General features: G+C 55.2%; 54 protein-coding genes (2 of these 54 only partly in view). 29 read left to right on the forward strand and 25 right to left on the reverse strand.

Translation table 11 applies throughout. The features are described from left to right. The 3 genes from ACQYWX_RS02570 to ACQYWX_RS02580 all read right to left on the reverse strand — a co-directional run. Positions 1-671: the 5' portion of an acyl-CoA dehydrogenase family protein gene (locus tag ACQYWX_RS02570; protein WP_431687786.1), read on the reverse strand. 490 nt of this gene lie to the left of the window's left edge; 671 of the gene's 1161 nt are visible here — the first part of the coding sequence; it begins with the start codon at positions 669-671; its stop codon lies off the left edge, out of view. A gap of 38 nt (positions 672-709) precedes the next feature. Then, positions 710-2206 carry a CoA-acylating methylmalonate-semialdehyde dehydrogenase gene (locus ACQYWX_RS02575; RefSeq protein WP_279503845.1) on the reverse strand — a complete coding sequence of 499 codons (1497 nt, stop codon included), beginning with the start codon at positions 2204-2206 and terminating at the stop codon, positions 710-712. Between the two features lie 413 nt (positions 2207-2619). After that, entirely contained in the window at positions 2620-2793 is a 174-nt protein-coding gene (locus tag ACQYWX_RS02580) for a hypothetical protein (protein ID WP_164887185.1), read from the reverse strand. Positions 2794-3068: 275 nt separating this feature from the next. On the opposite strand from ACQYWX_RS02580, the gene ACQYWX_RS02585 reads away from it, so the two are divergent. Continuing rightward, positions 3069-3788, forward strand: coding sequence for an ElyC/SanA/YdcF family protein (locus tag ACQYWX_RS02585; RefSeq protein WP_431687787.1), 720 nt, complete (start codon positions 3069-3071; stop codon positions 3786-3788). 123 nt (positions 3789-3911) lie between these two features. Then, entirely contained in the window at positions 3912-5561 is a 1650-nt protein-coding gene (locus ACQYWX_RS02590; RefSeq protein WP_431687788.1) for a response regulator, read from the forward strand. A 16-nt stretch (positions 5562-5577) separates the two neighbouring features. On the opposite strand, the gene hemH is transcribed toward ACQYWX_RS02590, so the two are convergent. Then, positions 5578-6579 (reverse strand): ferrochelatase, encoded by a 1002-nt coding sequence (gene hemH / locus ACQYWX_RS02595; protein ID WP_431687789.1) that lies wholly within the window; start codon positions 6577-6579, stop codon positions 5578-5580. A gap of 299 nt (positions 6580-6878) precedes the next feature. On the opposite strand from hemH, the gene ACQYWX_RS02600 reads away from it, so the two are divergent. From ACQYWX_RS02600 to hemB, 4 genes are all read left to right on the forward strand, one after another. Then, positions 6879-7202, forward strand: a complete 324-nt coding sequence (locus ACQYWX_RS02600) for a c-type cytochrome (protein WP_431687790.1) — start codon at positions 6879-6881, stop codon at positions 7200-7202. 272 nt (positions 7203-7474) lie between these two features. Continuing rightward, entirely contained in the window at positions 7475-8236 is a 762-nt protein-coding gene (locus ACQYWX_RS02605; protein ID WP_431687791.1) for an AraC family transcriptional regulator, read from the forward strand. Between the two features lie 124 nt (positions 8237-8360). Further along, positions 8361-9014, forward strand: a complete 654-nt coding sequence (locus ACQYWX_RS02610; RefSeq protein WP_431687792.1) for a hypothetical protein — start codon at positions 8361-8363, stop codon at positions 9012-9014. Positions 9015-9029: 15 nt separating this feature from the next. After that, positions 9030-10010 carry a porphobilinogen synthase gene (hemB, locus tag ACQYWX_RS02615; RefSeq protein WP_431687793.1) on the forward strand — a complete coding sequence of 327 codons (981 nt, stop codon included), beginning with the start codon at positions 9030-9032 and terminating at the stop codon, positions 10008-10010. Between the two features lie 74 nt (positions 10011-10084). On the opposite strand, the gene ppnN is transcribed toward hemB, so the two are convergent. Continuing rightward, the gene (gene ppnN, locus ACQYWX_RS02620) at positions 10085-11452 is read right to left on the reverse strand and encodes a nucleotide 5'-monophosphate nucleosidase PpnN (RefSeq protein WP_253938555.1); all 1368 of its coding nucleotides are present in this window, start codon (positions 11450-11452) and stop codon (positions 10085-10087) included. Positions 11453-11834: 382 nt separating this feature from the next. On the opposite strand from ppnN, the gene thiI reads away from it, so the two are divergent. Next, positions 11835-13286, forward strand: coding sequence for a tRNA uracil 4-sulfurtransferase ThiI (gene thiI, locus ACQYWX_RS02625; RefSeq protein WP_431687794.1), 1452 nt, complete (start codon positions 11835-11837; stop codon positions 13284-13286). Here thiI and ACQYWX_RS02630 read toward each other — a convergent pair. Beyond that, on the reverse strand, positions 13283-14425 hold the full coding sequence (locus ACQYWX_RS02630; RefSeq protein ID WP_216738823.1) for an HD-GYP domain-containing protein: 1143 nt from the start codon (positions 14423-14425) through the stop codon (positions 13283-13285). The two genes, thiI and ACQYWX_RS02630, sit on opposite strands and share 4 nt — an antisense overlap. A gap of 109 nt (positions 14426-14534) precedes the next feature. Continuing rightward, the gene (locus ACQYWX_RS02635) at positions 14535-15032 is read right to left on the reverse strand and encodes a DUF3299 domain-containing protein (RefSeq protein WP_279503862.1); all 498 of its coding nucleotides are present in this window, start codon (positions 15030-15032) and stop codon (positions 14535-14537) included. A 235-nt stretch (positions 15033-15267) separates the two neighbouring features. Here ACQYWX_RS02635 and ACQYWX_RS02640 point away from each other — a divergent pair, with 235 nt between their 5' ends. From ACQYWX_RS02640 to ACQYWX_RS02655, 4 genes are read left to right on the forward strand one after another with little or no spacing between them, the layout of a single operon-like run. Next, entirely contained in the window at positions 15268-15867 is a 600-nt protein-coding gene (locus ACQYWX_RS02640; RefSeq protein WP_431687795.1) for a DUF2796 domain-containing protein, read from the forward strand. 17 nt (positions 15868-15884) lie between these two features. Then, a complete protein-coding gene (locus ACQYWX_RS02645; RefSeq protein ID WP_431687796.1) occupies positions 15885-16658 on the forward strand; it encodes an ABC transporter ATP-binding protein in 774 nt (257 codons plus the stop codon). 20 nt (positions 16659-16678) lie between these two features. Continuing rightward, entirely contained in the window at positions 16679-17932 is a 1254-nt protein-coding gene (locus tag ACQYWX_RS02650; RefSeq protein WP_431687797.1) for an ABC transporter permease, read from the forward strand. A 29-nt stretch (positions 17933-17961) separates the two neighbouring features. Beyond that, a complete protein-coding gene (locus ACQYWX_RS02655) occupies positions 17962-18750 on the forward strand; it encodes an alpha/beta hydrolase (protein WP_431687798.1) in 789 nt (262 codons plus the stop codon). Between the two features lie 75 nt (positions 18751-18825). Here ACQYWX_RS02655 and ACQYWX_RS02660 read toward each other — a convergent pair whose 3' ends face one another. From ACQYWX_RS02660 to ACQYWX_RS02670, 3 genes are all read right to left on the reverse strand, one after another. Then, positions 18826-20490 carry a diguanylate cyclase gene (locus tag ACQYWX_RS02660; protein ID WP_371824077.1) on the reverse strand — a complete coding sequence of 555 codons (1665 nt, stop codon included), beginning with the start codon at positions 20488-20490 and terminating at the stop codon, positions 18826-18828. 286 nt (positions 20491-20776) lie between these two features. After that, on the reverse strand, positions 20777-23095 hold the full coding sequence (locus tag ACQYWX_RS02665) for a di-heme-cytochrome C peroxidase (protein ID WP_431687799.1): 2319 nt from the start codon (positions 23093-23095) through the stop codon (positions 20777-20779). Positions 23096-23134: 39 nt separating this feature from the next. Continuing rightward, positions 23135-24898, reverse strand: a complete 1764-nt coding sequence (locus ACQYWX_RS02670) for a di-heme-cytochrome C peroxidase (RefSeq protein ID WP_431687800.1) — start codon at positions 24896-24898, stop codon at positions 23135-23137. Between the two features lie 263 nt (positions 24899-25161). On the opposite strand from ACQYWX_RS02670, the gene ACQYWX_RS02675 reads away from it, so the two are divergent. Beyond that, positions 25162-26433 carry an esterase-like activity of phytase family protein gene (locus tag ACQYWX_RS02675; protein WP_431687801.1) on the forward strand — a complete coding sequence of 424 codons (1272 nt, stop codon included), beginning with the start codon at positions 25162-25164 and terminating at the stop codon, positions 26431-26433. 29 nt (positions 26434-26462) lie between these two features. On the opposite strand, the gene ACQYWX_RS02680 is transcribed toward ACQYWX_RS02675, so the two are convergent. Further along, complete coding sequence (locus tag ACQYWX_RS02680) at positions 26463-27152, reverse strand: hypothetical protein (protein WP_127968251.1); 690 nt, start codon at positions 27150-27152, stop codon at positions 26463-26465. A gap of 338 nt (positions 27153-27490) precedes the next feature. Between ACQYWX_RS02680 and ACQYWX_RS02685 the strand changes: the two genes are divergently transcribed. The 11 genes from ACQYWX_RS02685 (at position 27491) to ACQYWX_RS02735 (ending at position 36675) form a co-directional block, all read left to right on the forward strand. Beyond that, entirely contained in the window at positions 27491-28243 is a 753-nt protein-coding gene (locus ACQYWX_RS02685; RefSeq protein WP_253938553.1) for a substrate-binding periplasmic protein, read from the forward strand. Between the two features lie 59 nt (positions 28244-28302). Then, complete coding sequence (locus ACQYWX_RS02690; RefSeq protein WP_431687802.1) at positions 28303-28890, forward strand: ACP phosphodiesterase; 588 nt, start codon at positions 28303-28305, stop codon at positions 28888-28890. 98 nt (positions 28891-28988) lie between these two features. Further along, entirely contained in the window at positions 28989-29357 is a 369-nt protein-coding gene (locus tag ACQYWX_RS02695; RefSeq protein WP_127968254.1) for a response regulator, read from the forward strand. Positions 29358-29359: 2 nt separating this feature from the next. Continuing rightward, positions 29360-29968 carry a chemotaxis protein CheC gene (locus tag ACQYWX_RS02700; protein ID WP_431687803.1) on the forward strand — a complete coding sequence of 203 codons (609 nt, stop codon included), beginning with the start codon at positions 29360-29362 and terminating at the stop codon, positions 29966-29968. Between the two features lie 61 nt (positions 29969-30029). Next, a complete protein-coding gene (locus ACQYWX_RS02705; RefSeq protein ID WP_431687804.1) occupies positions 30030-31325 on the forward strand; it encodes an ATP-binding protein in 1296 nt (431 codons plus the stop codon). Positions 31326-31682: 357 nt separating this feature from the next. Beyond that, a complete protein-coding gene (locus ACQYWX_RS02710) occupies positions 31683-32381 on the forward strand; it encodes a zinc metallopeptidase (protein WP_216738809.1) in 699 nt (232 codons plus the stop codon). A 166-nt stretch (positions 32382-32547) separates the two neighbouring features. Continuing rightward, a complete protein-coding gene (locus tag ACQYWX_RS02715) occupies positions 32548-33411 on the forward strand; it encodes a hypothetical protein (RefSeq protein ID WP_431687805.1) in 864 nt (287 codons plus the stop codon). Beyond that, positions 33398-34291, forward strand: a complete 894-nt coding sequence (locus tag ACQYWX_RS02720) for a hypothetical protein (RefSeq protein ID WP_431687806.1) — start codon at positions 33398-33400, stop codon at positions 34289-34291. Before ACQYWX_RS02715 ends, ACQYWX_RS02720 begins: the two co-directional genes overlap by 14 nt. Beyond that, a complete protein-coding gene (locus ACQYWX_RS02725) occupies positions 34278-34757 on the forward strand; it encodes a hypothetical protein (RefSeq protein ID WP_431687807.1) in 480 nt (159 codons plus the stop codon). Before ACQYWX_RS02720 ends, ACQYWX_RS02725 begins: the two co-directional genes overlap by 14 nt. Before the next feature lie 119 nt (positions 34758-34876). Further along, on the forward strand, positions 34877-35518 hold the full coding sequence (locus ACQYWX_RS02730; RefSeq protein ID WP_431687808.1) for a tetratricopeptide repeat protein: 642 nt from the start codon (positions 34877-34879) through the stop codon (positions 35516-35518). Positions 35519-35655: 137 nt separating this feature from the next. Continuing rightward, the gene (locus tag ACQYWX_RS02735; RefSeq protein WP_431687809.1) at positions 35656-36675 is read left to right on the forward strand and encodes a hypothetical protein; all 1020 of its coding nucleotides are present in this window, start codon (positions 35656-35658) and stop codon (positions 36673-36675) included. A gap of 15 nt (positions 36676-36690) precedes the next feature. On the opposite strand, the gene ACQYWX_RS02740 is transcribed toward ACQYWX_RS02735, so the two are convergent. Continuing rightward, on the reverse strand, positions 36691-37524 hold the full coding sequence (locus tag ACQYWX_RS02740; protein ID WP_431687810.1) for a peptidoglycan-binding protein: 834 nt from the start codon (positions 37522-37524) through the stop codon (positions 36691-36693). A gap of 372 nt (positions 37525-37896) precedes the next feature. On the opposite strand from ACQYWX_RS02740, the gene ACQYWX_RS02745 reads away from it, so the two are divergent. From ACQYWX_RS02745 to ACQYWX_RS02755, 3 genes are all read left to right on the forward strand, one after another. Continuing rightward, positions 37897-38190: a hypothetical protein gene (locus tag ACQYWX_RS02745; RefSeq protein ID WP_127968264.1), complete on the forward strand. Its 294-nt coding sequence runs from the start codon at positions 37897-37899 to the stop codon at positions 38188-38190. An 85-nt stretch (positions 38191-38275) separates the two neighbouring features. Next, on the forward strand, positions 38276-38689 hold the full coding sequence (locus ACQYWX_RS02750) for a hypothetical protein (protein WP_431687811.1): 414 nt from the start codon (positions 38276-38278) through the stop codon (positions 38687-38689). A 108-nt stretch (positions 38690-38797) separates the two neighbouring features. Beyond that, on the forward strand, positions 38798-39829 hold the full coding sequence (locus ACQYWX_RS02755; protein WP_253938552.1) for a phosphoribosyltransferase family protein: 1032 nt from the start codon (positions 38798-38800) through the stop codon (positions 39827-39829). Positions 39830-39847: 18 nt separating this feature from the next. Here ACQYWX_RS02755 and ACQYWX_RS02760 read toward each other — a convergent pair whose 3' ends face one another. The 6 genes from ACQYWX_RS02760 to ACQYWX_RS02785 form a co-directional block, all read right to left on the reverse strand. Further along, positions 39848-40381, reverse strand: a complete 534-nt coding sequence (locus ACQYWX_RS02760) for a MauE/DoxX family redox-associated membrane protein (RefSeq protein WP_216738804.1) — start codon at positions 40379-40381, stop codon at positions 39848-39850. A gap of 25 nt (positions 40382-40406) precedes the next feature. Further along, positions 40407-40883, reverse strand: a complete 477-nt coding sequence (locus tag ACQYWX_RS02765; RefSeq protein ID WP_216738803.1) for an MgtC/SapB family protein — start codon at positions 40881-40883, stop codon at positions 40407-40409. An 8-nt stretch (positions 40884-40891) separates the two neighbouring features. Further along, on the reverse strand, positions 40892-41401 hold the full coding sequence (locus ACQYWX_RS02770) for a hypothetical protein (protein ID WP_216738802.1): 510 nt from the start codon (positions 41399-41401) through the stop codon (positions 40892-40894). Between the two features lie 561 nt (positions 41402-41962). After that, the gene (locus ACQYWX_RS02775; RefSeq protein WP_216738801.1) at positions 41963-42958 is read right to left on the reverse strand and encodes a cytochrome d ubiquinol oxidase subunit II; all 996 of its coding nucleotides are present in this window, start codon (positions 42956-42958) and stop codon (positions 41963-41965) included. Between the two features lie 10 nt (positions 42959-42968). Then, a complete protein-coding gene (locus tag ACQYWX_RS02780) occupies positions 42969-44330 on the reverse strand; it encodes a cytochrome ubiquinol oxidase subunit I (RefSeq protein ID WP_216738800.1) in 1362 nt (453 codons plus the stop codon). Further along, entirely contained in the window at positions 44323-44481 is a 159-nt protein-coding gene (locus tag ACQYWX_RS02785; protein ID WP_164887189.1) for a hypothetical protein, read from the reverse strand. The genes ACQYWX_RS02780 and ACQYWX_RS02785 overlap by 8 nt, the downstream gene beginning before the upstream one ends. 268 nt (positions 44482-44749) lie before the next feature. On the opposite strand from ACQYWX_RS02785, the gene ACQYWX_RS02790 reads away from it, so the two are divergent. Both ACQYWX_RS02790 and ACQYWX_RS02795 read left to right on the forward strand, forming a co-directional pair. Continuing rightward, a complete protein-coding gene (locus ACQYWX_RS02790) occupies positions 44750-46618 on the forward strand; it encodes a sensor histidine kinase (protein ID WP_216738799.1) in 1869 nt (622 codons plus the stop codon). Next, complete coding sequence (locus ACQYWX_RS02795; protein WP_216738798.1) at positions 46615-47976, forward strand: sigma-54-dependent transcriptional regulator; 1362 nt, start codon at positions 46615-46617, stop codon at positions 47974-47976. The genes ACQYWX_RS02790 and ACQYWX_RS02795 overlap by 4 nt, the downstream gene beginning before the upstream one ends. 38 nt (positions 47977-48014) lie before the next feature. Here the strand turns inward: ACQYWX_RS02795 and ACQYWX_RS02800 are convergent, their stop codons facing one another. From ACQYWX_RS02800 to ACQYWX_RS02825, 6 genes are all read right to left on the reverse strand, one after another. After that, the gene (locus ACQYWX_RS02800; RefSeq protein WP_216738797.1) at positions 48015-48731 is read right to left on the reverse strand and encodes a hypothetical protein; all 717 of its coding nucleotides are present in this window, start codon (positions 48729-48731) and stop codon (positions 48015-48017) included. A 291-nt stretch (positions 48732-49022) separates the two neighbouring features. Continuing rightward, entirely contained in the window at positions 49023-50066 is a 1044-nt protein-coding gene (locus tag ACQYWX_RS02805; RefSeq protein WP_216738796.1) for an ABC transporter ATP-binding protein, read from the reverse strand. Further along, the gene (locus ACQYWX_RS02810; protein WP_216738795.1) at positions 50063-51031 is read right to left on the reverse strand and encodes an ABC transporter ATP-binding protein; all 969 of its coding nucleotides are present in this window, start codon (positions 51029-51031) and stop codon (positions 50063-50065) included. The genes ACQYWX_RS02805 and ACQYWX_RS02810 overlap by 4 nt, the downstream gene beginning before the upstream one ends. A gap of 17 nt (positions 51032-51048) precedes the next feature. Next, entirely contained in the window at positions 51049-51954 is a 906-nt protein-coding gene (gene oppC / locus ACQYWX_RS02815; RefSeq protein ID WP_216738794.1) for an oligopeptide ABC transporter permease OppC, read from the reverse strand. A gap of 36 nt (positions 51955-51990) precedes the next feature. Continuing rightward, positions 51991-52917: an oligopeptide ABC transporter permease OppB gene (gene oppB / locus ACQYWX_RS02820; protein WP_216738793.1), complete on the reverse strand. Its 927-nt coding sequence runs from the start codon at positions 52915-52917 to the stop codon at positions 51991-51993. Between the two features lie 67 nt (positions 52918-52984). Continuing rightward, positions 52985-54577, reverse strand: a complete 1593-nt coding sequence (locus tag ACQYWX_RS02825) for a peptide ABC transporter substrate-binding protein (protein WP_216738792.1) — start codon at positions 54575-54577, stop codon at positions 52985-52987. Between the two features lie 429 nt (positions 54578-55006). On the opposite strand from ACQYWX_RS02825, the gene ACQYWX_RS02830 reads away from it, so the two are divergent. Beyond that, positions 55007-55756 (forward strand): spermidine synthase, encoded by a 750-nt coding sequence (locus tag ACQYWX_RS02830; RefSeq protein WP_216738791.1) that lies wholly within the window; start codon positions 55007-55009, stop codon positions 55754-55756. A 169-nt stretch (positions 55757-55925) separates the two neighbouring features. Here the strand turns inward: ACQYWX_RS02830 and ACQYWX_RS02835 are convergent, their stop codons facing one another. Further along, a protein-coding gene (locus ACQYWX_RS02835; RefSeq protein ID WP_431687812.1) for a pyridoxal phosphate-dependent decarboxylase family protein crosses the window boundary here: on the reverse strand, positions 55926-56944 show its 3' portion. The gene runs 364 nt beyond the window's last position; only the last 1019 of its 1383 coding nucleotides appear in the window; its start codon lies off the right edge, out of view — the gene reads right to left on this strand; it ends in the stop codon at positions 55926-55928.

The following is a 56944-nucleotide window of genomic DNA, read 5'->3' on the forward strand; positions in this document are numbered from 1 at the left end:
CCAAGGCGGTTGGTTTGGGGAATGCGCACATTGTCGAATGTAATCGCGCGGGTAGGCTGGCTGTTCCAGCCCATTTTGTCTTCCTTGCGGCCGTAAGTGACGCCGGGGGCGTCAGCGGGCACGACCAGCGCGGACACGCCTTTGGCTCCGGGTTCCCCGGTGCGGGCCATCACCACCAGCACATCCGTGCTGCCGGCGCCGGAAATAAACATCTTGGAGCCGTTGATAACGTAGTCGGAGCCGTCCTTCTTCGCAGAGGTGCGCAAAGAGGCGGCGTCTGAACCTGCGTTGGGCTCAGTGAGGCAATAGGAAGCCAGCAGTTCGCCGGAGACCAGCTTGGGCAGCCAGGCCTGACGCAACTCATCATGGCCAAAGCTGGCGATCATCCAGGTGGCCATGTTGTGAATGGTCAGGTAAGCGGTGGTGGAGGTGCAGCCGCGTGACAGCTCTTCGAAGATGATCGAGCTGTCCAGACGGGGCAGGCCCAGGCCGCCCCATTCCTCCGGGGTATACAGGGACAGAAAGCCCATTTCGCCCGCTTTGCGGATTGTCTCCACAGGGAAGTGGGCGGTGGCGTCCCACTCGGCGGCGTGGGGCGCCAGTTCTTTCTCGGCGAAGGCGCGGGCGCTGTCGCGGAAAGCAATTTGCTGTTCGGATAGTTCAAAATTCACGATACATACACTCTTAACAGTTGCCTATCACCGCATCCTTACCGCATTTGAATGGTCAGGTTCGGGCCTTGCACTTCTTCGCCATGATGGAACCAACGGCTGATCACGGTTTTGGTTTCGGTGTAGAAACGCACCGCCTGTTTGCCGTAGGCATGCTGGTCGCCATAGAAAGAGTTACGCCAGCCGGTGAAGGAGAAGAAGGGGAGAGGCACGGGAATAGGGATGTTGATGCCGACCTGTCCCACTTGCACATTGCGCTGGAAGTGGCGCGCGGCCCCGCCGGAATTGGTGAACAGCGAGACGCCGTTGCCGAAGGGGTTGTCATTGATCAGCTTGAGGGCGTCGTCAATGGTGTCCACTTGCATGGCGAGCAGCACTGGGCCGAAGATTTCCTCACGATAGATCGTCATTTCCGGAGTGACCTTGCTGAACAGCGTTGGACCAACCCAGTTGCCTTCCGGGAAATCCGGGTGGGTGAAGCTGGAGCCGTCCAGAAGACACTGTGCGCCTTCTTCTTTGCCCTTGGCGAGCAGACCCAACACGCGATCTCTGGAACCGCGACTGATCAGCGGGCCGTAGCCGGCGGCTTCGTCGTTCCAGGCGCCGGGCTTCACTTCCGCCATAGAGGCTTTGAGTTCGTCCAGCCACTGTGCGGATTCGCCGACGAATACCGCGACGGAGATGGCCATGCAACGTTGCCCAGCAGCGCCGACGGAGGCGCCGGTCAGGTGCGAAATAACCTGCTTCTTGTCCGCATCCGGCATGATGACCATGTGGTTTTTAGCGCCGGTCATACATTGCACCCGTTTCAGGTGCTGCGTGCCGGTGCGGTATATATGCTGTCCGACAGGCGCTGAGCCGACGAAGGAAATGGCTTTGATATCTGGATGCGTCAGCAGCATGTCTACTTGCTCGCGATCGCCGTGCAGAACCTGCAGTACGCCTTTGGGAAAGCCCGCTTCGTCAAACAGTTGCGCGATGCGCATGGGAGTGAGCGGGTCCTGCTCTGAGGGTTTGAGCACGAAGGTGTTGCCGCAGGCCAGCGCCATGGGGAACATCCATAGGGGGATCATCGCCGGGAAATTGAACGGCGTGATGCCGGCGCAAACGCCAAGCGGGTGCATGTAGGAGCTGGTATCGATATCCCGCGCCACGTTCTCAACGGTTTCGCCCATCATCATGGAAGGGATGTTGCAGGCATGTTCCACGACTTCGATGCCGCGCCAGACATCGCCTTTGGCGTCGGCGAAAATCTTGCCGGTTTCCTGACTGAGAATTTCTGCTATTTCGTCCTGGTTCTGCTTGAGAAGTTGCACGAACTTCATCATCAGGCGCGCCCTGTCGATGACGGGGACATCCTTCCAGGTTTCGAAGGCCTGTTTGGCGCTGGCCACCGCCCGGTTGACTTCGTCCGGGGTGGCGCAGGGAGTGTCGGCCAGATTCAGCTGTGTGGCCGGATTCAGGTTCGGGATGTGGCGAGTGGCTGCGCTTTCCGTAAATGAGCCGTCTATATATAACGGGACCCTGGTTTGCATTTTGGGACTCCTTGTAATCTTATTTTTATGGATAGAATGAGCCTGCTCTGGAAGATGTCACACGGTCTTCCTCTACGCTCTGAGCCTTGGCTCGCATAGGGCCATTCTAGACCTTATGGCGGCGCAACGGCATTGCAGAATCCACCACGGGAATTAGCCATAACCGCCAAGAGGTGACGTAAATGCGTTATTTAAAAAGAGAAAATCTTGTGGCTATGGGCGCTAAACGGAATAGCCAGGAAACGTTTTAAGGAAGCGGCGGTAGCGCGAAGGGCCCGGAGTATGCGAGTAAACGCTGTTAAGTTTTTAGAGCTCCCAAGCGGTTGCATTTTGAGAGTGAAGGGGCGTTTGGGGAAGTAAGGGCAGCAACTGACATTGAGTCAGTTGCTTGAGTAATCTGGACGAGTGTCCGATCAGGCGTCAGCGGTGGAGGAGGCTCCTGTGTCTCCCGCTTCGACGGTGGCTGCGTCGCGCTTTTCCTGCGCGCGCTTGATCATGTGGTTAAGTACGGTGCGAACAGTATAGGTTATGCCGAACAACGTCAGGGCCGCAGCTAGAGTTGATTCGATAGGCGCTTCCAATAACATGGTTTCTCCCGAGATTTAAGATGAAAACTTTGGTTAGCGCACTGACTGCATCGAGCTAACCAAAGCTTTCCTCCTGTGTGTTAGTGAAAATTTAACGTTCTCAAGGAGTAAACGGCTGTTCGAAAAAGCGGCCGCAGAATAACCAATTAGGGCGGGCGGTTCAAGGCGGAGCTTTGTTAAATTGTGCAAAGCTTGGCCTTTTTGATGCTTTTGTATACAAGGATAAAAGTGGCAAGTTTATGTTTTTTATAAAAAAATTCATTAGTTACTGGGCAATGCCCTTACCCCTTGCTTTGCTGATCTCATTTATTGCGCTAATGATGCTGATCAGGGGGCGCAGACGAAAATTGGCGCTGGGAATGCTCGGCGTGGTTTGGCTGGGATTGCTCACTATCAGCACCCCCTGGTTCTCTGACAAAGTGATGGAGCCGCTGGAGAGTCAGTATCCGCCTTACGCCGGTCAGGAGGTGCGCTATGTGGTGGTGCTGGGCGGTTATCATGAGTCGGATTCGAGTCTTCCTATCACCAGTTATATAGAGGGCGATGCGATATATCGCATTATTGAGGGAATACGGGTGGCTCTGCTTAATCCGGAGGCGAGGCTGCTGGTGTCCGGCTATGCGCGTACGGACCCTCTCTCTAACGCGGAAGCCTACGCGAGACTGGCGGAGTCGCTGGGTTTTCCCCGTGAACGGATCGATCTGCAGGAAGATCCTCGTGATACCCATGAAGAGGCTCTGGCGGCGCAGGCGCGAATGGGGGATCAGCCATTTGCGCTGGTGACCTCGGCTTACCATATGCCCCGGGCGATGCAGCTATTTGAAGGCGTGGGACTGCATCCCATTCCGGCGCCCACAGGACATACCATCAAACATCATCAGGAACTGGATTGGCGACGCTTTCGGCCGGCGCTCGGCGGACTGGCCGCGACACAGAAGGCCTGGCACGAATATTTAGGCGCGTTGTGGGCCAACCTGGTCGCAAGCATAAATTGAAATGGATCAAAAAACGGGCGTGTCTCCCGACGCTCCGTGGCGGCGATGCTATGCTTAAAGCATTCTCGCTTCGAATATCTCGACGCACGCTTCCTACTAGATTTCAAACTGAGCTGAAGACTGATGTTTAACAGGGAATATCGCAACGCACGCTTCCTGATAGTGGACGGCAATACCCAATTACGTCTGGCTCTGGAGAAAATGCTGAAATCCTTCGGCGCCTGGTACATAGATATGGCGGCGGATGGCGATGAGGCTATCAACAAGTGCGAGCATGGACTGTTCGACGTCGTCATTTGCGACTACCAGCTCTCGGGCAGAAATGGTCAGCATGTTCTGGAAGAGCTGCGGGAGCGCAAAATTCTGCGTTACACCTCCCTGTTTGTCATGATGTCGGCGGAAACCACCCGGGAAATGGTGCTCGCGGCCATTGACCATCAACCTGACGCTTACATCAACAAGCCGATCACTTCCGATGTCTTGAAGCAGCGTCTGGATAACCTGTTGGTGGACAACGAGGTGTTATATGAGCTGAAGCACGCCATTGATATGGAGCGCTGGAGCGAAGCGATTTCCCGCTGTGAAGAAAAAATCGCCCGTGGCAGCAAGTACCTGCGCTGGTGTGAAAAAACCGTGGCGGAGCTGTACTTCCAGACCGGCGCGCTCAATGAGGCGCTGCGGGTGTATCAACAGGTGCTGTCGGAGCGCACGCTGATCTGGGCGCAGGTTGGGGTGGCCAGAGTCTATATCGCCCAGGCGGATTACGACTTAGCGGAAGAATTACTGCGCAAGGTGGTGGAGGCGGCTCCAAACTGTCTGGTGGCCTATGACTTGCTGGCGCGGGTGTTGGTGGACACGCACCGGGGTAAAGAAGCGCAGGAATGGCTGGTGGATGCGGTGGGTTTATCGCCGACGGCCATCCTCAGGCATGCCAGGCTGGGGGATATTGCCTGGGAAAATCAGGATGTGGACTGCGCGGTTGAGGCGTTTCGTAATGCGGTTGAGCTGGGACGCAAAAGCATCTTTGACAGGCTCGACAACCATCTGGGATTTTCCCGTAGTCTCTGTGAACGCGCCGGCGCGCAGCCAAAAGTCATGCGTGAAGCGGCGCTGCAGGAAACCTTTGAGGTCCTGCGTAATATGGACGAGCGCTTTGTCATGAACGACACCGCGCGTTTTCAATATGAAGTGGTGGCGGCGAAGGCCTGCTGCATGCTGAAGCATGAAGAGGAGCGGGACGAGCGACTGGCGTTGGCGGAGACCCTGTATCAATCGGTTGGATTCAACCTGCCAAGCTCGCGCGTCATGGAGTACGCTCAGGTGCTGCTGGCCAGCGGAAAAGACTTGGAGGCGGAGTTCATCCTGTCACAATTGTCATTAATGCACGGGGATGAGCCGGAGCTGCAAAAACGCATTGAAGAAATGCGTGACGAGCCGGTCAGTCCGGCGGCGCGGCAAAAAGCGGCGGAACTGAATAAACAGGGGATTAAGCTGGCCGAACAGGAAGACTTCAAAGGCGCTGTCGCAGCCTTTAACGAGGCGCTGGAGTACTCCGCCAGACATCCTGCCTTAAATCTGAATCTGGCCCAGGTGTTGCTGAAGCAGCTGAGTTCATCTCCCGGTGACGGCGCGGCGCGTAGAGCCTGCGCCGCCTGTTTTGACCGCATTGTGCACATCAAGCCCACGCACAAGCAGTATCCCCGCTTTCAACACCTGCGCACTAAGTTCGAGGGTACTCATGGCGGCGGCGTCGAGGCGCAGAGCGCCGGATAACAGTCAGTCGTTAAGGTCAGATCCAGCCTCGTAGGTGCTGTTCGCAGAGTTCCTGTAACAGTTCGATATGCTCCGGTTCTGCATTTAGGGCAGGGATGTAATGAAAATCCTTGCCGCCAGCCTGTTCATACAGCCCCCGGTTTTCTTCTTCGATTTCCTCCAGCGTCTCCAGGCAGTCTGCGGAGAAGCCGGGACAGATAACATCCAAGGCTTCGCAGCCGTTGGCGCCCAGCTCGGTAACGGTGGCGTCGGTGTAAGGCTTCAGCCACTCCGCTGTTCCAACCCGGGATTGAAAGCTCATCAGCCATTGCGATTCCTCCAGCTTCAACTCTCTCGCTACGGCGAGGGCGGTTTCTTCCGCATCACGACGGTAAGGATCGCCTTTTTCCACGTAAGCTTTGGGCAGTCCGTGAAAGGAGAACAATAATTTGCCCTGACGTCCTCTCACCCGCCAGTGGGCGCGCACGCTATCCACCAGAGAAGAGATATAGGCGGGGTGATTGTGGTAGCGCTTGACGAAGCGAAGCTCGGGAATGTCGCGCATCTTCGCCAGCGCCTGAGCCAGCGCGTCGAAGCTGGCGGCGGTGGTAGTGGCGGAGTATTGCGGATACAAGGGCAGCACAAGTACCTTTTCGATGCCCTGGCGTTGCAGCGCTGCGAGCTTGTCCGGCAGGGATGGCGCGCCATAGGTCATAGCGAAATCCACCAGCACGCGTGCGCCCAGTTCTTGTCCCAGTGCGTTTTGCAGTCCGCAGGCCTGTTGTTGCGTGATGGTTTTGATCGGCGAGCCCTTTGGCGTCCAGATTTTGCGATAGTTGGGAATGAGTTTTCTGGGACGCAAACGAAGAATGACCAGATTCAGGATCGCCCACCAGATCAGGCGCGGGACCTCGATCACTCTGGGATCGCTGAGGAACTGCTTCAGGTAACGGCGTATGGCGGGGGCGTCTGGGGCGTCCGGCGTGCCCAGGTTGACAAGCAGCACGGCGCTCCGGGTGTTATCGGGACTAATGATCATTCAGATAGGCATTCCAGCTAAGGGATATTAATTTTATATCGGGAGAGCGCTTTGAAAACTGCAATGCGTCAATGCAAGCGCGCAGTTTGAATATTTACAATTGCGATCCCGAGCGTATGGCGTTGAATTATAGCGCCTTCGCAGAACGAAATGTGTCTACGCTTCCCATGCGCGGACGGATCATTTTCGACGTCCAGACAACCGTTCAAGCATAAGTTTTTGGCGGCTGGTGGGCGGCGAGCGACCTATGCTATAAAGGCTTGACAAAAATTCCAACACTCCAAGAAGGAGAATTACTGATGAGAGTAGCCAAGAAAGTCCCTTTAATCCTGGCCGGCATGGCTTCCATACTGCTTTCCGTGTCCGCACAAGCGGCGGACGCTGCAGCGGGCAAAGCCAAGTCTGCAGTCTGCGCGGCATGCCACGGCGCGGACGGCAAGGCCATTATCCCAACTTATCCCAACCTGGCGGGTCAGAACGAGCAGTATCTGGTGGAGGCGTTGAAAGCCTACCGCAGCAAAAACCGTAATGGCGGTCAGGCGGTTATCATGCAAGGTCAGGCGGCGGCGCTGTCTGACGACGATATCGCCAATCTGGCTGCGTATTTCTCCGGCATGAAGTAAGCTGACCTTTCGCGCAGCCGCGGATCAACGGCTGCGCTTGTCCCGCTCCAACCACGTTCAAGTCCCAGATTTCCGCCGCTTATCCTTCGTTCTCCCATATATCTTCATGGTTCAGGCGCTTTCCTTTCTTGAGCTTGTCTTTACGCCATGGATAATTAGCGCCGTTACGCTGATTATCGCTGCCAAAGGAGTTAAAACAGGGCGTTATGACAGAACAGACAGTCAGACAGCAAACCGATGTGACGGCAGCCGATTTTGATTCCGGAGAATATATGCCTATCAGGGGCGAGCGACCTATCGTCGCCAGGGCCCGTGAATTTTCCAGCGGATATCGGGTTACGCCGCATAAACACGAGTGTTGCCAGCTTATTTTCGCCACGTCTGGCGTGATGGAGCTGGTCACCGACGAGGGGGTATGGCTGATACCCCCGCAACGGGCGGTGTGGATGCCGCCCAATGTGGAGCATGGCATGCGCGCCCGTGGCGACGTGTCTCTGCGCACCATGTACATCCAGCCCCATGCCTGTCCCGTGAGTTTTCCGCAAAAGCCGCGCACGCTGCAGATATCGCCGTTGCTGAGGGAGTTGATCATTCGTGCGATGCGAGTTCCCAGCGATTACGACGAAGGTGGTCGGGATGGCCGTATTATGTCCTTGATTTTGGAGGAAATTGAATGGTCTGATGAGCGCCCGTTACGACTTCCCGCCACCCGCGATTCCCGCTTGCAGAACCTGTGTCGGGCTATCCTGGCCAACCCGGCTGATCCGCGCGAGCTGAAAGATTGGTCGACTGTAATCGGGGCGTCCGAACGTACGCTTTCCCGTTTGTTTCGCAATGAGCTGGGAGTGTCTTATCAATACTGGCGCCAGCAAGTCGCCGCGCTCAACGCAATCCCCCGTCTCGCCGCCGGCGACCCGGTGACACTGATTGCTGCGGATCTTGGCTACGAAACGCCGGGCGCCTTTTCCGCTATGTTTCGACGCATTATGGGCGTCGCTCCCAGTCTTTATTTTCAGCGCCAACCAGAAAGCTGACTTTTTATTAGGTTTGTCCGGTTCGGCGTAAACATTGGCTTCTCTCAGGAAGTAGGGCGGGCTGCACAGGCGTAAGATCGCCGTGGTGAAGGAAAATTTATCAGGGATATGAGAGACAGCGGCTATGCGCCTGAGCACATTGGAGATATATGGCGGTAAACCTGAAAGCGCTGAAACGGTTCTTGTTTATGTGCCTGGCAAAGAACGTGGGATACGGGCGAGTGAGCTGGCGAACTTTCTGCGACTAGATGGGGTTGTTTATGTTTCTGCATCTGTGTGGCGAAGACATGCGCAACTCTGTTGTCCGTCACATGCTGATCCTTCTGACTCTTTTTGGATTAGCGATGCGGTCACGGTTGTGTCAAATCTGATTGATGATTTGCTGGCGAGGGTGAATAAACGGGCGCACATTGTTTTGGTGGGGGTCCGTGAAGGCGCGAGTGTCGTAGCTGAATATCTATACCGTAATTCCACGCAGCTTGACGCAGTTGCCTTTTTAAACGGAGTCGCGTTAAGCGAAAAGAACGTTGCTGAATACTGCGTTGAAGACTTGGAAGGGCTTCCTATGTTGATCACCCTGAGAGACCTTGAAGCAAGGGTTTTGATGCAAAAAGCATGGGAGGCGGCGGTTATTTTTGAGGATATGGGCGCGCAGGTGGATATTCGCGTGTATCCCAACGATGGCTTAATCGAAGAAGGATATGAAATCCAGGCCCTTGGGTCATTGATGCAGAGGCGGTTAAGAATAAAGGGAGAGAGTTTCAATGCCTATCACTGAAAGGCGGTGCTCACTATGAAGGCTTCTTTTCCAGTGGCTCGTCCCCGGCGTCTACGTCGCAATAATTCTATACGCGATTTGGTGCGGGAGACTGCGTTGCGGGTGGAGGATTTGGTGTATCCCCTGTTTGTCATCCCTGGCGTTCAGCAGCGTGAGGCGGTTGCGTCGATGCCCGGGGTTGAGCGCCTGTCGCCGGATCTGGCGGTGGAGCTTTGCGTCGGCGCCTGGCGCAGCGGCATCAAGGCGGTTTTGCTGTTCGGGCTGCCTGAAGTTAAAGACTCTCAGGGGCGCAGCGCATGGGAAGACGGGCCGGTGCAGCAGGCGTTGCGGTTGATCAGGCAGGCGGCGCCAGGGCTGACGCTGATCACGGATGTATGTCTATGCCAGTATGCGGAACATGGCCATTGCGGCGTGCTCTGCGGCGATGGCGTGGATAATGATCGCACCCTGGCGCTGTTGGCCAAGGTGGCGTTGAGTCAGGCGCGAGCCGGCGCGGATGTGGTCGCTCCCGCCGCCATGATGGACGGTCAGGTGGCGGCGATTCGGCGTGCGTTGGACGCAGACGGATTCCAGGACGTATCCGTCATGTCCTACGCGGTGAAATACGCGTCCGCCTTTTACGGACCTTTTCGGGATGCAGCGGATTCCGCGCCCGCCGGCGGCGACCGCAAGCACTATCAGATGGACCCGGCCAACATGCGTGAAGCGATGCGGGAGGCGGAACTGGACGCTGCAGAAGGCGCGGACTTCCTGATGGTGAAGCCAGCGATGGTGTATCTGGATGTGTTGCGCAAACTTCGCGATCGATTCGATCTGCCGATGGCGGCTTATAACGTCAGCGGCGAATACGCCATGGTGAAAGCCGCGGCGGCCAACGGTTGGATCGACGAACGCAGCGTGGTGTTGGAAACCTTGTTGAGTATGAAACGGGCGGGCGCGGACATGATTATCAGCTATCACGCCCTGGATGCGGCGCGTTGGCTGCAGGAAACCTGATCGCTGACTTCTGATCCCCGAGCGCTGGCGGCTCGCCGCCGCCAGTGCTTCTCCTTTCTAGCAAAGACGCATTCTTAATCCACAATGCGATAGCTGGGCACGTATTTGCTGCCTGGCAGTTTCATTCGCTGTTGCTTCACGAAAGACTCTAACAATGATCCGAAAGAGCCGACGATGGTTTTGTCGCCGCTGATTTCGAATGGTCCCAGACGTTCCACCAGCTGCACGCCTTCTTCCTTGACGTTGCCGGATACGATGCCGGAAAACGCCCGGCGCAGGTTCGCCGCCAGTTCATGAATGGGCTGTTCGCGGTGCAACGCCAGCGCGCGCATGCTCTCGTGGGTCGGCTGGAAGGGATGCTGGAACTGTGGCTGAACCTTCAGCAACCAGTTGTAGTAGTAAGCATCGCTGGAGCCTTTACGATGATAAGTGACGTCCTGGATGCCTTTCTTCATTTCCAGGGCGACCAGCTCGGGGTCATCGATAATGATGCGATAACGACGTTGAGCGGCTTTACCCAGGGTCAGGCCGATAAACTCGTTGATCTGGCCGAAATACTCCTCGTTTTTCTTGGCTCCGGCGAAAATTACCGGGAAAGGCAGCGAATCGTTTTCCGGGTTCAGCAGAATGCCCAGCAGGTACAGGATCTCCTCTGCGGTGCCAGCGCCGCCAGGGAAGACGATGATGCCATGGCCGAGTCGTACGAAGGCTTCCAGGCGCTTTTCGATATCCGGCAGAATCACCAGCTCGTTGACGATGGGGTTTGGCGACTCGGCAGCGATGATGCCCGGCTCGGTCAAACCGATGTAGCGTCCGGTCTGAATACGCTGCTTGGCGTGAGCGATGGTGGCGCCTTTCATCGGTCCCTTCATGGCGCCGGGGCCGCATCCGGTGCAGATATCCAGTCCGCGCAGACCCAGGGAGTGTCCGACCTCTTTGGTGAAGTCATACTCGTCCCGGCTGATGGAGTGGCCTCCCCAGCACACGACGATGTTGGGGTAACGACGGGGAATCAATACGCCGGCGTTCCGCAGCATATGGAAAATAAAGTTGGTGATATCCTCGCCGTTGTTCAGGTTCAGCTGGGTGTTGTGAGACAGCACGTTGTTGGCGTAGATGATGTCGCGCAGCACGGCGTAGAGGTGCTCTTGTATCCCTTTGATCATCTTGCCGTCGACGAAAGCGTTGTGAGGCGCATTGATCACCTCCAGCTTGATGCCGCGGGCCTGTTGGATCAGCTGGATGTCGAAATCGGCGAATTCAGCCAGAATGGTGTTGGGGTCGTCGGACTCGTTGCCGCAGTTCAATACGGCCAGGGCGCATTGTCGGAACAGGCGATACACGCCGCGATTGCTGCGGTCCTTCAACAGGTTGACTTCGTGTTGTGAGACCAGATCGAGGCTGCCTTCCGGGGCGATGCGTGCGGTTATTTTGTTACTCATATCTATATCTTTCCTTTTCTAATACTTCTACTTGCCGGCGGGGCCGGCGGTTCCGATTCCGGCGGACGGCTGTGGGAGCAAGCCAGAGCCTGACGGCGTATGCAGGCGTGACGGTGGCGACGCTGCAATGCCAATAGAGCCTAATCTGCTATTGTTATCATTTATAAGAGCCCATCCGGGAGCAGGGTAATGTAAGGATGACCGGCGCGGCGTAGGTAAGCGGGTTTTCCGGATGGAGTCTAAATAGTAAGTCGTCTGGGCGAAGTTGGCTATCACTCCCTGGCGTTGTCCGCGCAGGGGGATTTTTGGCGATCGGCCCATGCATGACAGGGGGAATGATAGTAGAATAGCGCCCCCGCTGAGATTTGGATCAGGCCAGATTATGAAGTTTCTCGTCAAATTATTTCCCGAAATCACAATTAAAAGTAAACCGGTGCGTAAGGATCTGGTCAAGCAGTTACGCATAAATATTCGTCGCGTATTGCGTCAAATTGACGAAAACGTGGTGGTGGAAGGATCTTGGGACAAAATTGAAGTCTTGCTGCCGGAAGCCGACGAGCGCACCAGTAAACGGGCGATTGAAGCCCTGCAAAGGGTGTCCGGAATCACCAACTTCCTGGTGGTGCATGAATATCCCCTGGCGGACTTCCACACTATTTACCTGAACGCGAAGGCGTTGTACGAAGAGCAACTGGAAGGCAAACGCTTCCAGGTGCGGGTCAAGCGCGCCGGCAAGCATGATTTCACCTCCATGGATCTGGAGCGTTACGTCGGCGGAGGACTGCGCCAGCACACCAAGGCGGCGGGGGTGGATCTGTCGAATCCGGAAGTCATCATTTCCATCGAAGTGCGCGACGATAAATATTACTTGGTGGAGAAACGTTACGAAGGCCTGGGCGGGTATCCCGTCGGCGGTCTGGAGCCGGTCGTGTCCCTGATGTCCGGCGGCTACGATTCCGGCGTCGCGAGCTACCTGACCATGAAGCGAGGCATGCGCACGCACTTTTGCTTCTTTAATCTGGGCGGAACCGCTCACGAAGTGGGAGTGAAGCAGGCGGCGCTGTATTTGTGGGAGAAGTACGGCGGCGGCCAGCGGGTCAAATTTATCACTGTGCCCTTTGAAGGCGTGGTGGCGGAAATTCTGGACAAGATCTATCACTCCAACATGGGCGTAGTACTGAAGCGCATGATGTTGCGGGCGGCGACTCAGGTCGCGCGTGATCTGTCCGCCACGGCGCTGGTTACCGGCGAATGTGTGGCGCAGGTGTCCAGCCAGACTCTGACCAACCTGAATGTGATTGATTCCGCCACTGACATGCTGGTGCTGCGTCCGCTGATCGTTACCGATAAACAGGATATTATCCGCATGGCCAGCCAGATTGGCGTGGAAGAGTTCGCCCGCAACATGCCGGAATACTGTGGCGTGATTTCTGATCGCCCCACCACCAAAGCACGGGATTATCGCATTGAGAACGATGAGAAGCGGTTCGATATGCAAGTGCTGGAACAGGCGCTGGCGAACCGTCGCGCGATCAACATCGACGAGATTATGCAGTCGGAACTGACCGTGGATGAAGTAGAAGTGGTGTCGACGCCTTCGCTGGACGACGTGATTATCGACATCCGTCACCCCAACGAGCAGGAAAAGGCGCCGTTGATGCTGACCAACAACAAAATTCTGCAGGTGCCTTTCTACGAGCTGGAAAGCCGCATGGCGGAGCTGGACGGAGAAACCCGCTACCTGCTGTTTTGCGACAAAGGCGTTATGAGTCAGTTGCACGCCAGCCATCTCAACGGAAACGGGCGCAAAGTGCTGGTGTATCGACCACTTTAACCGTATTCGTTCTCGCGGAAGCGCTGTTGGATTTCTTCAATTTGTTTGCGGCAATCCATCAGCGCCACCACACACCCCCTGTCTAATTTGTTTCCCGCCAGACGCTTGAGTTCGGCGAAGGCTTTGTCATTGTCCCAGGCTGGCTTGTAGGGACGGGCGCTGGTAAGCGCGTCGAAGACGTCGGCGACGCTGACAATTCGGGATTCAATGGGAATATCTTCGCCGCGCAAATGCTCGGGATAACCTCCACCATCCAGAGTCTCATGGTGATACAGCACGATATTGCGCAGCATGTTCACATGACTGACGCCATTGAGGCCGTAGTTATTAATCAAGGCGTCCACCAGTTCATGTCCGTACATCGGATGGCGACGCATTTCATCCAGTTCTTCTTCCTCCAGTCGACCAGGTTTTAGCAATATGCTGTCGGGCACTTTTATTTTGCCGAGATCATGCAAGGGCGCAAACAGGCAAATGTGTTCCACATACTCGTCGGAGAAGCCATGCTTCGGCGCCAGACGCGCGGCGATCAGTCTGGAGTAGCGCGCCATGCGTTCAAGATGGCCGCCGGTTTCGGGGTCGCGGGAGTGGGTCAGCAACATGGCTGATTTGACCGTGGCGATCAGCGTGCGGATATTGCTGCGCTCGTTGTACACGATCAGAGTGATCATGTGTCCGATCATATCCATATCCACCAGCGCCCGGCCCTGAAAGCAGTCCTTTTCCGCTCCGTTGAAAAACACGAAGCCGAGAAAGCGTTCGTTGTAGCGCATGGGAAAGGTGTAAGAGGCGTGAAACCCGGCTTTCAGCAGGGCTTCCGTGTGCTGGGTTGGACTCTCTCCACCGCCCAGTTCATCGCCGATGTCATTGATGACGCGGATGAACCTGTTGTCTTTCATATGTTGCAGGGAGGAGACTTCGTGCAGCGCCGTCTGATAGTGCTCCAGCAGGGGATGGCTGGAGCCGGCGGAGGCGAAGGTTTTGAGCTGATCCTGCAAGGCGTCGTAAATGGCGATGGCGATGCGGCAAATATAAGGGTAGGTCTGCTGGAGATTTTCCAGCAGATATTCCAGTTTTTGCTGTACGCTGCCCTGATGGTTGAGGATATCCAGAGAATCCGGCTGATACTCGCTGGCCACAAACATTCTCCCGGTTTGTCGATGCAACTTCCATTAAAGCTCCGCAGGAGCGCGGATACTTAAAGTGTAGTCGAGATCAGGAGCTGGCTCTGGAATTATGTCTGGCCGCTTAGTTGTACTGATAAGGCTCGAAGGCGTCCGCCTGCATACTGTAGCCGCTCTCCGCCAGCTCGCTGCTGACCGTCTCCACGCTGATCGCCCCGGATACCCAGAACGCGTCGTAGAGGTAGTCCAACGGTAACGGTTTCTTTTTGGCTTTGACGTAAACGATCTGGTTAGAGGGCGGCGGCGGTACGTGGATGCATGCGCCCATGTACGGCACCAACAGGAACTCGGTCACCCCGCTTTCGTCGCCTTCCAAAGGCACTGCAAAGCCCGCTATGCGAACTTTCTGCTTGTTCAGCTCCGGCACGATTGGCGCGCTGGCTTGGGGCGGCGGCTCCATGGCGATCTGGCCATGCTCCACGGTTCCGCTGACGGTTTTTTGCTGCGCGGACTTGGGGATCAGGTCCTGCCATTGTACGGTCTTGAAATCCTCCGCGAGTACGCCGCCGGAAAGCAGGGAGGAGAATGCGAGCGCGATCAGCGTCGAGAGCAATCTGTTCATAAATATCCTATGGAATCAGTGGTTTCGTCAAAACGTGGAAAGGCGATCCAGACCGCCGACAGCCGTTCCTAATCCTGGCCAGCCGCAACACCAAGTGCAACACATTGTATGACCGCTCGCGTCCAAGATTAACTTTTTTGAATTTAATTCGCCCTATAACAATTTCGTTTCGTTATGTTATAACATAAAAAACCAAGCGGAAGAATCACTCTCTAAGTTCAGGAGCATTAAATTTATGAGTTATAGAAATCGCCTGTGGGTCGGTATGATGGTGTTAGCGGCCAGCCAGTTCGCGCACGCCGAAGAGTTTGAGCAGCATGGGGCGCATGTGCATGGCGCGGCGACGATGAATCTGGCGCTGGAAGAGGGAAATCTGGTCGTTGAGCTGGAAAGCCCCGCGATGAACCTGGTGGGCTTTGAACATGCTCCCGCTACTGAGGCGGAACGTCAGCAGGTGGAGAAGGCGGCGGTCTTGCTGAACAAGGGCGAAGAACTGTTTGGCCTGACCCCGGCCGCGGGTTGTAAGCTGCTGTCGGCGGAAGTGGACGGCGATGTTTTCGAATACGACGAAGACGGCGGCAAGCATGAGGAAGCGGCGCACGATGAGCATGAGCACGGCGATGATGAAGATGCTCATGACCATCATGAACACGGCCACTCCGATATCGACGCCTCTTACATCTTCGAATGCGGCGACGCGGGCAAGCTTACCGCAGTGGACGTTTTGTTGTTCAAGCATTTCCCAGGTCTGAAAGATCTGGACGTACAGGTGATCGGGCCGAAGGGACAGACCGCCATAGAGCTGAGCCCGGAAAAACATCAGATTAATTTGTAAGCAGTGAGAATGGCGTCATGCAGAATGTGAGCGAACCCGCCATCGCGCCTGAGCGAAACGCGACGGTTAAACCTACGCCGGCCCGCGCCCTTGTGCAGCTGGAAGGTCTGAAGTTTCGTTGGCCAGGGAGCGATGATGATGTGTTGGATATTCCCGAGCTGCAGGTGCGGGAGGGAGAACGCATCTTTCTGCGCGGCGCCAGCGGCAGCGGCAAAACGACGCTGCTGAGCCTGCTTGGAGGCGTGATCCAGCCCAGGGAGGGAAGCATCAGGGTGATGGATACCGAACTGAGCGCGCTTGGCGCTTCAAGCCGGGACGGTTTCAGGGCGGACAACATCGGCTTCATTTTTCAGATGTTTAATCTGATTCCTTACCTGTCACTGGTGGATAACGTGACATTGTCCTGCCGCTTCTCCAAGGCGCGGCGGCAAAGAGTGAGCGCCCGCGGCGCGAGTCTGACGCAGGAAGCGGAGCGCCTGCTTTCTCATTTGCGTCTGGATGTGGGCAAACTCGGGCGCAGGCCGGTGACTGACCTCAGTGTGGGGCAGCAACAACGGGTCGCCGTGGCGCGGGCCCTTATCGGCTCGCCAGGGCTGATCATCGCCGATGAGCCTACGTCCGCCCTGGATGCGGACGCCCGTGTGGCGTTTATCGAGCTGCTGTTTCAGGAAGTGGCCGCCAGTGGATCGACGCTGGTGTTTGTCAGTCATGATCCTGCTTTGCAGGACCTGTTTGATCGCACTGTCAGCCTGGCGGAAATCAATCGCGCTTATCAGCCACCGGAATCTTGACCTGCGGGAGCCGCTTTTCGATGTCTATTTACAGTTTGACGTTACGCAGCCTGTTGAATCGCAAGACCACGGCGCTGCTGACCATTTTCTCCATCGCCGTCAGCGTCATGCTGCTGTTGGGCGTGGACAACATACGTCGGGAAGCCAAAGCCGGCTTCGCCAACACCATTTCCGGCGCTGATCTGATTGTGGGCGCTCGCAGCGGCTCCGTGCAGCTCTTGCTGTACTCAGTTTTCCGCATCGGCAACGCCACTAACAATATTTCCTGGCATAGCTACCAGGAAGTGGCCGGCATGAAACGGGTGAAATGGACCATCCCGTTATCGTTAGGCGACTCACATCGCGGCTTTCGCGTGCTGGGCACCAATACGGATTACTTTGAGCACTTCCGCTATGGCGCCAAACGTGAGCTGGCGTTTAGCGACGGCGGCCGTTTCGAGGATGTATACGACGCCGTATTAGGCGCGGAAGTGGCGGAGAAACTGGGCTATAAACTTGGTCAGTCCATTGTGATTTCTCACGGCGCCGGCGAAGTGAGTTTCGCCAATCATGATGATAAGCCTTTCAAAGTCGTCGGCATTTTGAAGAAGACCGGCACTCCGGTGGATCGCACCGTGCACGTTTCCCTGGAAGGCATTGAAGCCATTCATTTGGGATGGGACAGCGGCGCGCCCAGTGGTTCGATTAGCGCGGAGCAGGCGCGGCATGCGGATTTACAACCCAAGCTGATAACCGCCTTTCTGGTTGGACTGGACTCCAAAATCGCCACCTTCACTCTGCAACGGGCGATCAATAATTATCGCGGAGAGCCGTTGCTGGCTATCCTGCCCGGCGTGGCGCTGCAGGAGCTGTGGAGCATGATGGGCGTGGCGGAGGTCGCCTTGCTCGCCGTGTCGGCATTTGTCGTCGCGACTGGCTTGATCGGCATGTTGACGGTAATCTGGTCAGGGTTGAACGAACGCCGTCGGGAAATGGCTATCCTGCGTTCCGTTGGCGCCAAGCCGCGGCATATTTTCGTTCTACTGATGATCGAAGCCGGTTTGATGGCGGTTTGCGGCGTGCTGGTCGGCGTCGCAATGCTGTTTCTGACGCTGTTCGCCGCTCAGCCGGCGCTGGAGAGTTACTTCGGTCTGTTTATCGGCGTGGACCCGCTGACCGTGGATAACCTGGTCGTCCTGGGCGGCATCATCCTGGCGGGCGTATTAATCGGAGCAGCGCCGGCCTATCGGGCTTATCGCTATTCTCTGGCGGACGGAATGACAATTAGAACATGAGACAATCCTGGGCTAAGGCGCGAACATTCATGTGGGCTCTTATCAGCACTCTTCTGCTTATCTGCTTTTCCGGCGTAGCGTTCTTCTGGTTATATCAGGACCGGATGATCTTTTTCCCGCAGGCGGTGGACGCAGGCAATCGCAGCAGGTTGAAGTCCATAGAGTTTAAGTTTGAGCATGATGGCGTGACCTTGTCCGGTTGGTTTCAACGGGGAGAGATTTCCGCACGCAAGCCGTTGCTGCTGTACTTTGGCGGCAATGGCGAAGAGGTGTCCTGGAACGCCTGGGAAATGGAAAAGTTACCGGTGGAGTCCTTTCTGCTGATGAACTACCGGGGCTACGGCGACAGCGAGGGCTCTCCGGGAGAAGAGGCGTTGGTGGGCGACGCCGTCGCCTTATATGACCATCTCACGCGCAAGCTGAAAATCGACCCCCAACATATCGTTCTGCTGGGACGCAGCCTGGGTTCCGGCGTGGCGGTGCAGCTGGCGGATCGCCGTCCGGTGCGGGCGGTGGTGTTGACCACGCCATTTGACAGTCTGGCCGCCGTTGGCAAGCAACATTACCCCTGGTTGCCGGTCGGTCTGTTGGTGCGTCATCCTTTTAATTCATTGGCTCATGCGGCGACGATCAAAGCGCCTGCGCTGGCTTTGCTGGCGGGGAGGGACCGGGTTGTGCCGATGGAGCACGGGCAGCGGCTGATGGCGGCCTGGGGCGGTCCGCAACGGACAGTCACGCTGGATAGAGCGGATCACAACGACATCAGCATGTATCCCGAATACTGGCGCGCGATCAGTCAGTTTATTGAGAGTCTCTAAACCGTCCGGAATTGCTCTCGTGGGTAGTTCCTATTCCTGCGTAGCCATCATCGCCGCTGCGTTAACAAGCTTGGGTTAGCTTTCAGCGCCCACCAGACCTTCTTTCGATGTATCCGACTCCCGGCGTGGGGCGCAGGAGCGATAATCCACCACTCTGTTGCGGCCCTGCTGTTTCGCCGTGTACAGCGCGTAGTCCGCGCGTTCGAACAGTTTGTTGGGGCAGTCGAATTCATCGTGATTCATACTCGCCACGCCAACGCTGATGGAGAGCTTGTAGCCTGACTCGGTTTCTTCCGCCACTTTGACTCTGAGGCGATTGGCCAGGCTCATGGCGGCTTCGTGGTCGGTATTGGGCAGGATGACGGCGAACTCTTCGCCGCCGTAGCGGCAGGGACAGTTCGGCTTACGTACGCCTTTCGCCAGTATGCGGGCGACTTCCTTCAACGCATGGTCGCCGACGTTGTGGCCGTAGGTGTCGTTGAACTGTTTGAAGCAATCGATATCGATGACCAGCAGAGTCAGCGGCTGTTTGCTTTGTTGAGCGCGATGAAATTCCGTTGCGAACTTGTCATCGAAATGGCGGCGGTTGAACAGGCCGGTCAGGGCGTCCGTGTAGGTTTTACGCTGCAGTTCGTTGACCCGGCTGCTCAGCGCCAGAGACAGCAACACCATTTCCGTCAGTGAGCCGATCTGAAAACCGTTCTGGGTCAGCACGTTATGGGGCAGCAGGCCAAAGGTTTTCAGCATGTAAGCCAGCACGCCGATCAACAGCGCCGTCCAGGCGGTCATGTAATAGCGCGCAGGGCGCGATCCCGCCATTAACGCCAGTACGCCCATCAACAGTAATTGGGCGGCGATGACGAAGGTCAGCAGGGATATCGGCACGATCATCGTGTGGTAGGTAAAGAACGGCGTACAGGCCAGGCTGATCAGCATCAGCCACTCCAGCACTCTGGCGGCGAAGTCGGTTCGGGGCGCAATTTGCTGCGTCACCAGAATCGAGCGTGCGAATTGTAACGCTCCCAGCAAAGAAAGAATCAGCAGGATCAACAGGCTGTGATTGGCGAACCAGGGAAAATTCGGCCACAAAAACTGGAACGTCAGTCCGTTATGCACCGCCATATACAGGCCATAACTGGTGACGTACAGCAGATAGTGAGCGAAAGTGCGGTCGCGAACCGCGATAAACATGAAAAAGTTATAGATAACGAGGACCAGAAAGCCGCCGTAGTAAGCGCCGTAGGCTAGTTGCTCCTTGCCGATATGTTCCAGCAGAGCGTCTGGCGCATACAGGGACAGGCCGATGTTCATGGAACCGTCGCTGCTGAAGCGCATGTAGTACGTGTAGGACGCATTGGCCGGCAGCTTCAGAGGAAATAAGTAGTCGCGGTGCTCGACGTCTCGGGAGTAGAAAGAGAGGCGGTCGCCTGTGGCGTGGCGTTTCCAGGAGCCGTCAGCCAGTGGCTCCCAAAGCGTCAGGTGATCGATCAGAGGATAGTCTTGGCGTAACGTGACCGCTAACTCTTCCGCAGTGGTGTTATGCAGCGTGAATTTGACCCACCAGGCGGATTCGGAAAAGCCGAAATTAGGGGATTGGCCTCCCGTGGATTTAAAGCGGTCGGCGAATTCAGGGGAGCTGACTTCTTCAAAACGCAGGGATTGCGATGGGTCCTCAAGCAACGCCAGATGCGGCGTCAGCCCTGCCATGTCGAGGCCTTTGTCCACGTTGAACGGAGGCACGCCATCGGCCGCCTCCAAACTTCGGGCAAAAAGCAACACAAACACTAAGCAAGCTAGCGTATAGCTATGGCGAGGCATTTGGCCATCTCCAAAAAGTTGACTAACTTATGTTCCTTTGGAAGAAATAGCTTCCATGCCCTCTCCTAGCGTACGCCGGAGGAAAGGCGCAATAGTCGGTTAGTATTACCAATAAAGGCCGCATTGTCGACTTAACAGCAGGCTGTTGCAAGCCCCCTTTGTCGGCCTCTTTTCTTTACCGTCAGACGCTGTGAGCGCCTTGCGGCGCTCAGTTTGCCGAGGCTGTCGCGCACCCGGGAGGCCTGAATTCCAGAGGCGTTTCCGGCGCATCACGATGCACTTTCAGATACTCGATAATCGCCATGCGCTGCTTCTCCGTGAGCATGGGTCCGATGACGCCTTTGGGCAGCGGATTGGCCTCCGAGTCCCGCAGGAACGCGCGCCAGTCCGTCATGGAGGCGGAGAACGCGTGACCGCTGTTGCTGTTGCCGGGCAAACGGGTGTCGAACCAAAAGCCGTTGGCGTCCGCGCCCTGTGGCGGCTGTGAAACGAAGCCGACGCGTTGGGGATCGAAATCTCGGTAGCCCACCTGAAAACGGCTTTCCCGCTGCTCGGGCGGCGATAACAGTTGATAGAGATTAGGCACCGAGCCGTTGTGCAGGAAGGGTGGCGTCGCCCATACTCCCGCCAGAGGGCGCGGCTTATAACCTGCGACTTCCTGCGGCAGGTCGAGCGTGCCGAAGCCTTCCAGGCATTGGCGCTGCGCATAGTCGATATTGTTGTCGGCGTAGTAGCGGTTTTTCACCAGGACGCCAATGAGATTCAACGCCAAACCTTCGGATAGTCTGTGGATGTCCTGCTTCGCCAGCAGGTTGTCGATGTCTTTGGTTCCCTGCTGGGTGAGTCTTAACAATTTCCCGTTAAGGCAGAGCAAGTCGCAGCTTTCCACGTAATGGGGACGATAGGACGTTTTCGACGAAGCGCTATCTTCTGGTGTGGACAGACTGTTTAGCGCTGTTGCAATAGCGGCGAAATCGCCAATAGGCGCGACGACGGGAACGACGTCGTTGGCGGGGTAAGCCGCCAGCAGCTCCGGCAGGTCGCCGAGAGGCAGCTCCCGCTCCTGGCGCAGTGCGATGATCTGTCTCAGTCCGGCGCGCACTTCACGGATCAGACGTTGCGTAAACAACGGGCGTAAAGCGTCGTCGATATCCTGATTGCTCAATCCGGTCGCTGACAGGTCGTAGTGCTTGTCGATAAAGGCCTGGGCGGCGCTGGGATCGGTGCCGACCACACTGAGCGGCGCTACCGAAATCATCCATTCCGACCAGGGAGCGGGTTTCAGAGGCGCATTGATCTCCAGGTCGGCGACATTGGCTTCATGGGGGCCATGACAACCCTGGCAATAGCGTCGGAACAGTCCTTCGCCCTGGGCGGCGAGGTCTTGATCCACGGGACCGAATACTTCTTCCGGCCAGGTGGGCGCCTTGAGCGTTTGCAACGCGCTTTCGATACGGGCGAGATCTTCGATACGCACGGCGCTGTGGAAGCGCTCGCCGGGAGGGACGGGGGAGCCGTCGGCGTTGACCAGATCAATGCGCGCGCCGACGCCAAGCGCCTCGCCAATATTGCGCGCCAGAGGCTGCGCCACCGAGCCGTTATACTGCACCCAGTTGAATTTCCAGATATCCCACAGGTAGGGATAGCTGACTGGCGCTGCGCCGACTTGATAGTTGGACGCGCTCAGGTGGTCGCCGAACAGGGTATTGCCGATGCGGCCCAGGGCGTCGGTGCGGCCGTAGCCTTCATTCACCGGGTAGAGTTTACGCAGAGGGTTGTTCTGGCCTGCGCCGACAAACCCGCCGACACTGCTCCACAAGGCGGAGCGCAGCTCATCTTTGCCTTCCGGGTAGCGATCGCTCAGCACTTTCTGCGCAAAGCGGTCGAATTTCCAGGGATTGACGGCGGTATAAAACAGAGAGGCCACCAAAGTCGGCGCAAACGCGCCGCGCTCCATGCTGGTGAGCGCGTGCATGGCGGGACCGCCATCGACGCGCACGGCATAACGGACGCCATCGCGTTGATAGTGCAGTTCGCCGCTATGGCAGGCGGCGCAGGAGACATCCAGTACTTCCTCGCCGATTGCTGGATCAAGGTGTTTGCTGAAGCCCAACGGAAGTTGATCAGGGTTGGCCGCGCTGGGAACAGGGTCGACGACAAAGCGGAAAAGTCGCATGCGTTCCGGGTCCGCCAGACGTTGTTCGCTGAATGGCTCCTCCAAGTGTATGAACCAGTTATAGCGCACCGCCCCAGCGGATGCGCCCTGGGGCATGGAAACCCCCTGCGGAGTGTAATAGTAAAGTTCCCGCAAGGACGCGTTGTCCCCATCCCAGCCCTGATCCAGATACACATATTTATCGACAGGCTCCGCTGCCGGCAGGCTGTTATTGGGATACAGCACAAACCAGGCGAACCCGGCGCATGCGGCGACGACCAATACGATAACGGCGAGCGTTAGCCATTTGATCAGTCGCAGCGGCGCGCTGCGTTTTTGCTGGACAAACTTCATACTTCCCTTGGAGGTCATATCCTTTCCTTTCGCACCTATTTCGTTCTTATTGCGTTGTTATAGAGATTTCAGATATTCGAGCAGCGCCTGCTTTTCGTCAGCGCTCAGATCCACGCCAAATACGTGCCCTGCATTGCTGTTTCCGGGCAGACGCGTGTCGAACAGCGTCGCGCCGGGAACCTGTTGTGTGCTGGCGCCAACCTTAACGGGATCGAACTCACGATCGCCGACATAGAATGTTTGCGGGCGTTGTTCCGGCGGCGACAGCAGTGATTGCAGGTTGGGGACGGAGCCGTTGTGCAGATAGGGAGCGGACGACCAGACGCCATCCAGCGGGCGTCCTTTGTAATAACGTGGGATCGCCGTCGCGCTGGGTTTGCCGCTGGGATGTGAGGCTTCCGCGACATCCAGAGTGGCGGCGATGGGGTGACGCACGATGGCCCCGATGGCGGCGTGAATGACCAGCTTGATGCTGGGCTCCGTCGCTCCGAGCGCCGCGCCGCCGAATACCATCAGCTTACGTCCCTGATAAGGTCCGCTTTGTGCGCTGGCGAGCAGGAAATTCATGGCCATTTTAGGGTCGGTGCCAACTTCATCAAGCGGCGTCAGAGCGACATTGATCTTCGCGTCAGGCGCGTTGTGGTCCGTCAGCGTATGGCAGGAGAGACAGCGTTCCGCGTATAGACTGCGCCCTTGCTCTACTCGTTGCGTATCCAACTTGCCAAGAATTGATTCCGGCCACTTCGGCGCCAGCAGGGCTTCATTGCGCTTTTGAATATCGCCCAGATTGCCGAAATTGACGCTGCTGGGATAACCGGGCAGTTCGCTGTGGCCATCTACAGTCGCTGCGCCATATACCGCTAACGCGGTAGTCACGTTTTGCGCCAATGGTCCTGGTGCGGCGTTGCTGGCGGAGCCGTTCCACTGCACCAGATCCATGCGCGGAGTGCCCCAGAGTACGGGAAAACTGACGGGCGCATCGGGCGAGCGGCGGTTTTCCGGTTGATGAGTGATTTCAGAGGTGACCACATTAAAGATCTGCCCGAATGCATCCAGCCTTCCGCGACCGTAGGGGACCTCGGTGCTGTTCATGGCGAAACGCTCGGTGAAATAATCCAGGCGTTGCTGAAGGGCTGCTTTCAGTTGTGCTTCTGATTCGGCTGATAACGCTTTTGCGAAGCGGGAGAATTTCTCGGGTTGCGCCAGCGTCGCTTGTACGCTGTCGCGAATAGCGAATTCCAGGCCGCTGTAGTTGATCAGCGCTGAGCCGCCGTCAATACGGATGCTTTTTCCCTGATAACGCACTTCCGCCGTATGGCAGGCGGCGCATCCCAATCCCGCCCAGGCGACTCCGTTGTCGTCCACATCTTTGGCGAAGCCTACAGGCAGTGCGTCAGGGTTGTGTTCGGACGCCGGCGCGCTCAGGAATCCCAGTTCATCCATATGCGCAGCGGCCAGGAACGGCGCTGCGTTATCCGCCTGTTCCAGATGTAGAAGCCAGTCATAGGGAATGATACGCGAACCGAAAGAGGCGAACTGAGCCTGGTCCCGGGTGGCGCTGGACCAGCCTTGTTGCAAATGAACCACCTCTGGCGTAGTTCCCGGCCCTGTATTAGGCGCATCAGGCGTTGTGTCCGTGGCCTCCTCAGTCTGCCGGCAGGCGGCGATGCTGAGTAGCAACGCCGGCGCGCATACCGCCAGAACCAAGCGCCGCGCACGCAGCGTGGGAGAACTGCAGAGTGGCGATTTGGCGTCGCCGGATAATAAGGAATGTCTGGGCAAGGCGCGTAGTAAGCCGCGGCCGAATGAACAGCAAAGCATTGTGTACAGTCCTGGATGTCCCTGAAAAGCGGATTGGTATCTTTAGTTGTTATCGCCGCCAGTTAACTAACGATGTACTGATCGGCCGTACGCAAAATGAATGTCCTTCGCGCACGCATTAACTATAGTTCATGTTTCTGTGAAACCGTGAGAGTTTATTGCTTATTTTTCAGAGAGTTGTTCAAAAAATGATAAATTTTCATGAATTTGTCATGCAAGGTTGATATCAGAAGAGGGCTTAACGTCTTCTTTAAGGAATCACTATGCGAACATTTCTCAGTAAGGGCGCATTTACGTTCTGTTTGAGCGCTATTGTCGCCACCGCGTCAGCGCAGGAAGAACTGGTCGGCGCGCTCGCCTATTCGGTAATAAAGAAACTGGATAATGGCGTGGAAGTACGCAATGGCGGATTTGGCTCCGCCATGACGGGACACCCCCTTAAACCCAGCCATTTCTATGTCTTGACGGATCGTGGTCCCAATGTGGACTTTGATGGGCCAGAGGGGAAAGGTAAAAAGTTCCCTGTGCCAGGTTACTCGCCACGTATCGCTGAAGTGGAGCGCCTCGGCAATGGCGAGCTGCGAATTGTGCGCACGCTGACCCTGCATGCGCCCGGCGGTGAGCCTATTACGGGGCTGCCTAACCCGGAAGGCATGGGGGCGACGGGGGAAACGCCTTATGATTACGCTGGTCGCGTACTGCGTTTCGATCCCTACGGACTTGATCCTGAGGGTATCGCAGCGCTTAAGGATGGGGGCTTTTGGGTGAGCGATGAATATGGCCCCCATATCGTGCATTACTCTTCCGCAGGCTATGAGCTGGAGCGCCTTAATCCGTTCGGAACAGGGACGGGCGGTCGTAAACTGCCGAAAGTGTTCGCCAATCGAAGACCTAATCGCGGCATGGAAGGACTGGCGATTACGCCGGATGAGCAACGTCTTGTAGGCGTCATGCAATCCACGCTGTTCAATCCCTCTAAAAAAGCGGTGAAGAATAAAACCCTGACGCGCATTCTGACGTTGGATATTGCGACAGGCGAAACCCATCAGTATCTGTATCGTCAGGAAGCGGACAACCTGTCCAACTCAGAAATCGCCGCGATTTCCAAAGATGAGTTTCTGATGGTGGAAAGGGACGGCGGGTTCGCGGGTGAAAAAGCCAAATATAAGCGTTTATATAAAATTGATCTGCGTGGGGCGACGGACGTCAGCGGAGAATTTGATTCGCAGACCGGCATGCAAATCAATGGTAAGGCGTTGGAGGAGCTAAGCTGGGACGAGCTTGCGGCGGCGGGCGTGCAACCCGTGCGCAAGACCCTGGTGGTCGACTTGCTGGCGCAGATGAATTATCCGCACGATAAGCTGGAAGGGTTGTGGATTATGGATGCCAACAAAGTGGCGGTGATCAATGACGATGATTTCGCGGTGGCTGAGCAGAATGGGAATGTAGCGCAAAAAATAATACCAGCTACAGGGCGCGTAGACGCCAACACCCTGTATGTCATTGACCTGGAGAACCCCCTGAACAGCGACTAACTCACAACGCTACGGGCGTACGGCGCAAGCTACGCCCGTCTGCCGAACAAGCCGGCGGGGTCCTGGGTCAGGGTTTCTTCTTCGCGCAGGGCGTACAGGACTTTGACGCCCAATGGCTGCGCCGGCTGGGGCGTGGCCAGAATATTGGAATAATGGAAGAAGGCGGTGTTCTCGAAGTCCAGCGCCATGAACGCATTATTCTGGTATGGGTCGGGAACGCCCAGCAATACCGGCCGCTGATAGCTGACGTAACGCAGGCGCCAGCTGCTGTTGCTTAGATCCAGGCCCCAATAAGTGCGCGGGCGATGCTTCACCACGATTTCACCCAGGGCGATAGCGGTGTCCATCAACATGGAGAAAACAATATGATCGCCGTCCCGTTTGGAATTCAACCATATGTCTTTTCGCGCTAGATGCGGTTCGTAGACTTCCGGCCAGTGTTTATAGGCCCAGGCGTGAAGATCGCGCAAGAAGGCTTCCGGCGAAGCGTTGTGCAGCCCTTCGTCCAGGTCCAGACCGAACTTGCGTAGCAGTTCGCCGTAAATAACCAGACGGTTGGCTTTTTCTGCGATCAGGTAGTTGAGATTGGCGTAGGCTTGCTCAATCGTTAAGGAAAACGGTTCCTGTGAATGCGGGGCCTGATAGGGCGGGTAGTCCTTCAGCAGCCGTTTGAGTTTGGCTTGTCCCCTTCCGAATATTGCTTGCACCAGAGTCGGCATGTCCATCACCTTAAATCCATTTTATTTCCGAGTAGTTTGCTCTGCTTTCCCTTTATCGTAAATAGCCCATGTGGCTGTACTTATCAACTTTGGGCCAATTAATTTTACACGATTAAATTCATTTTCGCCCTGTCTTTGCATGTCAGGGGGATTCGGGTGTTTCCGGTCTCTTCAGGTGATCATCATAACGCTGAAATTGCGGCGCGTCAGCGCTATTTCCGCGTTCCTATGCTAATTAGCTGATATACTGGCGAATCTTCCAAACAAGAACCAAACTAGTTTGAGCAAAACTATTTCCAAAAGGGGAGCATCTGTTCGAAATGCGGGTCTTTAAATTTTTGATCGCACATTCTTTTCAATCTCTACTGCTGGCGCTGACTCTGTGCGCGGGCGCCGCGTCTGCAGCGGAAAAAGTGGAGACATTTCTTCTAGTTACGGAAAACTACCCGCCGTACAACATGAGCATGAACAATAGTGAGTACGAACACTCCGGCGACCAGATATACGGCGTCTCGGCGGATATTGTGAAAATGTTGTTCGAACGCACCAAACTGCCTTACAACATGAAGCTGCGCGCCTGGCATTACGCCTTTGAACACGCACAACGCAAGGCCTATCGCGGCGTATTCTCCACCACTCGTACAGAAGAGCGCGAGAGCATGTTCAAATGGGTGGGGCCGCTGGTGGAGGATTCCTGGGTGGCGTTCAGTCGCCCCAATGAGTCCATGAGCATCACCAGCATTGAGGATCTGAAGAAGTACCGGGTGGGCGGATACAAAGGCGATATCGCCAGCGAGTATCTGATTGAGAAAGGCGTGAACGTCAGCCTGATCGATGATGATACGCTGAACCTAAAGCGTCTTTATGGCAAGTACATCGACTTGTGGATCTCCGGCCCTTATTCCGGCCCGTATTATGCAAAACAGGCGGGATATCCCTCTCCGCAGCCGGCCTATGTTTTCAACCAGGCGGAGATGTATTTGGCGTTGAATGTGGATACGCCGCAACAGTACGTTGACTTGCTCAACGAGACGCTGGCGAAGATGCGCAGCGAAGGTAAAATCGACGAAATTATCGCCCGCTATCGTTAACCGCATGGAGGCCAGGGAGGGCTTCCCGTATACCGTTGTTCCTTTCTACTTAGCTTCTTATGAACTTCCTGGCGCACTTCCATTTGGCGGATGTTTCCGCGACATCATTCACTGGCAACTTGCTTGGCGATTTCGTAAAGGGCGCGGAGCTGCATTATTTGCCTGCGTCGGTAGCCACCGGAATACGTCTGCATCGGGCTATTGACCTGTATACGGATAATCATGCGTTGGTCAAAGAGGCCATGGCGTTGATTTCTCCCGCCCGCCGCCGTTTCGCTGGAATTATTGTGGATGTGGCGTTTGATCATTACCTGGCTCGGAGCTGGCGAGACTGGCATGCCGATTCACTGGAAGCATTCGCTGGCGGCGTCTATGCGTCACTTCTGGAAGAATATGAGCTGATGCCGCCAAGGGCGCAACGCACCGTGAGCCATATGAGCGAACATGACTGGCTGAACGGCTATGCGCGCCTGCCGAATATCTACCGATCGCTGGACAACATCGCCGCCAGACTGAGCCGGCGCACCACGATGTATGGCGCAGGCGAGGAAGTGGAACTGAACTATCAGGCGCTGGAAGTCTGCTTTATGGGCTTTTACCCTCAGTTGCTGAACTACGTCGAAAACATCGACACCCATTCTCTGTAGCTTCCCAAACGCTTATTTCCCTCAGCTGGAGGCGATTCCGCACCAGCTGTTTTTCATTGTCTATACTTAAACGGTACGGCCCGCAATGGAGAATGCCTATGACAATGAATATTGTTATTGCAGACGACTCGTCACTGTCACGGAGAATGGTGATGAACGCTCTGCCTCCGCAGCTTAGCGATGTGGAAATCACGTTCGCCCGTAATGGTAAAGAAGCGATGGACGCCTATTACGCCGGTAAGGCTGATGTTATGTTTCTGGATTTAACCATGCCGGAAATGGACGGCTACACCGTGCTAAAAAAGCTGAAGGAAGCGGAAGCGAACACAATTGTCTGCGTCATCAGCGCCGATATTCAGCCCGAGGCGCAGCAGAGAGTGCTGGCGTTGGGGGCGGCCTGCTTTATCGGTAAACCCGTCACTACGGAATTGTTGAGAAAGCGTATTCACGATATCGGTTTACTTTAAAGATGTTTACTCGAGACCAGTTAGACGCGCTGCAGGAAATATTCAATATCGCCATGGGGCAGGGCGCTAACAGGCTTGCTCGCCTGATTGAAACCTTTGTAGTCCTGTCCGCGCCGAAGCTCTACTCCCTCAAATCTCAGGCCGATCCGGAACTGAGCAAGCGACTTGGCGATACGCCCATCATTGCCACCCGACAGTCGTTTGTGGGGCCATTGCGGGGCGAAGTGGTGATATTTTTCGGCATGAACGGCGCCAATGAGCTGGCCGAATTAATGGGATACTCTCAGGACAGCGGCGATGCTCAAAGAATTAAGGAAGAGCTGATTCTCGACGTTACCAATATTCTGGTGGGCGCCTGTATTACCGGCCTGAGCCAGCAGCTGAATTTCACTAAATCGTCATTCTCCACCCCTGGGCTGTTGGTGGAAGGAAAAACCGTGGCGGAAGCTCTCGAAAACCAACGCCTGCCTCAGGATTCAGAAGCGCTGCTGGTGGAAATCCAGTTCAAAATTGAAGCGCACGCCTTTTTCTGTGAATTGCTGATCTGTATTGCGAATGAATCCATCGCCACTGTCGTCACCGCAGTGGATAAGTTGCTCAAAGGCGTTTGACCCATGGCGCGCGTTTGGCGAAAGACGCGCGTAAGTAAAGGACTTGCGGGAAGGAGTGGGGATGTCGTTCGAACAAAAGCTGTTGGAGAATGTGCTGCAGCAAATCAGCATGGGAATCGTCATTCTGGACCAGGATTGCCGGATCTGCTTTTGGAACGAATTCATGCAGATCAACAGCGGCGAAGCGAACGCGATCGACAAAAGCATCTTTGACGTATTTCCCGACCTGCCGCAAAGCTGGTTCAAGAAAAAAATCGACACGGTGTACACCATTCAGAACATGGCGTTCACTGACTGGAAAAAACGCCCCTACGTCTTTCGTTTCCCTACCAGCCGTCCGATGACCGGAGGGCTTGATGTAATGTACCAGAACGCCACTTTCTCCCCGCTGACAGATGAAAAAGGCGAGGTCACCGGCGTCTTGATCATGATCACGGATGTCACTGAGGTAGCGGAGCAAACCCTGCAACTGGAGCAGCTGACCGCCCGTCTGGAGCACGAAAAGCAAGAGCAGAAGAAACTCATCGTCAAGCTGGAAGAGGCGCAGAATCAACTGCTGCAGTCAGAGAAGATGGCGGCCATCGGCCAGTTGGCGGCGGGCGTGGCCCATGAGATCAACAATCCTACCGGCTACGTGTACTCCAACATGGGGTCTCTGGGACATATGGTGAATGACCTGCTGGCGGTTATAGAAGTTTATGAACAACAGTTTGAGAAGGTTGGCGACGCAGCAGTTAGGGACGCCGTCAACAAGGCGAAAGAAGAGTATGACTTCGATTATCTGAAAGAAGATCTGGTGACGCTGGTCAATGAATCCAAGGATGGCATTGAGCGAGTCAAACGCATCGTGCAGGATTTGAAAGGCTTTTCGCACGTCGGGGAATCCGACTGGCAGTTGGCGGATCTGCACAATGGTATGGACAGCACGCTCAATGTGGTTTGGAATGAGGTGAAATACAAAGCCGAAGTTCAAAAAGACTATGGCGATATTCCCCGGGTGCAATGCATCGCATCGCAGATCAATCAGGTATTCATGAACCTGATCGTCAATGCGGCGCATGCGATTGAAAAACAGGGCGTCATCAAAATCTCCACCGGTCTGCAGGGCGACATGGTGTTCATTCGAGTCTCTGACTCCGGCTCCGGCATCTCGACCGAGAATCTAAACCGCATCTTCGAACCGTTCTTCACGACCAAACCAGTGGGTAAGGGAACCGGATTAGGACTGTCCGTGTCCTACAGTATTGTGCAGAAACATCATGGGCGTATGGAGGTGACCAGCAAGCCGGGAGAAGGGACGACATTCACGATCTGGCTTCCCGTCACCCAGCCTGAAGAAGAGGCGGGAAAAGAATGAAGAAACATTCATTGAGGCCTCTGGCGGCAAGATGACGCTATGGGTAAATAAGAGGGGATTAGCCCATAATTCTCATCAAGTAGTCTTTTTTGCCTAAGCTGAATATTGCCGCTACACTCTATCCCTGTCTAAGGAATAAAAAAGTGGGTTGAAATAACTTTCTTTTGCGACGGCGCAGCGCGCCTACGCTGAACTCCTTACTAAGAAGGCGGCAGGAAGCCGGCTTGGCGAAGACAGCCCGAAACTCGTCTGGCTCGGAGGGCTCCCAGGCGAAGCAGAAACTGCTGCACGAAATGCATCGGATAACCGGTGCGGATGTAGTGAATGTAGGCTTGGTTTTTGTGAGAGCGTAATAGTATGCACCTGATAATAATAATCGCATCTGTATTAGTCGTCGTCATCGCTGGTCCGCACCTGTGGGTCCGCCATGTAAAGAAAAAGTATTCTGCTGATATCGTCGATATGCCAGGTACCGGCGGCGAGTTGGCTTCTCATCTGGTTCAACGCTTCGGACTGGATGACGTCAGAGTGGTTATGGCGCAATCCGGCGGCGACCACTACTCGACGGAAGAAAAAACCATTCGTCTGAGCCCTGAGACATTCCGTGGCAAATCCCTGACCGCCGTCGCTGTCGCCGCCCATGAAGTCGGCCACGCAATCCAATACGCTCGCGGCGAAAACATCACCAAACTGCGCGCGAAATACTCCCCGGCGGCTCAGTCCGCGGAAAAACTGGCTCTCACTATTTTCATGTTTTCCCCCGTCATTCTGGCGGTGCTGCACGTCCCGCAACTGGTGTTGCTGACCATCGCCACCGGCCTGATCGCCTTACTGGCTTCCGTGGCGGCGCAGATGGTCGTATTGCCGCTGGAATGGGACGCCAGCTTTAACAAAGCGCTGCCGATTTTGGTGGACGGCGAATACATCACTCCCCGACAGGAAGCCGCCGTGCGTCGCATACTCAGAGCGGAATCTTTCACCTACGTCGCCAACACCCTGGCGGACATGTTCCGCCTATGGCGCTGGATCGCCATATTGCGCGGGGCGACGCGCTAAACATCTTGGAGTTGGCTTCTCCAAAGGCAAAGGGATCGGGCGAATAGTCTGAATGGATTATTTATCTCACTGCCCGATTCTTTAAACTTTTCTCCCGAATTTTCCTGCCCGCTTGAAGCGGACTGCATCCCATCCTCTGGATGACAAAGCGAAGTTAAGGGAGTACATGTCCACCGTTCCGCTAACTGAATCAGCGTCAAGCTCCGTTGTCCGCTACGACTTCGCCGCGATGCCTCGCTATCTGGTCAATCTTTCCGGCATCGTTCTTAGCGTTCCTTATCCGGCCAGCAAAGCTCGTGACGGTTCTTTGGATCTATGTGGCGTCTATGACATTTATCAGGAGTGGAATTACGAGATGTGGGGCAGGCTCCCGTATATCGATCTCCTGAAGTTTGACCTTGCCTATCATTTATCCGGGGCATTAAAGAAAGCGAATGCTGTGGCGGAATTGCGTGTGCTCGCCAAGCTGGTGTGGGCGCAAGACAGTGATGGTTTGGATTTACGCGACATCGAGCAGTTAGCGGAGTGGGTGCTAACATCCGTACAGAAGGCGTTTAGGGAGAAAGATAAACAGATCGTTGCCGAACGCCTCGAAGAATTGGGGCTAGGGGGGCGGGATAGCCATAAAGATTCGGTAAAAGCCTTTGGTAAATTGATCAAGGCTGTTTATGGGAATGAGTTGGAAGGAAAAAATATTGTCGAAGACTTGCGACTTTGGCGACGTCCTCGACAACCGGAGGAACTGTTTACTTGTTTGATCAATGGCGTCCCCTGGCTGATATATGAAGCCTTTAGACCTCATGATCATGGTCATGTGGTCGCCCACGCCGCGGTGACTCCCAGCCATGTTGTCACCCTTACTTTTTATCTCGACGACAAAACACCTGACTATTTCAGTCCCAACCTGAACGTTGACGATGTCATTCCTCTCGATATCCGAAATCTGATGCGCGAAATTCGGGTCATTTACTCTCCTTACGCCAGAACGGACGCCCATATTGCGGACAGGAGGGCGGATGAAGTGGTTTAACCGCGCACGGCGAAAAGGCCCACCCCAGCAAGACGAATCCGTTCTGCGTTTAGGGTCCAGATCCAGTCTCTCGGGGCCGGATTTCAAGTCTGCGCCAGTGCATGAAATCCTGCTGTCTCGGAGCACACTAAGCTTTTCGCTGCCAGCAAGCTCGGCCTCTCGGACGACTCCGTGGGGCGAGCAGCGAAAATCATACTTTATCTCCAAGCAAGCGGATCTTTATAAAGATACTTTACTGACGAGGCTGGACGATGTTCCGGTCAGAAGGCTGTCCATTGTTTATGCCGGGTGGGGCTATTGCGATCATGAGGGCGTTGTGGGAGAGGCCCTGCTGGAGATGAAACTATGTCGGTTGCCATGCCGGAATAGCGATACTGACTTTCGTCGCGCTGAGTCGCTGAAGCGGTGGCTATTAAAAGCGTGTGAGGACGACTGGCGGGAGCTGTATGCGACTGTCTATTTACCGAAAAAATCTATGCATAAGGTGATACGCTTTGAAGCGGGCAAGGTGTATTCAGGACAGCAGCTTCAGTACCCCATAACCATGGACGATCTGATGGAAAAAGAGGCTAACGGGCTGACGTGGTTTCACTATGAGGTGCGTATTCCAGGCGCCTGTCGGCGACTTTTCTACCTGCTTCCGCTGACAAGCGAGCATCTGCTTCAGGTTTCCGTAGAGCTTTCCTCGCAAAAGGGGCCCAGCGACACCAAAGACACCAACTTTATGGAACGGGTCAAACAAAATATGGCGGAGTTTCTCGACAGCGTTTGTTACAAACCCAATAAGACAGAGTCGGGAAGATTTCCGCTTCTGCGAAAGACTGATTGGCCGGCGACAATGACCGGAACAAAGGCAGGGGGCGGCAATGAGCGACTATAAACTTGCGGATGAAGGTCGCTGGTCCCACAGGTACTACTTTGCGTCTTTTATCTCTAATCCGCTGATACCCTTGATTGCATTTTTAATGCAGGGTGTCTGGCTCAGCTGGCCCTTGTTTATTCTGGGAGGGTGGATTGCAGGGAACCCAAACTACGTCCGAGAAGTTGTCGTTATGGCTGTGGGGATTATTGGGGCCTATTTGCTAGCTGGGTTTCTGCTGCCTTGGTTTACAGTCGACGGCCCAGGGTATGAGGGTTGTTTGCTGGTGTTGTTCGCATGGAAATTGAGCGCCACTGTTTATGTTTTTATATTGCAAAATCAAGGGCGAGATAGAACGAAATACAGAGATAAGAGCGAAGAGTATGAGCCGGCGTTAATCTTTGGTTTCACTATGTTGGCGGTGAATTTGGACGTGTCTGATCACTTCACAGAGATAGGTCGTCTTGTGCTCGTGGGGATAATATGAAGCTCGATAAAAGCCTAAGTGAAGCATGGCGCAGCTATAACCATCTAGATTATGAAAAAGCTACGTGGCAGCTGAAAGATATACTGGATTCGACTCCATCGGCTGAAGGGCATGCACTTTTGGCGTTATGTCTTATTCCGCAAAACCGTATGTTGGCTGCGCGAGTGGAAGCCCAGTATGGCGTGGCGGAAGATCGTCGCAGCGCATTCTGCCAATACGCCGCGGCGGTCGTTTCTGAAGCGAACAAACGCTATGACGCGGCTCGCAGGCATATTGAGTTGGCTCTGGAATTAGAGCCTCAAACTACCGCCTATCAAATCGCTTCACTTCGGTTGAATCGACTGCAGCAGGGATTAGATATCTTAGCGCCGTTGAAGTTGCTTTTATCTGAGCACCCAAATGATTTTGCTGTTATTTACGCCCTGGCGGAGTGTTATTGCGACAGCTCAGAATGGGAGCAAGCGTATCTCTATGCCGAGCGCGCTTTACGTCTGGAGGCGACTAATCAGCGGGCGTTGATGTTGATGGCGCGAGTTTGCATTCAGTTGAATAAGTATGACGAAGCGCGAGGCCATATATTCTGGATTCTTGGAGCGAATAAAGGTAATGCCGAGGCTATAGAACTGCTAAGCCGGATTGAGACCAGAGATAAGCCGGCCTGGCGAGGTTTCAGGATGTTTTACAAGAAACTGCAATACCATGGTTTCGACGCGCTGGTGCTGGCGTATAGCGTTCTGATTTTTTTCGGGGTCGCCTTTTGACTAACTTTCCCTGAGTTCTCTGGCGTAAGTGAGAGTCAATCTACTGATAAACTTCCTTTTGTCATTGCGGTTGGAGGTTTGGTGGCGCCGCTCGTATTTTACGGCGCTATGGGTCATTTCTGTAAGTGGAAAGAAAGATGTTGGATAGAGAAGCTGACTCCTTTGATTTAATAAACGCAACACCGGGCTTTTATCTCATCCATCAGACGAAAGAGGCCCGCACTGCAGGTGAGCCGGCGGAGCGAGTGCGCTGCTCTTCTGTTGTAATCAATGGCATGAACCTGGGTATGGACATGGTTATCAGCCAACAGCTGTCATGGATCGGCGCCCCTTTTAATTGGAGAGCCAAAGGCGAGGACGTCATAGGCCCTGACTATGAGTTGTTTTACCTGCCGCCTTTTTTGTATGCGAAGTCGGAAGGAAAGCTCAAAACATCTCGGGAAGCCTTTATTGAAAAGGCGTCAGCACTGCTTGCCGATGCAATTATTGCAGCGCAAGAAAACGGGCAGGAGATTGAATGGACCCTGCATGGCGATGGCGCCCGGCTGTTTTTTGAAGCGCTACAACGGATTGACGGAATTGTGTTGGATAAACAGTATGTGCGGTTTGTCGCGCCGACTCAGGATCTAAGGACACTGCTTCCACTGATGCGCGGTCTGGGATTGAAGCTGTTTGGAGAAGTGCTCAGTTATCACAAATATGACTTTTTCTCTGTTGGCAATCGCCTGTTCCATCGGAGAAAGATTTTAAGGGAGATCGCGGCTTTTGGTGCGGAATACGAAGGGGCGGCTTTTTGTTTGGGACTTAAATCCGTGCATGAGCGGAAGATGGTCGTGAATCTGTTGACTTTCCTTGTAGTCGCCTTGCTTTTTTTCGTTGGGTATACGCGGTATTCCGGAGACCTCAGCAGTTGGATAATCATGGGTATCGGTATGTTTATGGGCTTTCATGGTTTATTGATCTTGTCCGAAATTAATACTCTGGCGAAAGCCATTTTCGCAAGACCTATCCCGAACCCGAGCCTTAACCCTCACTTTTCCCTGAGTGAGTACTTTAGCATTCGTTGCTCTGACGAAATCAGCGGCCCATTTAAAGAGTGGCGTAGTATCTTTCGCGCCCGCGCCGCACTGAAAAAGCAAATACGCGCGGCGGCTTAAGGCGATTTTCACTCGTCATCCGCGGCGGTTCACCTCTCCACTAGCCAGATACTCCCGCGCTATTTCCGCTATTTCATGGGCGCGGTCGCGTCCGTTGATGCAGCGGCGGGCGTTGAGGAAGTCTTTCTTGTTCTCGTTGATGTAGTCCGAGATTTTGTGACCGGTGAAGGCGCCGGTCATGAAGCCGTGAGTTAGCACAAACAGGGCGATTTCCGGCTGCATGGCGAGGTCAGGTTCCTGCACTAGTGGTGCGCCCAGGAGCTGCTGATATTTGCGGTAATTATTCTCCCAGGTGAGTTGCACATAGCCGCGGCCGTAATAGGGGTAATAGCGCAGGTTGTGTTTGCGCCATTCCTCGCTTAACCAGAAAGCTTCCTTGACCGGTTCGAAGGTTTGAGCCGTTTCCCATTGCACGGTCGCCAGCACGTAGGCGATTTGTTGCGGCAGTCCTATGCCTTGCTTTTGACATTCGTCGCAGATGGCCTGCTTGACCTGATCCATGCTGGAGAAGTCATAGTGTGCGGACTCGTAGCACTGCGTGGCGCGTCGGATCAATTCCGCCAGGGATTGAGGGCCCACCAGCGTTGGATTGCCTGGAAACACGTCAATTTTGAATTCAGCCCAGGCGCTGCGGGTTTTCGGTCCGTACAGGCCGTCAATGTCGCCCACCGGATAACCCAGGCGATGCAGCGCGATCTGCAATTCACGCAGTTGCTCCGCACTAAGGGTTTCCAATGGCCTTGCAAAGGCGATTTCTGTCAGTTCCTGGAATCTGGAAGATCGTTCGGCGGCGGGCGCCTCGCGAACGACGGAAGGAATGTTGCGTGTGTCGTGTAAGGTGTCGACCATAATCCCACCCCCGATATAGATGCGTTTTAAGAGCAACCGGAAGTTTCCACCGCGCCTCCCTGGACTGGTCCGGAAAAGACTCGGGATAGATTTAAGCTTGGTCCAAGTTTGACGCAGAGGCAATTCTCTTTCGCTGTAATAGAACGTTACACGCTACCGGTTTTGCAAAATATGCAATTTTGCGCAAAAGCGTTGCAAAAATTACGTTGAGAGAAACCTGTGATTTCTCGTGTCCCCCATATGATATTCATGAATCTCCAGTCCTTCGGCGCGATTGCCGTGGTCTCGACATGGCGGCATGATTATTGCCGTTTCCCTGTTGCAGACAGGCGAGCGTAAGGCGACGCCTGCTAATCAACAAGGAGACCGAAAATGAGTGTCAGAGAAGAAGCATTTGTTCGCGATAGAACTGAAAACCCAGATTACACCAACCTGAAAAGAGATCTGGACGCTCTGCGTAAAGATATCGCCAAGCTGTCCGCCGGCGTCTACAACGACACCAAATCTCGCGCAGGAGAAGCCATTGACGCGGTCAGTGAAAAGTCCAACAAAGCGGTGCACGTGGCGGAAGAAAAGATCGGCGAACGTCCGTTTCTGAGTCTGCTGATGAGCTTTGTATTGGGATTGGTGATGGCGAAGGTGCTGGATTCAAGAAAGCACTCCTGATGCGCCAAAGAGCCCCGCTCACGTTTAATGCGCATAAAGAGGCCGCTGTGGCGGCCTTGTTTATTCCGGCCCGGAGGAAATGACCATGAAAGAAGCAGTGCGATGGCTATTGTTCTATGTGCTGACGGCAATGGGAATATGGTTGTTGGCGCTGGCGTTGATTCTTGGGGGCCTGGCTCTACAGTTTAAGGCGTTGGTCATGGTGCTGCAGCCCATGCTGGGAGCCGCGGCGGCCTATTCCCTGACAGGGCTGGCCTGCTTTGTTTTACTGGCGACGCCATGCCTGTTGATGTGGATTGGATTGCGCAGAAAAGCGCAACGGCCAGCCCCTGCGGCAAGCGCGGAAGCCCATGACCCTTATGCCAGCGCCGCTGTTTTAGTCAAAAAATACCCTCTGGAGTCGGTGGCGATCGCCTTTGCCGCCGGTTTCTCCGCCAATGATCGGGAGCAGTTGCAGAGCCTGCTGGCTACTGTCGCCAAGAATGCTGAGGAAATTTGATGTTTCCTTGTGCAGACCTGGGTTGAGCGCGTTACAGTTATTATCAGGAGCGGTATGGTCGCTCCCGATATTTACTTTCTCAATTCATCGTCTTGCAGGGGGATAATCATGGACCTCCCGATCAAAAACCGCGTCTCCGCCGGCCGGATGCTGGCGCAAGCGCTTGATGCCTATCGTTCCCGCAACAATCTTCTTATTTTGGCTTTACCCAGAGGCGGCGTTCCGGTCGCCAATGAAATCGCTGTGGCGTTCTCGGCTCCGCTGGATCTGCTATTGGTGCGCAAACTCGGCGCGCCCCGATATCCAGAACTGGCTATGGGGGCAATCGCCAGCGGCGGTGCGATCGTTATGAATGAAGATGTTGTTAACGTTCATCAAATCAGTGAAGAGGAAATCGCCAGCGTTAGGAAGAGAGAAGAGAAGGAGCTGCGCCGACGAGAACAGACCTATCGCGGCGATAAGCCTGCGCCAGAGATTCGAGGCTGCTGTGTGATTGTGGTGGATGACGGAATGGCTACTGGCGCCACGATGAAAGCCGGCGTCGCTGCGTTACGACAAATGCAGCCGGAGGCGATTGTGGCGGCTATCCCTGTCGCGCCCAGCGAAACGGTAACGGAGTTACAGGGGATGGTCGATGAGGTGGTGTGTCTGGCGACGCCGGAGCCCTTTTACGCCATTGGCGGTTGTTACACGGACTTTGGCCAGACCTCAGATAACGAGGTCATTGATATTTTAAAGGCGGCCTGGGCGCAAGAGTCGAAAAGCTCAGACGAGGAGCCTCATACTTTGGAGAAGACAGACTGGTCTGAATACTGTCGGCAATTCAGCCATGAGCATCATGGCTGGTTAGTCTCTTTTCGAGAAGAAACGCCTGCGCCTGTGGAGGCGCGGCGTAACAAGGAAATGAAGTTTCAGAACCTGCCTTTGGAGAGCCTGGATTATGACGCGCGGGACGATGTCTTTCAGCTCAGCGTGCTCGACACCGGCAAACCTCATGAAATCTCCATTTTTTGTCCCAAGCGTCTGGCTGAATCGCCTCATGGCGCCAGTAGCGCATCGCTACAGATTGATACCGACGAAGGCGGCAGTATCCTGCTGGGCTTCAGCGAAACCTACGCGATCGCCAAAGCGCGGGCGTAGCGCCTGGCGCGGCGGCGTTTATATGACGCCGCTGCGCATCAGGATGAGCATTAGCGCCATCGCCGCCATGCCCAGATCTTCCGTTAACGTCACCGTGCTCAGGGGAACGTCCAGTACGGTGCCCATGCAGGGGCAATTGATGTCCAGCCCCTTACGCAAAGCGGAGAGTACGCCGGCTGCCCCAAAGGACAGTACAATAATCGTCAGAGCATAGGTGAGATAAGGCGCAGCGAAGGATAAGTAGGCCAGGCCCAGTCCCAGCTCTATAAAAGGATAAATGTACGCGTAGCCGCGAAACCGTCTGGCCAGCAGGTCGTACATTTCAAAGCCGTTGGCGAAGGAGCCGGGGTGAAACAGCTTGAGCATGGCGAAAATGCACAGGAAGAATCCCATGAAGTAGTGCATCCAGACCATTGCGGTGAAAGGTCCGGGTAAGGACGCCGCTAACGCGGCGAGAGCGGAGACGGCGAGTAAAGCGAATAGGGGGCGATAGTCGGAAAGGTGCGCGCCTCGCTCTTCTTCACGCACCTGAAAGCCGGGTTTGCTGTTCATAGTATCCTCCTTGCGGGTTTGGGCGTCAGCGTTTGTCGCCGTTATCCGTCCAGCGGTTGCTGATACATCCCAGGGTTCTCAAGACAATCAATACGATAATGGTGAGTCCGACCGCCAGCACATACTGCTCCAGTGCGGCTGCGACGCCCAGCGCGCTGGCCATCAGCAATGTCGCTGCGGTGGTGAGTCCGGTGACGCCGTCTTCGCTACGGAAGATAGTGCCGGCGCCGAGAAAACTGATGCCCGTGGCGATGGCGACGATCACCCGGGTCGGATCGGCATTGATGGTGGAAGTGAGGTTGGCGTCGATAGACGACGTCAGCAGGGTCGCCAAATCCGTAAACAGCGCTGCGGTAGCGGCCACCAGCATGTGGGTGCGAAACCCGGCGGGTCGCTTTTTCATTTCCCGCTCAAAGCCGATGGCGCCACCCAGGACAAGGGCGATGCAGACATGCATCAGCACCCACAACTGCCCTTGATATTCGGTAATAAAGCTTTCCATATCTGGAATTAGAAGTTGTAGCCCATACCGACACTATAGACGAATACGCCGTCGCTGAAGCGGTTATCCGCCTCGTCCGCATCTTCAAACAAGAACTGGTATTCCACCTGACCGACCACAAAGGTGTTGTCCGCCACATAATATTTCAGGCCGGCTTCGGGGGCGGCGATGAAGCTCTCATCCACCGATTCGCCGTAAATGTAGCCGAGGTTGGCTCCCAGATAAGGTCTCAGATTGTCGCGGCCCAGATGGTAGTCGTAAAAAACGCGGGTGGAGCCGTTCCAAACGCTCTCTTCTCCTTCGTTATCAGAGACGCTGACCGACTGGCGCACCCCTATTTCTGCGTCTGGAGAAAGATACTGTCCGTAAGCGCCGTCCATGGAGAAGATGTTGCTATCAAAGTCTTTATCGCTGGAGCCCGAGCCGGAAATCGAAAATTCCTGTGTTCCCACATCAGGGGCGGAGTAAGCGGCGACGGGGATGGCGATCAGGCTGATGGCGGTAATTAAGTGTTTCATGGCTACTTTTCCTTTTCGTTTTTAGTGACTCAATGAATGATGTTCATCGCCGCGCTAACAATTTTGCGCGGCTGCCTGATCCTAAAACGCAGAAAGTGTGCCGATTTGCTGAAGCCCTTGGGACGCGTTGGATTAGAGAGAATTAAACGTTTGACGAGTCGCGTGGAATGCGAGTGTCTAGGGGTAATTATTCCAAGAATTTGTAAGGCTTACATGGAGATAGAGCGGACTTCAGGGAATTTATCGCATCAGGAAAACATGACCAGGAAAACGTGAAAGGCAAGGCCCATCGTTTCCTGGTATATGAGGCTTAAAAGAGAGATTAGCGCCACATTAACCTGAGCAAGAGCATAGGCAGAGCGCCGCCAACCCTATAAACGACGCTTACCAACGGAGTAAATGACAACAAATGTCCGCTAATTCATTCATCACTCAACTCCCCGGGCTCTCAAGCAGATAATGCCTGTAGAGCCATACGCACTGCGCCGGCGGCGAGCGTCAGAGCGACGACTCCCGCCAGGTAAAGCAGCACGGCATTGCGAGTCTGACGCCATTTGTTCATCAGTAGCCGTCCTGAGTAGTGGTTTTACCGCTGAACACCCGATAGTTGTAGATGTTGTAAGCGATGATCACTGGCAGGAACAGCACGATTCCCACCAGGGTGAACGTGGTGCTGCGCTCGGGAGCAATAGCCTCCCAGATAGTGAGCTGTCCGGGAATGATGTAAGGAAACATGCCGGCGGCTAATCCAATGAAGGAAAGCCCGAACAACGCCATGGCCAGACCCAGAGGCTTCAAATCATTGCCTTCGCCGCTGCGCAGGGTTTGCCACAGACGGAGACCTGCATAAGCGCTCAACAATGGAACGGGCGCCAACAGAAGTCCGGTGGGCCAGGTCAGCCAGCGTTGGAACACCTGAGGCTGGGCGAGCAGCATCCAGACGCTGACCAGCGCCAGAAAGAACATGACGGCGAACAGGCTGATGATGCCCAGGCGTCTGGCAGACACTTGCAGGCGACCTGATGTCTTGCGCACCAGCCAGCAACTGCCGAGCAGGGCGTATCCGCAAACCAGGGCGATGGCGGTCATCAGCGAGAATGGCGTAAACCAGGCAATTTGCTCGGATGCATGAGGCGTGAGAGTGAATCCCTGCACCAGCGAACCGAGAACAATGCCCTGGCTTAAGGTCGCCAACGTGGACCCGAAGCTGAAACTGAAGTCCCACCAGCCGCGACTGGTATGGGATTTAAAGTAAAACTCAAACGCCACGCCGCGAAATATCAGCGCAATCAGCATCAGGATAATCGGCAGATACAGCTGCGACAGTACTGTTGCGTACGCCTTGGGAAAGCCTGCGAACAGCACCACGCCGCCGAACACCAGCCAGGTTTGATTGCTGTCCCAGAGATGAGACAGGCTCTTCATGGCGATAGCGCGGTCTTCCGCTTTGTTGAGCCAGGGCGACAGGATGCCTACGCCCAGAGAAAAGCCATCCAGCAATACATACATCAGAACGCCGATGGCGATGAGTAACAGGTATATAAGCGCAATGTCCATGGCGATTCTCCTAGTGTGCGGGGTTTAGCGTAGTGGGCAGCTCTTCATCCTGAGCTGCGCCGGAGACGTCAGCAGGACCCTGACGGATCAGCTTACGCATGAAGTACAGATAGACGCCGAACAACAGGGAGTACACTGCTACAAAAAGAATCAGCGTAGACAAGACTTGCGAGGCCGGCAGCGGCGACGTCACATCCACTGTGCGCACCAGCCCCTGCACCAGCCAGGGCTGACGACCCACCTCTACGACATACCAGCCCGCCAGAGTCGCGATGACACCCGCAGGAATCATCAGGCGGGAGAGGTTCAATAGCAGACGGTTGTCGAACAGACGACCTTTGCTGCGCGCCCACACACCCAATACTCCAAGCAGCAGCATCAGCCCGCCCAGCGCCAGCATGATGCGGAAAGAGAAAAACACGACCGCCACAGGCGGCCGGTTTTCCGGCGCCACTTGATCCAGTCCGGCGATTTCGCCGTTGATGTCATGCGTCAGAATCAGACTGGCGGCCTTGGGAATGACAATCTCGAAATCGTTCTTGGCTTCTTTTTGATTGGGCAGAGCGAACAAGCGAAATCCCGCGCCCTGTTCAGTTTCCCATACTGCTTCCATCGCCGCGACTTTTACTGGCTGGTGTTCATGCACATTGAGGCCGTGCATGTCGCCCGCCAGGATCTGCAGCGGCGCCAGAACCAGGATCGCCCACATGGCGATGGAAAAACCGCTTTTGGCGAACTCGGTATGCTGCTTCCGCAACAGGTAAATAGCGTTGACGCCGGCGAACAACAGCGATGCGGACAGGAAACTGGCCAGTAGCATATGAGTCAGGCGATAGGGAAATGAGGGATTGAAAATCACCGCCCACCAATCAGTCGGATGAAATACGCCGTCAACGATTTCATAACCCGCCGGAGTATGGAGCCAGGAGTTGGCCGCCAGAATCCAGAATGCGGATATCATGGTGCCGACGCAGACTACACAGGTCGCGATGAAATGCACTTTCGGGGAAACTTTTTTCCAGCCGAACAGCATGATGCCGAGGAAGCCCGCTTCCAGAAAGAACGCAGTGAGCACTTCATAGGTCAGTAGTGGGCTCAGTACCGGTCCGACGATTTCTGAGAAGCGGCTGAAATTGGTTCCGAATTCATAGGACAGCACGACGCCGGAGACGACGCCCATACCAAACGTAATGGCGAAGGGCTTCTGCCAGAAACGGGCCTGTTGCAGGTAGACCTGACGACCGGTTTTAAGCCAGAGCCCCTCCATCAGGGCCAGATACAGCGACAGCCCGATGGTGATGGTGGGAAAAATGATGTGATAACTAATTGTGAATGCGAACTGGATGCGTGACAGTAACGCGGGATCAGGCATTTTGCTCTCCTCCCTCGAATTGCAGGCGTGCGGTTCTGAGCGCGGTTTTGCGGGAGCGTCGATTGCGCTGCAGCACTGGGGCGAGAGTCATGCCACAAGCCAACAGGATGACAGCGGATACGGAAAGCAGATCGATTAACCAGGCGCTCATACGAATACTCCTATCTCTTATTACTTCAAACGTTCTATGACTTCACAACTTTGACTTCGCCGCGTCGGCTGAGGTGATCGTTTGTCACCCCGAAGGCGGCTGGGTACGAAATTCGCTATGCAGTAATAAGAGCAACATGCGCGCCAATCACAAAACGCGCTGAGACGCCTTGATATGCGGCAAATTTTTCCTAATTTATGGTTCTGGGTGTAAACTTCGTTTACTGTTTTTGGGGAGGCTGGCGTAAACAAAGTTTACGCTTGGGGACATGAATACGATTCAGCTTTTTTCCGTTTCCATGTGGACCACGGTGCTGTCCGCCGGGGGCGTTTCACTATGGTTATGGTCGCGACGGCGGCAAGAGCCTGCGCTAAGGGCATTGTCCGGGTTTTGTCTGTCGATGGCAATCTGGTGTTTTGGCCATATTCTGGTGCTGGAAGATCATCAGGGGATAGGAACGCTGATCCTGTTGGGCAACCCATTGATGCCTACTGCTTTCCTGCACTTCGTTCTGTTGTGGCTGGGTGATCCGCTGGAGCTGCCGCAGCAATTGCGAAGGCTGGCTCCGCTCTTCTACTTCACCGCTGTTGCGGTTGTGCTGGCCAGTTGGTTGACAGGGGGCGGTTATATCGCTCCCTGGATGCAGTTCGATGGATTTTTTCATCTGGCCTTCACGGGGTGGCTGAATCTTGCATATACCGTAGCGATTGGCGTAATCGGGCACTTACTGCTGTTAATGGCGTTTCAGCGCAGCAAGGGCAACTTGAGACGTTCCATTACCGCCATGTTCATTACCGGCGGCTGGGGATTCACCCTTTCTACCAGCTTTATCTTTCCCTCCCTGGATATCAACCTGTTCCCCTACGCCATGCTGGCCCTGCCCAGCTACGCCGTGCTGGTGGTATACAGCGTAGTGCGTTATCGCCTGGTGGAGGTGAACCGTTGGGTGAATCAGGCGGTGATCTGGCTGGCCTTGCTCGCCACCAGCATGCTGGCCATGTCGTTGATCTTGGCGCTACTGGCGCCGTTGGGGCTGGCTGAGCTGGCGCAGGCGCCGTTGAGTCAGCTGGTGGTGTACTCCGGCATTTTGCTGGCATTCGCCTGGCTGGCGTATGGGCCCGCCAAAGAATTCGCCGATCGTCTGGTGTATCCGGGCGCGGTGCTGGATAAGTCCACGCTGGACCAGTGGGTTACCCGTCTTAATGCTGTGAGAGGATGGGGGGAGTTGCGTCAGACTGCCGAACAGCTCTGGCTGAAAAAGAGCGGAGTGACCGCCAGCGTGAATATTGACGGTCGCTTCGACTCCCCGTCAGGCCCGGTGTTTGTGTGCGAGAAGCGCGATCAGTGGGATTGTCGTTTGCAAGGCTGGGAGGACATTGCTCCATCGCACCAGCGTCTGGCGGAATTTATGGCGAAACTGTTGCCGTCCGCCTGCGCTACGCTGGAGCGTTCGCTGTTGCTGGCGGAGGCGGAGCGCAAACGCCTGGAGCAGCAGCATCTGGTGGAGCTGGGCGGCCTGACGGCGGCGATTGCCCACGAACTCCGCAATCCTCTTAATATCATCACCATGGCGGCGGCGCAGACCGACCCACGTATCCGCGAGCATATTTCCAAACAAGTAGAGCGGGCGGAGCTCTTGATCAAGGACGTGCTTACCTACGCCGGACAGATTCGCCTGGACCTCAAGCCAACCAATTTATGCGCGTTAACGGCCGCCACAGTAGCGCAAATTCGGCAATTGCATGAGGTGGAGATAGAGCTGGAGTCCCCCGACGAAGTCTGGTTATCCGTTGACCCACAACGTCTGCAGCAAGTGTTGATCAACCTGCTGGATAACGCCGCCGCCTTTGTCAGGCAGACGCCTCAAGGCAAAATTTTGGTGGCGCTTGCACAGGATGAGCGTGGGGCTCTGATTGCGATTCACAACAATGGGCCGGCGGTGCCTGACGCGATGAAGCCGCGCCTGTTTCAGGCCTTTGTCAGCAAGCGAGCCGGCGGTAGCGGGCTGGGACTGGCGATCGTCCGGCGTATTGTCGACGCCCATGGCGGCGATGTCTGGCATAGCGATGAGGAGGGATGGCCGGTGAGTTTTATGATCCATCTTCCCCTTGAACATGATGAGAAGGAAACAGCATGAGCGCAGCGAAAATTTTGATAGTGGATGACGAAAGCGCCTTTTGCGAGCTGTGCGCATTATGGCTTGAGCAAGCGGGATACAAGGTCAGCAGTTGCGGCGACGCAGAGTCCGCGCGGCGTCTGTTCAATGAGCAGGATTTTGATCTGGTGTTGCAGGATCTGGCGTTGCCGCCGACTTTTTTGCCGGAAGAGGGACTGCAACTGATCGCCCTGTACGCGGATACCCCGGTGGTGGTGTTGACCGGGCATGATGAAAAGGAGCTGGCGATTAAAGCGATGCAGGCGGGCGCCTGGGACTTTATCGGTAAGCCTGTCGACCCGGATATGCTGCGGGTGGTGGTGCAACGGGCTATTGAGCGGCGACGTCTGGCGAAGGAAGTGGAGCGTCTGCGGCGGGTGGTGGGGCGTCCAACGGAGTCCGATGACTTGGGTCTGATCGGCGCCAGCGCCAGCATGGATTCTCTGCGCGAATTGATCCGGCGTATTGCGCCCACTGACGTGCCTGTCCTGATCCAGGGCCCCAGCGGCACAGGTAAAGAAGTGATCGCTCAGGCGCTGCATCGTCTCAGTCAGCGCGCGGCGGAAGCTTTTATTTCCGTTCACTGCGGCGCGATTCCAGGTGAACTGTTGGAAAGCGAGTTGTTCGGCTATAAAAAAGGCGCGTTCACCGGCGCGGATAAAGACCGTAAAGGACTGTTGTTCCTGGCGGATAAAGGCACTCTGTTTCTCGACGAAATAGGGGAGATGCCTCTGCCCATGCAGGTGAAGCTGCTGCGGGTGCTGCAGGAGGGATGTTATTACCCGGTTGGCAGTCGGGAAGTGGAGCATATTGATGTGCGTCTGGTCAGCGCCACTAACCGCAACCTGCCCAAAGCGGTTCAGGAAGGCGGCTTCCGTGACGATCTGTACTATCGCATCAAGGGCCTCACGCTGATGACGCCGCCATTGCAGGAACGACGCTCCGACATTCCGCTGCTGGTGCGACACTTTCTGCAGGGAATGGCGCGTAAGAGCGGGCGCGAATTACAAGTGGATGGAGAAACCATGCGCTGGTTCTGCGCGCAACCCTGGCCTGGCGCCGTTCGGGAACTGAAGAACACTTTGGAAAGCGCCGCCGCTATCTGCATGGGAGACGTGTTGACTATGCAAGAGGTCAACCTGATCAGCGGAACCGCCTCCGCACCGGTCGCGCAGATAAAAGGCGACACGCTGGATGAACAAGTCAGCTCACTGGAGATCCACCTGATCCAGCAGGCCCTGAGCGAACAACAAGGCAACAAAACCCGGGCCGCTGCGCAATTAGGGCTTACAAGACAGGGGTTGCTGAAGAAAATGGCGCGATATGGCGTGGGGGGATGAGCGCTGGACGTTGCGGAGGCGACGTCCAGCTCAAAGGCTTAACGGTACTTACGGTCTCTGTCTTTCAGACTGACTTTGGTTCCGAAGAAGTAATTGAAGCCCACAGAAAAGGTGTCATCTTTTCTACCATCGGCGTAGGAAAAACTGACGCTTGCTGCATTCTGAAACAACTCTGGCTGGTATTCGACGGTAATACCGTAGTTGTCTTTTGAATCCATGGCGGAAGCATCAAGCGATGTACGTACGTTTTCAGTTGCGTACCACGCTGCGCTAAGTGCAAGCCCATTGAAGCGCTCATCCGCTTCCTTAGCCTCTGAAACATAGCGAATTGCGGATAAGGTAAAGTCGCCAAGGTAGTATTGCCCAAATATACGATAATGATCCGATTCCGAGTCATCATCGACGTATGGGCTAAGCCAGCTAGGTAAGTCGAATGACGTTTTGCTGTAACTGTAGCCCAAGCCGATTTTGCCTATATTGAAATCTCGCAGAAATAAATTTCCGCCGAGACCATGGCTGTCGGAATCAATTTGGTCGTCTTTACCGTCCTGATGACTGGCGTTTGCGTTGAGGTTAGCGCCCACAAAACTATATACCGGTAGAGTGACGCTACCCCCTACTGAATAATTTTCAGAGTCTCGAGATTGGGAGTAATTGATGCCTGCTTCGAAGTTGGTGTTAGCGACGCCGCCTTCAGCAGCAAAAGTGCAAACAGGAAAAATAGCTAGAGAAATGAACTTGAATACTGCGTTCACTAAGTTAGTCCTTGTGAATAGTCAAACTGAAAAAAAGGGCGGGCATAATACCCTGCAAATGATGTAAGTGGAACACTTGTACCGCTGTCAGCGCTGTTTTAAATGAAAGGATAGTATTAGCTTTTTTGTGAAGTATTCTATGGGGCGTCAAGACAAGCCAAACTTTAAGCAACACGCAAAAAAGAGCCGGCAGTCAAACTGCGACGCCGGCGAGAGTGGAATAAACTTTTGTTGCAGGACTTGTTGGAAATTCCGCTTCCGCCTGGGTAAGTGGAAGCGGGCGCCACAAGATTAGTCGGTGATTTCCTTCCATTTCAGGCACGAGACCTGATGGTCCGCGCCGGTATGTTCAAGCACCGGGATCTTCTCCGCGCAGCGGCTTTCTGCGTAGTTGCAGCGCGTGCGAAAGACGCAGCCGCTGGGCGGGTTGATCGGGGAGGGCAGGTCGCCCTTCAAAACGATCTGTTCTTTCTGGCGCTCGATATCCGGGTCCGGAATCGGCACCGCGGAAATCAGAGCCTTGGTGTAAGGGTGCTTGGGCTCCCGATAGATCGACTCTTTGTCCGCAAGCTCCATCACCTTGCCCAGATACAACACCATCACCCGATGGCTCACGTGGCGAACCACCGACAGGTCGTGGCTGATAAACAGCAGCGACATGCCGAATTCTTTTTGCAGTTCCGTCAGCAGGTTGATGATCTGCGCCTGGATGGAGACGTCCAGCGCCGAAACCGGCTCATCGCAGACAATCAGCTTGGGCTGCAGAATCATCGCCCGGGCAATGCCGATACGCTGACATTGGCCGCCGGAAAACTCGTGCGGATAGCGGTTGATCATCTGCGGCAGCAGACCCACTTTGTCCATCATGGCTTTGACTTTGTCGCGACGCTGCTGCTTGCTGAGTTCTGGATAGAACGTCATCAGCGGCTCAGCGATGATATCGCCGATAGTGCGGCGCGGGTTAAGGCTGGCCAGTGGGTCCTGGAAGATAATCTGCATGGACTTGCGGTGAGGACGCATGGTTTTACTGTCCAGTCCCGCGATGTCCTGTCCCAGCCAGACGACCTTGCCGTCTGTTGGCGAAATTAACTGCAATACGGCCCGCCCCAGTGTGGACTTGCCGCAGCCGGATTCGCCCACAATGCCCAGTGTTTCCCCTTCGCGCACTTCAAAGGAGACGCCGTCGACGGCTTTTACAAAGCGGTCGTTTTTCTTGAAAAAGCCGTCACTGCCGAGAGGGAAGTGCACTTTCAGATCGTTGACGGTCAGTATGGTCTTGCCTGTGGGAATGGCGCTATTTCCCGCGCTTTGTTCAATTGCGTTGGCTTGGGTCATGAATGAGTCTCCAGAAGGCAGGCGCTCAAGCGATTCTCGCCGACTTTACGCAACGGCGGATCATCCAGCTTGCAGCGGTCTTGGGCGTACGGACAGCGGGGATGAAAAGAACATCCCTGAGGCAGGTTCTGCAGGTTGGGCGGCTGCCCGGGAATCGCCTGCAGAGAGCTGTGTCCGGCGCCGTCCAGACGCGGCATGGAGGCCAGCAGTCCCATGGTGTACGGGTGCTTGGGATTGTAGAAAATCTCCCGTACGGTGCCTGACTCCACAATCCGACCGCCATACATCACCAGCACGCGATCGCAAAGCCCCGCCACGACGCCCAGATCGTGCGTGATCATGATGATCGCGGTATTCATTTCTCGCTTCAGCTCCGCCATGAGCTTGAGAATCTGCGCCTGAATGGTCACGTCCAAAGCTGTGGTGGGCTCGTCGGCGATCAGCAGGTCCGGCTGACACAGCAGGGCCATGGCGATCATCACACGCTGACGCATGCCGCCGGAGAACTCATGGGGATACATATCGAAGCGCTTGGCGGGTTCGGGAATACCGACTTTGCTGAGCATCTCAATACAACGGGCGCGCGCTTCCTGCATTGAGACGCCAGTGTGCTCCACCAGTACTTCCGTCAATTGTTTGGAAACTTTCAGGAATGGGTTCAGCGATGTCATTGGGTCCTGAAAAATCAGTGACATATCGCTGCCGCGCACTTTGTTCAGCTTTTCTTTCGACAGGCCGAGAATTTCCTCTCCCTTGAAAAGCACGCTGCCGGTGGACTTACCATTATCCGCCAGCAGTCCCATGATTGACATGAACACCTGGGTTTTGCCGGAACCGGATTCTCCCACGATGCCCAGACTTTCCCCGGGAAACAACTGAAAGCTCACGTCGTTAACCGCATTCACCTTCCCATCCGGGGTGTTGAACTTGGTTTCCAGGTGGCTTACTTCCAATAAGGGTTGCATGATGAAAATCTCCGCCGTTATCTGTCTTTGGGATCGAGCGCGTCACGCAGCCCGTCGCCGATGAAGTTGAAGCAAAACAGGGTGGTGGCCAGGAAAATAGCCGGGTAAATCAGCATCCAGGGAGCCATTTCCATCAGCTTGGCGCCTTCGGAAATCAGCACGCCCCAGCTGGTCAGCGGCTCCTGCACCCCTAAGCCCAGGAACGACAGGAAACTCTCGGTCAGAATGACCTGGGGCACTGTCAGAGTGACGTAAACGATCACCGGGCCCAGAACATTCGGAATGATATGACGGAAGATAATTTTCAGGTTGCTGACGCCGCCTGCATGCGCCGCTTCCACGTATTCCTTGCGCTTGATGGACAGCGTCTGACCGCGCACGATACGCGCCATGGTCAGCCACTCCACCGCCCCCAGGGCGACGAAGATAAGGAATATATTGCGGCCGAACACCACCATCAACAGGATGACGAAGAACATGAACGGCAGGGAGTACATGATGTCGACGAAGCGCATCATAAAGTTGTCCACCTTGCCGCCGAAGTAGCCGGAAATAGCGCCATAGGTGACGCCGATAATCAGACTCACGCCGGTGGCGAGAATGCCTACCATCAAAGACACGCGAGCGCCGTAGAGAACGCGGATAAACAGGTCGCGCCCGCTGCTGTCGGTGCCGAACCAGTGCGCGTTGGCGTAATCCGGAGCGGCCTGAATGCGGTCCCAATAGATTTCATCGAGTGGGTGCGGGCTCAGGAAAGGCGCGAAAATGGCCATGAGCGCGATGATGGCGAGAATCGCCATGGACACCACCGCCGCCTTGTTCTGGAACAAACGGCGTCTGGCGTCCTGCCACAAACTGCGCCCTTCGATGGTGTTTTCCGCATCGGGCATCATGGCGGCGAGCTTACTTTTTTGACTGTACATTGCTTGATCCTGGGATTGATTCATCTGCGCCTCCCATCAGTCGTGAAGACGGACTTTAGGGTCGAGCAGGCCGTACAGCATGTCGACAATGAGGTTCAGAACGATAATGAGCACGCCGTAGAAAATGACGGTTCCCATTACCAGGGGGTAGTCCCGGTTAAGGGCGCCTTGGATGAAGTAACGACCGATGCCGGGAATATCGAAAATCGTTTCGATAACGACTGAGCCGGTGATAACGGCGGCGGTGGCGGGACCAAGGTAAGAAACGACGGGCAACATGGCGCCTTTCAGAGCATGACGCAGCAGCACCAGACGCTCGCGCAGACCTTTGGCGCGGGCGGTGCGAATATAGTTGGAATGCAGGACTTCAATCATGCTGCCGCGGGTCAGTCGCGCAATATAAGCGATCTGCGGCAACGCCAGGGCGAGCACTGGCAGAATTTTGTATTGGAATGAGCCGTCGCCCCAGCCCGCCACCGGCAGCCAGGATAGATATACGCCGAAAATCAGAGTGAGCACCGGCGCCATGACGAAGTTGGGGATGGCGATGCCGGTCATGGCCATGGTCATCACGGAGTAATCGGCTGCGCTGTTTTTGCGCAAGGCGGCCATCGCTCCAAATAAAGTGCCGAATATGACCGCGAGGAAAATCGCCATACCGCCTATCTGTAAGCTTGCCGGGAAACCTCCCATGAGCAGGTCGGTGACGCTGAAGTCGCGGAATTTGTATGACGGCCCGAAATCGCCCACCAGGATCTTGCCGAGGTAGATGAAGTATTGCTCCACCAAGGGTTTGTCCATGTCGTAGGCTTTCATAATGTTCGCTTCGATTTCCGGAGGCAGCGAACGTTCTTTATCCCAGGGACCGCCGGGTGCGATCCGCATCATGAAAAAAGCGATAGTAATAACGATGAGCAGGGTTGGAATAGACGCCAACACCCGCCGAATGAAATAGTTCAACATAACGGTTACGCAGAATAGGCTGAGCGGAGGCCGCCCATAAGGGCGCCTCCGCGAAAAGGTTTAGCGATTAATTCTCGATACTTAACCAGCGAGTGCGGTGCGTATCGTTGATAGCGTCTTTCCAGCCTTTGATTTTGGTGGAGACCAGATTCTTGGACACGTAGTAGTAGATAGGAATGATAGGAGCGTCTTCCATGGCGATCGCTTCTGCTTTGCCCATGATCTGCGCGCGTTTCTTCAGGTCAGACTCAAGGTAAGCGTCTTCCATCAGCTTATCGTACTCAGGATTGTCGTAGTTACCGTAGTTCAACGATTTGGAGGTGCTCTCCAGCAGGAACAGGAAGTTTTGCGGATCGTTGTAGTCAGCCACCCAGCCAGCGCGAGCGACTTCGAAGTTGCCTTGCTTCAGTTCAGCGTAGTGAACTTTAACTTCGCTGTTGAACAGTTCAGTTTCAACGCCGATCTTCTTCCACATTTGCGCAACAGCGATAGCGATACGCTTGTGGTTGTCGTCAGTGTTGTAGCGCAATTGCACTTTCAAATGTTTGTCGTCGCCGTAACCCGCTTCTTTCATCAGCTCTTTGGCTTTAGTGATGCGGTCCGCCATCGGCATGCTTTTCCAGGTGACGTAAGAAGGCTCTTTGTAGTTGCTGGTGCCAGGGGGAACCATGCTGTAGGCAGGCAGCTCGCCGGTTTTCAGCACTTTGTCCATGATGATTTCACGGTCGATAGCCATGGACAGGGCCTGACGAATGCGCTTGTCAGTGAACGGCGCGCGCTTGGTGTTGATCGGATAGTAGTAAGTGCCGAGGTAAGGCGCGATCTTGGTTTCCTCTGGCATGTTTTGACGCAGCCAATCGATCTGGCCGGAAGGAAATTTGTAGATGCAGTCGATCTCGCCGGCGCGCATACGCTTGATCAGCGCCGCAGCGTCTTCCTGTGGATAGAAAATGACGTTGTCGATTTTCACGTTCGCCGCGTCCCAGAACAGTTCGTTCTTGGTCACTTTGACGTGGGTGTTAGGCAGCCATTCCACCAGCTTGTAGGGGCCGTTGGTGGCGATATGTTCTTTCTTGGTCCAGTCCTTACCGTATTTTTCAACGATATGCTTGGGCACAGGGAAAGCGGTGTAGTGGGTCAGCATGCTGATCAGGAAAGGCGCAGGTCCTTTCAGCGTGATTTCCAGGGTTTTGTCGTCCAGCGCGTGTACGCCCAGGTCTTCAGGCTTGGCTTTGCCGGTGTTCAGCTCTTCGCCGTTTTTGATGATATACAGCAGTGAAGCGTATTCCGCCGCCGTTTCCGGCAACAGGATCCGGCGCATGGCGTATTCAAAATCCTGTGCGGTAACAGGTTGGCCATCGCTCCATTTGTGGTCGCGGATTTTAAATGTGTAAACCAGTCCGTCGTCGCTAACGGTCCAGCTCTCTGCGGCGCCGGGGATGGCGTTGCCTTCAGGGTCTTCGGTCGTCAGGCCCATAAAAAGATCCCCAGCGATGCGGTTCTCCCAGTCACCGCTGAGGAAATGAGGGTCCAGTGACGCCGGCTCACCCTGGTTGCCGATTCTTAGTGTTGTGTCAGCTTGGGCGATGGGCGCTCCCAGCAGAGAAAGTGTCAGCGTTAAGGCGGAAAATATTTTCCCTGTGCGAGATTTAAAACTCATAAAATCCTCTCGTCTTAATGTTGATGTCCTCAATGGTTTTATTGTTTTTTCCATAGCGGACTGGTTACGAGGCTGACCCGTTTTCAGAGCGCACGAGGCCTCTGTGATGGTACAGCATCAGTTTTAAGTTATTGTTAATTACGCATCATGCCAGTCATTGGACAACGAGTGTGGAGAGAGGCGCTAACTTGGTCAATCGAAATGCCGTATACCTATATGTACTTTTTGTATATCTACGTATTGATGTGGGGCGCCGACCATGCTGGGCGTATCAAAACGGGGCGAAAGAGGGTATATGGCCATAACGCTTAATTTAAGTTCCCATTAAGGCGATAGTGTCCGGGGCGCCGACTACTGTTTTTTGTCCCCGGCGCAATTTACACTTTGCGCGATTTTTTAAGACGAAGATGACGCCCTGGCGTACTTTTTATGGCGATTCCCGGTAGAGAAATATTTCGCACCTATGACGAATTCGGGTGCATTCAGGTGTTTGACGACGGCCAGAAACGCTATCTGGGATTCGGCTCGAACGATGAACAAAGCTGTCTGCTGAAAGACAACCCCTCTTTGCTGGCGCACGGCTATACCCGCGCCATGCTGTTGTGTCTATTGCTGCATGAGCCGAGGCGGGCTGTCATGTTGGGCTTGGGCGGCGGCAGCCTGATCAACTGTCTGTATCATCGGCTTCCTGACCTGCAGTTGCAGGCGGTGGAGCTGCGGGCGGAAGTGATGCGGGTGGCGCAGCGCTTTTTCCAGTTGCCGCGGGACGAACGGGTTCAGGTTACCATTGCTGACTTTGCGTCCTATTTGGAGACGGCCCCGGCGCATTCCGCAGACCTGCTTCTGTGCGACGTATTTACCGGAGAGGGATTGGACGGCCGCCTGCTGCAACCGGACTTTCTTGAGCAGAGCGACCGCCTGTTGAGCGACGATGGCTGGCTGGTGATGAACTGCTGGGTGGATCATCGCCTGGAAAAAGTCATGCTGGCGGAGTTGGGGCGGCGCTTTCGCAGTGTCTATCTATGCGCCACCCAGGAAGGCAACTGGATTATCCTGGCGGGCAAGCCCGCTGTGGAGTTCACCGAAAAACAGCTGACCGCCGCTGCGAAAAAGCTGTCGCCGCAGCTGGGCTTCTCCCTGGCGCCCTTCATCAAACGCATGACCCGATATCAGGCCTAGGGAACCTCTGAAAAACGTTGGCGAGGCCGCCAGTGCAAGGAAAAAGTCGCTGAAAAAGCGCAGTTTATCGTGAATAAATGAGCATTTTGAGACGACTTTTGACGCAGCAATGGCAACGCAGGTAGTTTTTCAGAGGTTCCCTTGGGCCTGTTGGCGCTCCGGACGCTGATTATCGCTGGGCGTTTCTCTCCAGCAAGGCGCAGACATGATCAACATCGTCCCGCGTGGTGCGCCAGTTGCTGAATGCCGCCCGAATGGCGCTGCGTCCCCGCCATTGGCCCGGCGTCATAAAGACTTCCCCGGTGGCGTTGAGTCGCTGCAGGAAAGGGGCGACTTCTGCGTCATCTATTCCTTGAGGACGAAACACCACCACATTGAGTTTGGCCGGCTTGAGCAATTCGTAGTCAGGTGACTGTTCCAGCCATTGAGCCAGGCGTTCAGCCTGCGAACAATTGTCTTTAACTATCTGACGGATGCCTGCCTTGCCGTAAGCTAACAGGCTGATCCACAAGGGCAGAGCGCGAAAACGGCGCGAGTTCTCGATTCCCAGATTCATGAACGACGGCGTGACGCTGTTTACCGCCAGATAAGGCGCGGGCACTTCCAGGCAGGTCTGTAACACTGACATATGACGACAGAAGAAGATGCCGCAATCATAAGGCGTATTCAGCCATTTGTGCGCATCGGAGGTGATGGAGTCGGCGCGCTCCAGCCCCCTGGTCCAACCGCGTCGATCTTCCAGCAAGCGGGAGAACAAGCCGAAAGCGCCGTCCACATGCAGCCAGGCTCCGTGTTGCTCACACAGGTCGGCGATGGCTTCAAGGTCGTCAAAATCCGTACCTGTCACCGTTCCGGCGCTGGAGAGTACGATTTTCCCCACACAGTCGCTGCTCTCCAGAGCAATACGCAAGGCGTCCACATCCATAGCTTCACTGTCGGCGAGCCGCGCTACCTGAACCAGGCGCTTGCGCCCCAATCCGGCGATCGCCATGCCTTTTAGAGCGCTGGCGTGAGGCGTAGCGGAGAACACTTCCACCGCAACGCCGGATAACCCGTCAGCGGCGATATCCACGCCTTGTCTTTGGCCTGCGAACTGACGACCGCAGAGAATCCCCAATAGATTGGATGCGGTGGCGCCGGTGGTCAGGCAACCGGAAAAACTGTCCGGTAGATCGCAAAGGTCGAGCA

The organism is Hahella sp. NBU794 (genome assembly GCF_050749805.1).
Lineage (GTDB): Bacteria > Pseudomonadota > Gammaproteobacteria > Pseudomonadales > Oleiphilaceae > Hahella.

Coding starts and splice junctions, on each gene's coding strand:
- ACQYWX_RS02575 (WP_279503845.1), bottom strand. CDS start 2,206: ATGCAAACCAGGGTCCCGTTATATATAGACGGCTCATTTACGGAAAGC.
- ACQYWX_RS02580 (WP_164887185.1), bottom strand. CDS start 2,793: ATGTTATTGGAAGCGCCTATCGAATCAACTCTAGCTGCGGCCCTGACG.
- ACQYWX_RS02585 (WP_431687787.1), top strand. CDS start 3,069: ATGCCCTTACCCCTTGCTTTGCTGATCTCATTTATTGCGCTAATGATG.
- ACQYWX_RS02590 (WP_431687788.1), top strand. CDS start 3,912: ATGTTTAACAGGGAATATCGCAACGCACGCTTCCTGATAGTGGACGGC.
- hemH (WP_431687789.1), bottom strand. CDS start 6,579: ATGATCATTAGTCCCGATAACACCCGGAGCGCCGTGCTGCTTGTCAAC.
- ACQYWX_RS02600 (WP_431687790.1), top strand. CDS start 6,879: ATGAGAGTAGCCAAGAAAGTCCCTTTAATCCTGGCCGGCATGGCTTCC.
- ACQYWX_RS02605 (WP_431687791.1), top strand. CDS start 7,475: ATGCCTATCAGGGGCGAGCGACCTATCGTCGCCAGGGCCCGTGAATTT.
- ACQYWX_RS02610 (WP_431687792.1), top strand. CDS start 8,361: ATGCGCCTGAGCACATTGGAGATATATGGCGGTAAACCTGAAAGCGCT.
- hemB (WP_431687793.1), top strand. CDS start 9,030: ATGAAGGCTTCTTTTCCAGTGGCTCGTCCCCGGCGTCTACGTCGCAAT.
- ppnN (WP_253938555.1), bottom strand. CDS start 11,452: ATGAGTAACAAAATAACCGCACGCATCGCCCCGGAAGGCAGCCTCGAT.
- thiI (WP_431687794.1), top strand. CDS start 11,835: ATGAAGTTTCTCGTCAAATTATTTCCCGAAATCACAATTAAAAGTAAA.
- ACQYWX_RS02635 (WP_279503862.1), bottom strand. CDS start 15,032: ATGAACAGATTGCTCTCGACGCTGATCGCGCTCGCATTCTCCTCCCTG.
- ACQYWX_RS02640 (WP_431687795.1), top strand. CDS start 15,268: ATGAGTTATAGAAATCGCCTGTGGGTCGGTATGATGGTGTTAGCGGCC.
- ACQYWX_RS02645 (WP_431687796.1), top strand. CDS start 15,885: ATGCAGAATGTGAGCGAACCCGCCATCGCGCCTGAGCGAAACGCGACG.
- ACQYWX_RS02650 (WP_431687797.1), top strand. CDS start 16,679: ATGTCTATTTACAGTTTGACGTTACGCAGCCTGTTGAATCGCAAGACC.
- ACQYWX_RS02655 (WP_431687798.1), top strand. CDS start 17,962: ATGTGGGCTCTTATCAGCACTCTTCTGCTTATCTGCTTTTCCGGCGTA.
- ACQYWX_RS02665 (WP_431687799.1), bottom strand. CDS start 23,095: ATGACCTCCAAGGGAAGTATGAAGTTTGTCCAGCAAAAACGCAGCGCG.
- ACQYWX_RS02670 (WP_431687800.1), bottom strand. CDS start 24,898: ATGCTTTGCTGTTCATTCGGCCGCGGCTTACTACGCGCCTTGCCCAGA.
- ACQYWX_RS02675 (WP_431687801.1), top strand. CDS start 25,162: ATGCGAACATTTCTCAGTAAGGGCGCATTTACGTTCTGTTTGAGCGCT.
- ACQYWX_RS02680 (WP_127968251.1), bottom strand. CDS start 27,152: ATGCCGACTCTGGTGCAAGCAATATTCGGAAGGGGACAAGCCAAACTC.
- ACQYWX_RS02690 (WP_431687802.1), top strand. CDS start 28,303: ATGAACTTCCTGGCGCACTTCCATTTGGCGGATGTTTCCGCGACATCA.
- ACQYWX_RS02695 (WP_127968254.1), top strand. CDS start 28,989: ATGACAATGAATATTGTTATTGCAGACGACTCGTCACTGTCACGGAGA.
- ACQYWX_RS02700 (WP_431687803.1), top strand. CDS start 29,360: ATGTTTACTCGAGACCAGTTAGACGCGCTGCAGGAAATATTCAATATC.
- ACQYWX_RS02705 (WP_431687804.1), top strand. CDS start 30,030: ATGTCGTTCGAACAAAAGCTGTTGGAGAATGTGCTGCAGCAAATCAGC.
- ACQYWX_RS02710 (WP_216738809.1), top strand. CDS start 31,683: ATGCACCTGATAATAATAATCGCATCTGTATTAGTCGTCGTCATCGCT.
- ACQYWX_RS02715 (WP_431687805.1), top strand. CDS start 32,548: ATGTCCACCGTTCCGCTAACTGAATCAGCGTCAAGCTCCGTTGTCCGC.
- ACQYWX_RS02720 (WP_431687806.1), top strand. CDS start 33,398: ATGAAGTGGTTTAACCGCGCACGGCGAAAAGGCCCACCCCAGCAAGAC.
- ACQYWX_RS02725 (WP_431687807.1), top strand. CDS start 34,278: ATGAGCGACTATAAACTTGCGGATGAAGGTCGCTGGTCCCACAGGTAC.
- ACQYWX_RS02735 (WP_431687809.1), top strand. CDS start 35,656: ATGTTGGATAGAGAAGCTGACTCCTTTGATTTAATAAACGCAACACCG.
- ACQYWX_RS02740 (WP_431687810.1), bottom strand. CDS start 37,524: ATGGTCGACACCTTACACGACACACGCAACATTCCTTCCGTCGTTCGC.
- ACQYWX_RS02745 (WP_127968264.1), top strand. CDS start 37,897: ATGAGTGTCAGAGAAGAAGCATTTGTTCGCGATAGAACTGAAAACCCA.
- ACQYWX_RS02750 (WP_431687811.1), top strand. CDS start 38,276: ATGAAAGAAGCAGTGCGATGGCTATTGTTCTATGTGCTGACGGCAATG.
- ACQYWX_RS02755 (WP_253938552.1), top strand. CDS start 38,798: ATGGACCTCCCGATCAAAAACCGCGTCTCCGCCGGCCGGATGCTGGCG.
- ACQYWX_RS02760 (WP_216738804.1), bottom strand. CDS start 40,381: ATGAACAGCAAACCCGGCTTTCAGGTGCGTGAAGAAGAGCGAGGCGCG.
- ACQYWX_RS02765 (WP_216738803.1), bottom strand. CDS start 40,883: ATGGAAAGCTTTATTACCGAATATCAAGGGCAGTTGTGGGTGCTGATG.
- ACQYWX_RS02770 (WP_216738802.1), bottom strand. CDS start 41,401: ATGAAACACTTAATTACCGCCATCAGCCTGATCGCCATCCCCGTCGCC.
- ACQYWX_RS02775 (WP_216738801.1), bottom strand. CDS start 42,958: ATGGACATTGCGCTTATATACCTGTTACTCATCGCCATCGGCGTTCTG.
- ACQYWX_RS02780 (WP_216738800.1), bottom strand. CDS start 44,330: ATGCCTGATCCCGCGTTACTGTCACGCATCCAGTTCGCATTCACAATT.
- ACQYWX_RS02785 (WP_164887189.1), bottom strand. CDS start 44,481: ATGAGCGCCTGGTTAATCGATCTGCTTTCCGTATCCGCTGTCATCCTG.
- ACQYWX_RS02790 (WP_216738799.1), top strand. CDS start 44,750: ATGAATACGATTCAGCTTTTTTCCGTTTCCATGTGGACCACGGTGCTG.
- ACQYWX_RS02795 (WP_216738798.1), top strand. CDS start 46,615: ATGAGCGCAGCGAAAATTTTGATAGTGGATGACGAAAGCGCCTTTTGC.
- ACQYWX_RS02805 (WP_216738796.1), bottom strand. CDS start 50,066: ATGACCCAAGCCAACGCAATTGAACAAAGCGCGGGAAATAGCGCCATT.
- ACQYWX_RS02810 (WP_216738795.1), bottom strand. CDS start 51,031: ATGCAACCCTTATTGGAAGTAAGCCACCTGGAAACCAAGTTCAACACC.
- oppC (WP_216738794.1), bottom strand. CDS start 51,954: ATGTACAGTCAAAAAAGTAAGCTCGCCGCCATGATGCCCGATGCGGAA.
- oppB (WP_216738793.1), bottom strand. CDS start 52,917: ATGTTGAACTATTTCATTCGGCGGGTGTTGGCGTCTATTCCAACCCTG.
- ACQYWX_RS02825 (WP_216738792.1), bottom strand. CDS start 54,577: ATGAGTTTTAAATCTCGCACAGGGAAAATATTTTCCGCCTTAACGCTG.
- ACQYWX_RS02830 (WP_216738791.1), top strand. CDS start 55,007: ATGGCGATTCCCGGTAGAGAAATATTTCGCACCTATGACGAATTCGGG.